Origin of the sequence: Lysinibacillus fusiformis (assembly GCF_016925635.1) — a bacterium.
Taxonomy (GTDB): Bacteria; Bacillota; Bacilli; order Bacillales_A; family Planococcaceae; genus Lysinibacillus; species Lysinibacillus fusiformis_F.
Window position 1 is genome coordinate 1,038,085 of the sequence record NZ_CP070490.1, and the last position, 57,671, is coordinate 1,095,755.

The following is a 57,671-nucleotide window of genomic DNA, read 5'->3' on the forward strand; positions in this document are numbered from 1 at the left end:
ATTTAGGATCATCAATTTTTTTATACGTATACATAAGCGTTGAGAAACGGTTATGTTGATTCACCTCACCATAGCCAAACATGCTGGATACATCCATTAACTCTCCTACCAGTTTCAAGCACTTTTCATTATCCATCGAAATATTTTCACCATCTGAGAAATGGACAGGGTAGATATTGTAGCGAGACGGATGATATTTATCCTGAATTAACTCCAATGCCTTTTTATAAGCTGAAGAACAAATAGTTCCCCCACTCTCTCCCTTTGTAAAAAATTCCTCTTCAGTGACAACCTTTGCCTCTGTATGATGGGCAATAAATTCAATCTCTACGGTTTCATATTTTGATCGTAAAAACTTCGTCATCCAAAAGAAGAAGCTTCGTGCACAATATTTCTCAAAAGCTCCCATCGAGCCACTTGTATCCATCATGGCAAGTACTACGGCTTTGGATTCTGGTTTCTCCACTTCATCCCACGTTTTAAAACGTAAATCGTCATTGTGGATAGGCGTAATTTCCGCTTTCCCATGCATTGCATTGCGCTTTAATGCATTTAAAATCGTTCGCTTTTTATCAACATTACCCATTAGCCCTTTTTTTCGAATATCATTAAACTCTATTTTTTCTGTTTTAATATCTGCCTTTTCTTTTTGCTGTAAATTAGGTAACTCAAGTTCATGGAATAAGACATTTTGGATTTCCTCAATACTGACTTCCGCTTCATAGTAATCTTGGCCAGGCTTGTCACCTGCTTCTTTTCCTTGGCCTTGAGCCTGATTGGCTTTACTGCCATCCCGGGCTACTACATCCCCGACACTACTATCCCCTTGTCCTTGCCCAACATGCTTAGAATTATCATAGTTATATCGAATTTTATATTCATCAAGTGACCGAATTGGTATTTTAATAACCTCGCGACCATTGGACATCACAATACTTTCTTCACTAACTAAATCTGGTAAATTATTTTTAATCGCATCTTTTACTTTTTCCATATGGCGTTCCTGGTCCTGGTGCCCTTTACGATGGAGGGACCAATTTTCCTGAGAAATGACAAAGCGTTTATTTTCGTGTTCAGTCATTTTTATCCTCACCCATCTATCAAATTCGCTTTTTCTATACTATGCTTGTGAGCCAAATTTTTGAACTTTTTTCATAAAATCAATTGTGCACCTATTAATCACGCCTCAGCGTAATTGCGTCCAGATTTTTTTCGAGCTTGCTCGAAAAGCTCCGCTTCAATATCTATGACATCCGCTGGGGCTTTTATCTCACCACCTATAGAGGTGGATATTTTCTGCTAAATCAAGTTAAATCTCTCATCCTGATAGTAAAAGGAGTGCCCTAAAAATGGGACACTCCTAACTGACTTGGAACAATCAACATCAAGCTATCGATTGAGTAAACTTCCTACATATTGTAGCAACTCATTTGCCGATGTTGTATTATAGCCATGTTCATCAACAAGCCTTGCAACGACCTCATTAATTTTCTTCAGTTGCGATTTATCTGGCATTTTAGAAGAAGTTGTAATTTTCACAATATCTTTTAAATCTGCAAATAATTTCTTTTGAATAGCTTCTCGCAATCTTTCATGAGAATTATAGTCAAAACGTTTACCTTTTCGTGCATAGGCAGAAATTCGAATGAGAATCTCTTCACGGAATGCCTTTTTAGCATTTTCTGAAATGCCAATTTGCTCCTCAATCGAGCGCATTAATTTTTCGTCTGGGTTCATTTCTTCCCCAGTCAGAGGATCGTAAATTTTATTTTTATTACAAAATGCCTCTACATTATCAAGGTAGTTGTTCATCAATGTTTTTGCCGATTCTTCATATGAGTACACAAAAGCCTTCTGTACTTCATTTTTAGCAATTTCATCATATTCCTTACGAGCAACCGCAATGTAATTCATGTATTTTTCACGATCCTCTTGAGAAATCGACGCATGCTGATCCAATCCATCCTTCAATGCTCGTAAAACATCCAATGCATTTATTGATGGTATCTCTTTGCGAATAATAGCAGAAGAAATACGGTTAATAATATAGCGTGGATCAATACCGTTCATGCCTTCATTTGGGAACTCTTTTTTCAGCTCCTCTAAGTCAACGGAATTAAATCCCTCCACATTTTCTCCGTCGTACAAGCGCATTTTTTTAATCAGATCCACACCTTGTTTTTTCGGTACTTCCAATCGAGTGAGAACCGAAAAGATTGCTGCGGCCTTTAAAGCATGCGGTGCAATATGGACATGGGCCATATCACTCTCATTTATCATCTTTTCATAAATATGCTCTTCCTGGCTAACTTTTAGGTTGTAGGGAATGGGCATAACGATAATTCGAGAATGTAATGCCTCGTTCTTTTTATTCGAAATAAATGATCGATATTCAGTTTCGTTTGTATGGGCAACAATTAACTCATCTGCACTAATTAAAGCGAACCTTCCCGCTTTAAAATTCCCTTCCTGTGTTAAAGATAATAAATTCCATAAGAATTTTTCATCAAGCTTCAGCATCTCCTGGAATTCCATCATTCCTCTATTGGCCTTATTCAGTTCCCCATCAAAGCGGTAAGCACGAGGATCAGACTCTGAACCAAATTCACCTATTGTGGAAAAATCAATACTTCCTGTTAAATCAGCGATATCCTGCGATTTAGGATCTGATGGTGTAAATGTCCCAATACCAACACGTTTGTCTTCTGAAAACGTAATACGTTCAATCATCACATTTTCAATGCGCCCATCGTATTCCTTTTCAAGACGCATTGTATTTAAAGGCGATAAACTTCCTTCAATTCTAATACCATATTCCTCAAAAAACTCATTACGCAAATGATGTGGAATTAAATGGAGTGGATCTTCATGCATTGGACATCCCTTAATTGCGTAAACTGCACCCTCATCTGTTCGCGAATATTGTTCTAATCCACGTTTCAGTAAGGTAACGATTGTTGATTTACCACCACTAACTGGTCCCATTAATAATAAAATACGTTTTCTAACATCTAACCTGCGCGCTGCTGGATGGAAATATTCCTCCACCAGTCTTTCAATTGCTGTTTCAAGCCCAAAAATTTCTTGTCCGAAAAATTTGTACATTTTTTGCCCATCGCGTTCCTCTACACCAGAACTTTTTATCATATTGTAGACGCGTGAATGGGCTGTTTGAGCAACTTCAGGTCTTTCCCTAATGATGTTTAAATAATCTGCAAATGTTCCTTCCCACTTCAGCCTGTTTTCTTCTTCGCGATAGTTTTTCACTTTATCTAAAATGTTAATAGCCTTCCCTCCATTCAGGGCTTGATTTATAACATAGTATGAAGTTAATGGCATGATGATACCATTACTTTTTCTTTGATGAAGTTTCTTCTTATTATTTCTATTTTTTTTGGCAAAAAGATTGCGGATATATCAACTGTTTTAATACATAGAACCTTACTGAATGAAGATAAAAATTTCGGTTATTCTAACGTTAGAAAGGAGGTCCATCATTGCATCGCCATTTTACATTTCTTTTCACATTTTTATTTTTAGGGATAATGCTGTACCCTACTGCCTCTTTGGCAAAGGAGGATCTAACAGAAGAAGAAATTTTACAGCAGCGCATGTCCTATTATGTACAATTCGATGAATTACTCATTCCTTGGCACTTTTTGGCTGCTATCGATCAGTATGAAAGAAATTTACAATCTGTCCGTAAAGACATCCCTAAACGAGAAGGCTATTTGGCTATCCAATTTTCTGATGAATACTGGTCAGGCGCTTTAAATCCTGTAAAGGAAGACACTTCTCCTGAGACAATTAGCTATTTCGGAGGAATGGGCCTTGATGGTAATCACGATGGGCTCGCTAGTCCAAAGGATGATGAGGATGTCATTTTTTCGATGGCTAGTTATTTAGGGAAATTTGGAACGACTGATGAAGATTTTAAATTAGCATTATGGGAATATTATGGAAGCGAAGAAGCAGTCAATCAAATATTTACCATCTCCACATTGTACAGACATTTTAAAACAATTGAACTTGACGCACATACTTTCCCACTAAATATTCGCTCTGATTACAGTTACAAGGGCACATGGGGCGCCAATCGAGGTTGGGGTGGTCGCCGAATTCATGAGGGAACTGATATTTTTGCAAGCTATGGAACGCCAGTGTTATCAACCTCTTATGGAATTGTCGAGGTAAAAGGATGGAATCAATTTGGTGGCTGGCGTATTGGTATTCGCGACAATCATAATTCCTACCACTATTATGCCCACCTCGGTAGCTATCATAAGGAAATTGAAGTCGGTACAATTGTAAAACCTGGTACTGTTCTTGGCTATGTGGGAAGCTCTGGATACGGAAAAGAAGGTACATCTGGTAAATTCCCTCCACACCTTCATTATGGGATTTATAAATTTAACGGAAGAACCGAATGGGCTTTCGATCCTTATCCTTCCTTACTCCAATGGGAGCGGCAAGCAAAAAAACAAAAACAGTAGATAATCTTTTACTTATGGCACTTGAAGCATGTTGCTTCAGGTGCATTTTCTTTCCACATAGGAAATTCTACATAAATACATGAATTTGTTATTAAACATCTATATATATTTAACTATTAATAAAAGGAAAACAATTATATCATTGTACTAAAAAACTATTTTTAAATATTTCTATCGAAAGGCTTATTAATATGCATAAATAGTTATAAAATAGTATTTGTGATTGAAAAAATTTCTCAATGAGATAGTAAAGGGATGGGAAAATGAAGGGCATTATCAAGTTTAAAACACTTAAAGCTCGAATTTTAAGTGCATTTATTCTTTTGTTAGTTTTAGTAGTTAGCTTTACAACCTACACTTACAATTCCAATACAAGTATGGAAAGACAAGCAAAAGATTTAGTAAAAGAAGATTTAGTAGTTTTAAATGCAAGTAAAAATTTAGCACTGTCCATGAGTGTCCGTCTATCTGCAGCGTTAAATTATGTGTTGACAGGTGACGAAAAATACAAAGAATCGTTTGATGAGTATCGCAAAATGGCTGAGGAAAACAATGCTATTCTAGACAAATATGAAAAATCAGATGAACGCGAAAAACTAGTAGAAATAGCCCGTGATTGGAGTACCCTTGTTAATACGGAGGTATTTGATATCTATCAAAAAGGCAATAAGGAATTAGCTTTAGAAAATTTAATGGATACACATCAACTCGTAACGAAAGTGCGTTATGGTTATGAAAAACTGGCAGATGATCGTGCTGAAGCCATTACAGCTGTTGGTAATGATGTTGTATCAACTAGCTCAGAGAATCGAACAATTGGTATCGCTTTTAGTTTGATTCTAACAATAGCTGGTATTCTAATTGCCATTATCACAGCTAGTACCATATCTAAACCTGTTACAGTCGTAGCCAATCGAATGAAAGAATTAGCAAATGGAAATTTACAACTAGAGCCACTACCTGTAAAAACAAGAGATGAAATCGGAACGTTAATGGTAGCAGCTAATGACATGAACGAAAAATTAAAACAAACAATCCGCTCTATCTATACGGTTTCTGAAACAGTAGCAGCTAGTAGTGAAGAGCTTGCTCAATCATCGAATGAAGTACAAGCAGGTACTGAGCAAATTACAGTAACGATGCAAGAGCTTGCATCAGGTACAGAAACACAAGCCTCCACAACAGGTGATTTGGCAGAGACAATGACAGCATTCAAGCGTAGCATTCATGAAACTACACAAGAGGGCATTGAGTTAAGCAAACATTCTAGTCATGTTCAAAATTTAACAGTTTCTGGAAAAATCTTAATGGTGCAATCTACCAAACAAATGGCTACAATAAATGAAATTGTATTAGACTCTGTGAAAAAGGTGGAAAATTTAAATGAGCAATCTGCTGAAATTTCCAAGCTTGTGTCTGTTATCGATGATATTTCAAACCAAACAAATTTACTTGCATTAAATGCAGCAATTGAAGCAGCACGAGCAGGTGAGCATGGCAAGGGCTTTGCTGTTGTAGCAGATGAAGTCCGAAAGCTTGCTGAACAAGTACAGTTCTCTGTCACGGATATTGCAACAATTGTCCATCGTATTCAAGGTGAGACGGGCAATGTTACATCTGCCCTCCAAACTGGCTATGAGGAAGTAAAAAGAGGAACAACCCAGCTCGATCAAACAAATGAAACATTTGAAAAAATTTCTGATGCTGTTGAGGATATGATTGATAATATTACAACCATTTCAACGAATTTAAATCAGCTTGCTCAAAATTCTGAAACCATTAATGCTTCTATTGATGATATGGCCTCTATTTCGCAAGAATCTGCTGCTGGTGTTGAGCAAACAACAGCGACTGTAGAGGAAACGGCCGCTACAATGGATGAAATCGCTAGAAGTGCAAATCAGCTTGCTGGCATGGCCGAGGAATTAAATACGCAGCTACAGCAATTTAAAATTTAATCAACTACACAACAAAGGCTATCTCAAATTTCTCTATTTTGAGATAGCCTTTTCTATTATTGCCAATGACTTATCGGAACGCGTTCCAATTCATGACGTTTAATAATGACACTTATCTTTTGAAACCATTTCTCACAAAGCTCCAGGGCTTCTTTATAGTCATCTTCCTCTTTCGAGATGGGCTCTTCACTATTATCCATAAACATATATTCTTGAATAGGCTCTGATAAATGATCTACTACTAGCTTTAACGATAGCTGTGAGATTGTATCTTCTTCTACCTCTTCTTCTTCTACTTCATCCGCTTCTGCAAGTAAGGACCCACTCATTAGGTGATTCTTTGTTCTAACCATAAACACCTCATCTTCCATGATAGCCACTTCATATATTTTGTTAAACGGAATCTCTATTATTTTCAGTTCTTCGTCTAAAGCTTCTCTTCGTGCGAAAATAAGCGTGTTTGTCTGTTCATTTAACAATAAGGCATTCAACGCATCACCTGAAAGTGTACATTGTGTATGAGGAATAGCCATTATTTCCTCCTCACTAGCTTCTGTCATGGCGGCCAAAGTTTGTGCAGCAATATAACGCTCTTTTAAATAACGAATACTACCTATACCGACTAAAGCTAGCCCAATTAAAAAAAATAGCTGCTTAATAATGACCAATCCAATGGCATTTGCTAGAAAAAGATAGACAATCCCTAATAAAATGAAGAAAATATTTTTCATCCAAATCCCGCCTTTATCAAGATACTCACTAGAAAAATTCAGTTGATGTACTAGCAATAATATTCTTGATTCTAGCTTTTCATTCTAATAAAAAACACGAATCCATTGAACTTTTCAATGAACCCGTGCTTTCATTTTTAACGACCCATTAACTCTTCTTTACTACTTACGTCGTCTAATGTTTTATCTTTTTCTATTTTGTGCATCTCAAGAACATGCTCAGATGGTGGTACTAGTAAGCTCACCACGACAATCGTGATACCCGTTATCACAACACCTGAAAATACAGGAGCCTGCCATAATTCATTTAATAGACCTATGAAGCCTTGTGATTGGATTGTCAGACTAGGTACGAATGTTAGTGATGTCACAATGTAATAAACTAAGCCAACAGAAATACTTGCCCAAACTGCCGGTGTACTCACACGTTTCCAAAATGGTCCTAAAACGATTGGCCAGAATATTGTCACGAAAATAATATCCCATGCTAAATAAGCTAAATCAATGACTTTTTGGAAGCTTACAGCTAGCACTAAACCTAATAAAGCACTAGCTAGAATAATAGATCGTGAAAATCTTAATAGCTTCTTAGGATCAGGGTTACGATTAATAAAATCTAAATAGATATTCTTTGTCACAATCCCCGAAGTTGCTACATAACATGCAGCTACTGTAGACATCCCCATGGCTGCCATGGCTGTTAAGAAAATAGCTGCTAATAAGGGCGGAAAATAACCTTGTGCAAAGGTAAGCATCAATGTTTCTGGGTTAGAGCTCTCAGGATAAATAGACTTGAAGGCTTCCCCTAGCATCCCTGGAATCCAGCTAATTGCAATGACAATAATACCTGCAATTATCATACTGCGCTGTGCCACTCGTGGACTTTTCGCAGCAGCTACCCTCTGCCCAAGATCAACTGCAGGGATATCTCCAAGTGCTAGTACAAGATATAAAGTCCAAAACTCTGCTCCTGCCTTCTCAAATAATGTACCGATATTCCACCACTCAGGATTAAATGTAACGTCTGGATAGTAAAACAAAATAAAAATGGTAATACCCAAAATACCGGCTACTGCAAGCGCACCTTGCACGATTTCAGTATAGGCTACAGCCCATAAACCTCCTATAACCGAATAAATAGCCGTTAGTGATACAAATAGAAGTGCCGCAGGAATAAAATCAATTTGCAACAATTGCTGAATAATATAGGTACCACCAACTGTTAACGCCGCTGCATTAAAAACACCAAAAGCAATTGCCATAACGACTCCTGTATAGGCTCCTAGCTTTTTGCTGCCATAGCGTAAACCGTAGTAATCTGCTAATGTCCAGCCCTTTAAACGTCGTAATGGTTTTGTCCAAATGAGTGCTCCAAGAATCATACAAGTCCCTAAACCACCCATTGTTGCCGATCCTTCAAAGCCACCGCTTGTATAACCTGAACCTACTGCTGCAAAAAAGAATGGGGCAGCTAGTAGGGCAGCGACTAAACTACCCGTTACAACGGATAAAGGCATGCTCCAGCCAGCAACAATTAAATCCTCAGCAGTGTTGACACGCTTATAGCCTTTATAGCCAATGTAATAGATAAATAATAAGTATAAGCAAAAGATAATAATATTTAACATTGTTTACTCCTTAGTTTTCCATTATCCGTTCATCACGACTCCACCATTAGGCATTAAAACTTGACCTGTATAGAAGTCAGCATGATGAGAGGCTAAAAATAACACACTTTTCGCAATCTCTTCTGGTTGCGCTAAACGTTTTAATGGATATTTTGCTGATTCTTCCTCCACATAGTTATCGCCAAACTCTTTTAAAATGTCCGTAAATGTTCCACTAGGAGCAACAGCATTGACAAGTATCGAAGGTGCTAATTCTCTTGCTAAAGACTTGGTAAAAGCATTGATAGCACCCTTCGCAGCTGAATAATGCGTGAATTCCTCACAACCTAAGCTACCAATATCAGATGAAATATTTATGATTTTTCCTCTATTACGTTCTTTCATTCTTTTTGCTGCTTCACGACAATTGTAGAAGCAACCATATAAATGAACTTTAATCATGCGATCCCACTGCTCGTCCGTTAAATCTGTAATGCTTGAACCCTGTGCAAAGCCTGCATTATTCACAAGAATATCAATATCCCCAAACTGCTCGTCCATAAATTGATACATCGCTTTTACTTCCTGTGAATTAGAAACATCGGCATAGAATGTTAAAGCTTTTACACCAAGCTTTTCTGCTTCTTTACGAACCGCTTCTGCCTCTTGCTCATTCCCTATATAATTGATTAAAATATTCGCTCCATGTTGCGCAAATCCTAATGCAATGGCTTTGCCGATTCCTTTACTAGAGCCTGTAATTAAAACATTTTTTCCTGTAAAATTAATGTCCATTATGATCATTCTCCAATTTGAATTTTGCCACAAGACCTTGCAGTTCTTCTGCTGTTTTGCCCAGTGACGAAGAGGCATCCTTTACTTCCTGCATGGTAGATAATTGCTCTTGTGTAGATTTCGATACATTCGAAGAGAATTCCGCTGACTGCTCTGCAGATTGTTTAATATTATTCACAGATGCCGCCACTTCCTCTGAGGATGCGGAAATTTGTTGTGAGGCTGCAGAAATTTCACGTATTTGGCTAGCCACTTCTTCTGAGGAAGTAAGAATTTCTTTAAAGATTTCTCCTACTTCAGTCGTAAATGCCATCCCTACCTTAACATCCTCTTTGCCCTTCTCCATGACCGTAATAGAAGCGTTTGAATCAGATTGAATAGAACTAATTAGATTGTAAATTTCTGTTGCTGATTGAGAGGATTGTTCAGCTAAGCGTCTCACCTCATCCGCAACAACGGCAAAGCCTTTACCATGTTCACCTGCTCGTGCAGCTTCAATGGCAGCATTTAATGCTAATAGATTTGTTTGATCGGCAATAGCAGTAATTAAGCTAACAATTTCACTTATTTTTTTAGTATTAACATGTAGTCCATTAATGGTTGTCCCTATTTGTTCAACAGAATCATTAATTAATTCCATTTGTGCAATAACCTGTTGTACAACTTCATTGCCTCGTTCAGAAGCCTGTGATGCTGAGATAGACGATTCCGCAGCAGTGTTTGCAGAATCAGCAATTTGCTGAATACCTGTTGCTGTTTCCTCCATAGCAGCGGCTGTTTCCTCGGTCATGGTCATCGAAGCCTCAGCATTTTGCGTAATTTGATTCATATCTAATGCAATATTTGTGGAGCTGCTATAGGTTTCACCAGCATGTACAGTGAGCTGATTAGCTGCTGAAGACACATGATTGGATGTATTTCGTATGTTTAAAATAATATGTTGCAAATTAGCCACCATTGTCCGAATGGATTCAGATAATTTTCCAATTTCATCCTTTGATGTCTCTAAATCAACATCTATTAATTCACCATTTGCCACTTGGTTGGCAACATTCACCACTTTTTTCAGTGGTTTTAAAAGTCGATCTATAATTATGTAAACTAAAACTAATAAAATTAAAATACCGATAATGGCAATGACAATTTGTTTGATTACACTTGTTTTAATAATCGTATTGATATAATCAGCGGAGTAATCAATCCCTAATAGGGCAATCAGTTGTCCACTATCATCTTTAATGGGACTAAAAACAGTTCTCCAAGAGCCAAAAGGATCCTCGAAAATATCTGTTACCTCTGTACTATTATTTTCAATAGCTAATTTTGCTGTTTCTACATGTTCATCCGCTAATTCAGTAAAAATTTCACCAGCTTCGTATACTTCATTTAGATTAGAGGTATAGCCAATGGGGTTGACACCACCTTCATCCTTTACATCCCAAATATAACTCCAGCTCATAATACCTTGCTGTTCTTGAATCATATCAAGTTGCTTTTGGATTTTTGTAAACTTTGCGTTTGTTTCCCCTTTTTCGGACAGCAAGTCTTTCACTTCATCACTGTCTAAATTCATAGCTGTTAATAAGCCAACACTTTTTAATTCCTGCTCCAAATCCACATTCATCCGATTATTCAATTCACTAATACTTTGCGTTGTAATAATGGCGATAAGCAGTAAAACAACGATAGAGACTGTTAGTAAAAGCTTGTTTTTTAATGATGTGTTTTTTAACAACTTCATTACCCCTTTTCCCCCTTTGAATTTTTCTTACAAAAAAAAATAGCCTATTTCAAAAGAAATAGGCATAAAAGAACAAAAACTAGAATTGGAATGATACAACTAGCACTCTTTTGCAACCCAGCCGTCATAGCATTTGTTGCCTTAGACCTGTAGCTTTGCGTCTCTACTTTTCAGTAAATTTGCCTATATTTCCATACCAAAATTAACACAATAGGTAAAAGTAGTCAATGCTCGCCATTTAAAATATACATATTTTATACTATCTTATCCATCAATAACAATTATTTGTGTGTTTGAAAATACATCATTAAGAAGTTTTTATTCATCTTATTGAACAAAATAAAAACAGCTACAACCTCAATTAGCGTTGTAACTGTCTATTTTCATTTCACTTACCCCTAAGTGTTTGAATAAATTATACGTTTTGTGTGACAAGTAATACGGATGGTATAAAGGATAATGCAAACATAGCGATATACCATACTGAAGTACGACGTAATGAAAAGCGTACTTTTTTTCGCTCCGCATAAAAAATATCTAACATAACTGCAACAATAAAAGGCATTGTAATACATGCAATAGCTACTAATAAGATGTCAAAATAAATCATACAAGCACCCCTTTGTTTGTGAACATTTTTCATCTTTTTTGTGAACATTTTGTGATAATTTTATTGTACACAATTTCGTCACAAAATGTCAACGAGTTTCAAAGAAAAAAATGGCACTTTATGATTGATATCTTCGTGCGTTACGCTCTATATTTATATGTTAAGCCTCTTAAAAAATTTCGTACGAATGAATCGCCGCACTCTTTATAATTACGATGACTTGGATTTCTTAAAATAGCACCTAATTCACCTTTTGTAACTTTTATGCCGCCATCGTATAAAAGCTCAAGCATCTCCTCAGTTGTTAAAGCTAAAGCAATTTTCACTTTCTTTAATAGCATATTATTTGGGCTTTCTTTACCAGACACAGGTAGCGGCCCCTCTGTCTGTCCTTCCCTTGGTTTCTGAGGCCCACGTTTAAAAGTAATTAATCCATTTAAAAAAGCCTCTAACATTTTGTTATTACATTTGATGTATTCTTCCGGCGCTTCTTCCTCATCATTAATCTTAATCAGCATATTTAATACTTCTTCCTTTGTATAATCCATGCCACCTAGTTTGAAAATTTCTACCATATCTACATTTTTTATATCGAACGCATAGCGTAAACGAATTAAGATATCGTTATTCGTCATTATGTTATTCCTCCTTTAATTAACCTTATATAGTAAAGAGCCAGGCTTAATTATAACAGAGAGTTTGCTGATTATTACTAGCTTTCCACAAGTTGTTGTTGTTAGCAATTAGCGTGTGCATTTCCTACTTTTTAAATGTATGAAAAGTTTAATCACAACCATTCTAAGGTCAAGGAGGTGAGAACAATGGCTAATAATAACCGCAGTTCAAATAAACTTCTAGTACCGGGTGTACATGAAGCTGTCAATCAAATGAAATATGAAATTGCACAAGAGTTTGGCGTTCAGCTTGGGCCAGAAGCATCTTCTCGCGCAAATGGTTCCGTTGGAGGAGAGATTACAAAACGCCTTGTTGAAATCGCTGAGAAACGTTCAAAGGGTTTATTATAATTAAATACTAATAAGAAAAGAACGAATCCCATTTGAAGAAATGGCATTCGTTCTTTCGTGCTCTAAAAAATTATGCTGTTTGCAATTCCTTACCTGAGCTCTTAAGCGTTAGCATGATGATAAAGGAAATACAATACAGTGCTGCTAAGTAAATCATAACGACAGTCATATCGTAGCTTTGTAAAATATAGCCGACAAAGATTGGTGAAAACCCACCTATAGCTCGACCAAAGTTAAAAATGGTGTTTGTTGCAGTACTGCGAATTTGTACCGGATAGAAGCTACTAATTAATGCACCATATCCTGCAAACATGCCATTAGAGAAGAATCCTACAACCGCACCACCTACTAATATCGCTACTGCACCTGTTGCAAATGAGTAAAGGAATACAGCACATGCAGAGGCTAATAAAAAGATACCGAATGTTCGCTTTGCACCAAAACGATCCATAAATCTACCAAACGTCAGCATTCCAATGATCATGCCGACTGCGGTACTAATTGTCCACAATGCTGAGCTTGAGACCGATAAACCCTGCGATTTCTGTAGCATCGATGGTAGCCAAATCATCAGACCATTATAGCCTGCAATTTGAACAGTAGCCATTAGAATCAGAGAGAGTGTTGTCATGGTGATACGTGGTGAAGCAAATAACTGTGTCAATTTCCCGTTCTCTTGCTTATTTTTTTGTTTTTTCTGCGCTGCTAACCATTCTGGTGATTCATCAATATTTTTACGTACGATAAAGGCGAAAATGACTGGTAGTAATCCTACAAAGAATAATGCTCGCCATCCTAATGTTGGTAAAATAATAGCACTTAACAAAGCTGCTAAAATTACTCCATATTGTGCACCTACACTGACGTAGGAGGATGCTCTGCCTTGTTTATTTTTTGGCCAAGCCTCTGCCACAAGCGCCATACCAATACCGTATTCCCCACCTGCACCTAAGCCAGCAATAAATCTATACACATAAACTTGTTCAATACTTGTTGCTACTCCTGTTAAGGCCGTTCCGATAGCAAATAAAATAATCGTATACGTAAACACTTTTACTCGACCATATTTATCTGCTAACACTCCGAAAACAATACCACCCAGTAGCATCCCAATATTCGTGATGGATGAAATCAATCCACCTGTTGCAAGGTCAATATTAAATTCTGCAATAATCATTGTCATAGCAAAAGAAATAAACATAATGTCCATTCCTTCTAGCGTTAACCCAGCCACTGAAGCGACCACGGTTTTTTTACGATAATCCATTCTTTTTAGCCTCCAATTTTCTAGTTGTCGATCTCTTTTAGTGAATGGATTATAGCTGTCATGTCCATTCTCTTTTGAAGCCTCACGGGACTTCCTTTAAAAGAGGGTTATGGAACAAAATAAAGCCCTTTCGTCACAGAGGACAAAAGGGCATGACAAAGCAAAGATATTAGCTTAAAAATATCACATAGCCCTTTTCAGCCTCTCTGGACCGTATTAAAGGATTTTTATATCGTTCATTTATACCGTTCTACATTCTATAAGATTTCGAATGAAAAAGCAATGGTTGAATAGTGGAAATTTAAGTCGCTATTTCTATAAAGTTTTGAGCAAACTGATAAATTAAATAGGCAGGTACAGCCAAATTTAGGTTTTGACCATCATCGAAGCCTGCTGTAATCAATCCGACCAATCGACCATGCATATCCAATAAAGCACCACCCGAACTGCCGTTTGAAATAGCAGCCGTAAATTGAATCATAGACATTTGTCGTATATCACGAAAGCCGGAAACAATCCCATCAGAAACCGAATTAAACAATCCTAAAGGACTGCCAATCGCCACAATTTTTTGCCCTCGAACTAATTGTCCATCCATTTTAACAGGTAAAGGATGGCTAATTCTGTCTACCTTTAAAATAGCCAAATCATGCATATCATGATATTTCACAAATTGATGGGTAATATACTCGTTGGTATCATTTTCATATAGCACAGAATAGTATTTTCCACCACCCACAACATGCAAGTTCGTCAATATATACCCCGCTTGATGGAGAACGACACCAGAGCCAAAGCATAAAACCTTGTCATCCTCTCCGAATGTCTTAATCATCACAACAGATGTGGCTAAGGAAGCTAATTGCTCATAGCTCCACTCTTCTGTCGTATTCGTATTTTGAGCCGGAATGTTCAATTGTCTTGCAGTACTTTTAGTAGGCAATGTTATTTCTTTTTCATAGAAATGACGACACATATGTAAGGTAGATGACGTTTCTATAATAGGGTACAAATTGGCCATATCTCCTTTAGGATTCATGTAACAAATATCGCACCCCAGTGTCGATAAGAAATATAAAAACAATAATTCATGCTGCGTGATGTCACCTATAAAAACAATTTTTTGGGACGTTTGATTTTCCTCAGAAAAAATTTGTGGTAAATAATAATCCATCCAATACAAAAATTTAACTGCAAAATTTTTTAACAACGTTTCATTAGGATAAGTCTGATTTTCTTTAAATAGTTGAATCATCTGTTTAAAGCTTAGCTTTTTTGTCCATTCAAGTTGATCACTCGCTAATTTACTACATAAAGGTACCTTATACAGTAATTGCGTGTTGTCAGCAGCAGTCTGCCACATTCTCCAACTTTCCGACAATCTATCTACATCTTCCTTATTGCGGATGATCTCAAGCTTATGTAGTCGTAAATAAAATACGTTTTGCTTGGAGAAATACTCCTCCATTTTTAGAATATCTTCTTTATAAAGTTCTACAGAATTAGGTATACCAATATATCGTAGAAAAACAACTTCCTTCGTAAGGGAATGTTTGTTGTGATTAATTTGCATAAACTCCTGAAAAGTATTTACTGATTTTTTATATTTAATTTTTAACGGTCTAGTTGTCACAATCATCTTCATACAACTCCTATAAGTACGTCATTACATATAATGGTACTTATATACAATTCTCTGATGTTTCTCTAAATCCTCTATTCGTTGCAAACAAAAAAGCCCAACTCTATAAAGAATTGGACGTTTTATTCAACTTTCTAAAATACCAGGAAATACCTTTCAGAAGTATAACTAATGGTAGGCTTGTATAAATAATAAGCCTTTCATGAAAACAGGGTCCCCACTACTACCAGCATCTGTAGCCAAAATACCAACAGTTAATGAAAAGGGTAAAATAGCTGCATTGATTGCCAAACTAAACATTATAAATGACAAATTTCTTCGTCGGATGGGTTAACTAAGGCAATACAATTTTGAAGTGTTTTTTAACTCGATTATTCTATGGTATATTTTAGGCTGGAGGATATCCCACAACTCATAATATGGTATTAATTTGCTCGAATGTCTAATTTTTGTATACTTCATATAGGTGTAGAATTCATTTATAAAACTGGCAATAAAATCTGCTACTTGTAATAAAGACTGGTTTAGTTGCTGATTGTATTTTATATGAATATTACTCCAATAATTATCTTTCCTCCATTTTGGCTAATTAACTCTTAGTGAAAGATGTTCATGTAATCAGATATCAGATTCATTGTCTCTTTTGGGTTGTCCGTCTATTGTTATAATGACGTTTTTATTTGAATCATTTGGAATAGTATCAGCCAATCTACTTATTACTTTATCTATAAAGTAATTCTCAGTTTGTTCCCTATGTCTACTGCACCAATCTTTATTAAAAATTCTATGTGAGTCATTAAGAAGTGATTTATTTTCAACAATGTAAAAAATCCTAAGATCAGCCCAACTGGAAATTATTTAAATACTTTTTTTCTTTGCTCATAAGTGGCCATATTGCTTTTGCCTTTTTTAATTTTGGATAACTTTCTAACTGTTGGTTGTAATTTTAGCAAAAATAGAATCAAGTAAATTTGTCAATTTTCTATAACCAGATTTAATAGAGAAACCCCACTCATACATAAAAGTGACCACCAGAAGAATTAATTACCCCTGAATCATCTAAGTATACATAATTTTCTCCTTATTTTATCTTTATTAAAGTTAAGAGATTTATCATACCTTAGTTCTCTACGAAAGGAAATTTCTCTTTAATTCTTCTTGTTTGTTTAATATTTCGTCTTTAAGCTCATTTAAACTAATTAAAAGTGTTTTTGCTTCTTCGACATTTTCAAAATCCATATTATTTATTAGAATTTGTTTATTATTTAACTTCATAATATGTGTTTTCACCCTACTCTTGTTTCTATATTTACTTTCTTCCCCATTAATTTCAAATAGTACCTCTGATAGCTTCTTTTGTGGATCAAGAAGAAAATTAGACATTTGTTCATAACTTGTTAGTTCTATAAACGATTCATTTCTTAAATCATTAACACTAACCAACTTCATTTCAATTTTACGCAACATTGTTTTTCTAATCATTTCAATCTTATATTGCATAACTAAATTGCTTTTTTCTTTTTGAAGTTTATCTAGCCATATAATTAAAGTATATAAAGCAGATAATGTATATGTACCATTGGCTAAATTTTCTTCTATTTCACTATGTGGATAATATTGAAAAACTTTAATTCTACTTGCAATTTGAGATTCACTAATGTTCATCTTGTGAGACAACTCTTTATATGAACATTTATCCCATACAATCCACATTTCATAAGTGTACTTCGCCCACTCATAAACACTCCAATCAACTTTTCCAGCTTGAGCAGAACCTAATCGATCAAGTTCTTCAGCATCAGATTTTGGTGCATGTACAACCAAAACAGGAATTTCTCTTATTCCTAATTGTTGAGCTGCAAACCATCGCCGATGTCCAGAAAGAATAACATATTTTGATTCTTTTTTGTAACATGTAATTCCAGTTTCCCAACCCTTATCTTTAATTATTCTCTGCATTTCTTCAGATTTTGTTGAGTAATTTTTTCGAGGATTCAAAGGATTGGGAAATACCTCATTTATATTTGTCCAAATTAATTTTATTCTTTCCATATGTCCCCCACTATTTAATATATTTAATTATTAGATCACCTTTATTACTGACTGTATCCAATAATTTTTGTAATTCACCAATTAATTTATCTGCCTCATTCTTTGTACGACACTTTATTTTTTTATATCATTTGTTGTAGTATTTACTATTAAATTATTTTGTAAGAAATCATTATTTTTTGCTTGATTTTTAGAAATAATATCCAATTGACAATCTGATAATTTTTTTGTTATGTCTGTGAGGAAGTTTATTATTTCTTGAGAGTTATTGGAGTTAACCAATGATTTATCATTTACTATTTGACTATTAAAACATTTATTTTCATATTTTTTAAGAAGCTGTTTTCTAATGAAATCTTCTCCCAAAGACTCTACCACGGTTTTATTGTATTTATTCAACTTGTTTATCCATAAATTGATATAATACAACATAGTGATTGAATACATTCCATTCTCAAGCTTATCCTCCACTTCGATCCTAGGATAATATTGATATACTCTTATACGGGCAGTAATTAGCCCTTGTGTAACCCCCAGCTTTTTCGATAATTCCGAATATGAAATTTCATTCAGGTTTTTCCATGTATCATACGTAAACTTTGCCCACTCATAAGGACTCCAATCTACTTGTCCTCCTTGTACAGAACCCAATCGATCTAACTCTTCAGCCTCATTTTTTGGTGGCTCTACAATAAATATTGGGAGTTGTAATGCCCCCATAGTTTTTGCAGCATACCATCTTCTATGACCTGATAGTATTATGTAATATTCTCTGTTTTTATAACAAGTAATTCCCTCTTCCCAACCCTTTGAATTTATTATGTCTTGCATTTCATTAGACTTAATTGAATGATCTTTTCTTGGATTCAACGGATTTGGAAGTATTTTATCTATATCGATCCATTCTAAACTTGCTTGCAATTTTGCTCCTCCTTTTTTAATACTTCGATTTAATAGCACCATATATTTTCTTGTGAGTCTAACCACTCTAATATAACACAACACTTTCCATATAAACCTATTTATTCTTATTAATATAATAATTTCTTGTAAACCCAAATTTATTCTTATTATGATAAAAGTTTTCTTGAAGTTCGACCATATATCCATTATTTTTCTTAATATTCAGTTTTTTAAAAAAGCAAATTGTTCCAGACTTTCAATTTCTAATATTTTTTTAGTTAAAAAAAGGAGTAAAGAAAAGGAAATTTTATCCCCAAATCTATACTCCTATTCCTTATGTCTCCTACTAGAGTTTATATCCAGTAACTTCTTTTAAATATATTTTGCAAAAATCATTAATTTAACTCCATCATACAAAGTGTATGGCAATATATGTGATGTTAATCAATATTGTTTGATTCAAAGTTATCCAGTAAGGCACGCACTTCATCCGTTGATTTTGTGTTCATCAATTGACTTCTTAATTCGCCTGCTCCACGGAATCCTTTGACATAAATTTTGAAGAAGCGATGAAGCCCTGTGATGGAACGTGGTAGTTCTTCCGCATATTGATCTTGAAGATCCAGCTGCAGTCTTAAAAGATCAAGATACTCTTTACTACTATGCTCTTTTGGCTCTTTTTCAAAAGCAAAAGGATTTTTAAAAATACCTCGCCCAATCATCACCCCATCAATACCGTATTGTTCAGCTAGCTGCAGTCCCGTTTGACGGTCAGGAATATCTCCATTGATTGTTAGTAGCGTATTGGGTGCAATACGGTCACGTAATTTTTTGATTTCCGGAATAAGCTCCCAATGCGCATCTACTAGGCTCATTTCCTTTCTTGTTCTCAGATGGATCGAAAGGTTCGCAATATCCTGCTTTAAAATATGTGTTAGCCAACCCTCCCACTCATTTACATCCTTGTAGCCAAGTCGCGTTTTCACGCTGACAGGCAGTCCGCCCGCTTTTGCTGCTTGAATCAATTCTGCCGCGACATCTGGACGGAGAATAAGGCCACTCCCCTTCCCTCTTGATGCTACATTCGGTACAGGGCAACCCATATTAATATCAATTCCTTTAAACCCCAGCTCTGCCACACCAATACTCATTTCACGGAAATACTCGGGATTATCTCCCCAAATATGTGCCACCATTGGCTGCTCATCTTCTGTAAAGAGCAAACGGCCACGCACACTTTTCTTTCCCTCTGGATGACAGTAGCTATCCGAATTTGTAAACTCAGTAAAAAACACATCTGGTCGACCAGCCTCACTTACAACGTGACGAAAAACAACATCTGTCACATCTTCCATCGGTGCAAGCACAAAAAATGGTCTTGGTAAATCACGCCAAAAATTATCTATCATGTTAATTCCAAATCCTCTCACTATGGATAAAACTCTATGCTCTCAGTTAAAAATTATAAAGTCAAATGTTACATTTATTTCATTAGCTAATGTAAAAATCAACAATGTTAATTTTAACGAAAATCAGTCCTAAATGGTATTTTAAAAAACAAAAAAGTAGATGGTATAGATTTTCTCTATCTCATCTACTTTTATTATACCCACTTCAAGCACGTGACAGCTTCACAATCTATCCATGGTCAATTTTATCTCATCTATTCTGTAATTAAACTGTAGGCAGAATTTTTTTTGATTTTAAGGATACCGTTATCAGATTAATTTTCTACGTTATTACATTCATTGGGGTTCCTCTTATTTCACAGTATTCAGCAAGCTATCCACGACAAAGTCAAGCTGCTTATCTAGCGAAAAGATATCATTGTAGAAGAACAACCCAAAGCTCATATCGATAAGTCTGTCCTCCTTCACTGCCGGAATGTTATTCCAAATGCGGTTGTCTGATAAATCTTCCATTCCTTCAAAGGCAGAGCGAAAGACATAATCACCAGCATACTGAGTCAATACTTCGTAGGAAACATCCATGCTAGTAGCATCATTTTTGGAGGTTTCTATTTTCTGTTGCACAATTTCAGGTGCTTTCATTCCTAAATATTGATAAATAATCTGTGACCCACGTCCGTAACCCATCCCCACCATTACAGCCATAGAACCTTTGTTGCTTTCCATAATTGTGACGGTTTTGTCCAAAATACCAGCTTGCTGCAACTTCTGCTTGCTTAGTTCCACCTTATTATAAAAATTGTCCAAAAGTTCTTTGGCCTGGTCTTCTTTACCAAATGCTTTCCCCAAGATTTCCATGCGTTCTTCTACAGGTAAATCATATGGTATATAAAGAGTGGGGGCGATTTTATTAAGATTGTCGTAAATTTCATCTGTTGTAACAATAATGAGATCCGGATCAAGGGCAAGCACCGCTTCTGGGCTCGGTTGCCCATCTCCCAAAGTGGTGATACCATCCAATTCGCTAGCGATAGCCGCATCACCTTCTCCCACCAGAGTGGAGATACCAACAGGCTTTATTCCTAGAGCAAGCAGATCGCCCATCAAATACAAGACAACGACCCGCTGTGGGTTAACAGGCACTTCTACATCTCCTTTGAGCGTGTGTACAATTCTCGTTTGCGACGTCTCCTTGGTATCAGCATTTGATGTTGTCTGTGTTTGCGTCTCTGACGGGCTCGTCGTCGCTCCATTATTGACAGGCGCAGTCGATGAACACCCCGATAACAACAACATCAAACTCATGGCTGCCGCCAATATTATTTCCTTATTTCTTATCTTTCCGAACATTAATAATTCCTCATTTCCCTTAGATTTGACTAATTTATCTAGTACTCTCTCATTGTAATGAGGGTGATAATCATTATCAATATCATTAATGTCCATTTCAGTTATCATTTTTATCCGATACTCACTTGGCGTCATATGATTATATTTTTTAAACATGCGGATTAAATTTAATCCGTCCACAAATCCACACCCAGCTGCGATTTCTTGAATAGTAGCATTTGTGTATTGCAAATGCCGCTTTGCTGAATCCAGCCTTATCTCATTCAAGTACTCCTGAAGGCTTTTATGCTCGCGTTTTTTAAAAAGCCTAATTAACTGGCTCCTACTAATGGGTAGCATTTCAATAAGCTGTTGAATAGACACAGGTTCGCTATAGTGTTGCTCCAGATATTGCTTGGCTAAAGCCACATAATCGGGCTGGAAATAAAGAATATCTCCCTTCTCCAACTCATTGTAAATCTCATAGACAATCTGATACAGAACAATCTTTGAATAAAATTGATTTAACACAGATTCCTGATCCCAATGGTCTTTCATATTCAAAAACTTCTCCTTAAAAAAAATGGGATTCCCTGGTGAGAATCCATACGTTTGTATAAACGGATTAATATGTTCTAACAAACGATAAATTTGTCTTTTGTAAAATGGAGGAGTTTCTGCTCTATACAGCACCATGTATGTCTCAAGACTTCTGCTAGTAGGATGAATCGATAATTCCGTTCCTTTCCCTCCATGAAAAATACCAAAGCGTTCCGATTGATATAATGTGTGATCCAGTTTTATATTAGCCGTTCCACCACAGGTATATACCAACATACTAGTCGGCATCCTGTAACTTTGGATCGGCTTGTCTGGATGAAGCATTTTGTAACGAACATCTATTAATGAAATGGATGAGCGTGTCCATAATTGTACAGCCATATCGATCATTTCTTTTGTAAAATGATTAGTTGAATCCACATCTTCCAACATATATCTCGACTCCTTCAATCCACATCATATTTGTATGGTAATATAAATGATAATGATTATCAACTTCAATTTGAGGAATATAATATAAATTTAGATGTTGCCGAATTAAAAATACATATTCTACGAAAACTTAACCCTAAACAACCAATAACGGAGCTAACACCTACAATCATTCATAATATAACAGTAAATTAGAGGTGCATTATCACACTTCTAAACCGTCTGCTTTATATGTTTTATACAATATTAAATTAGATGTACCGAAGACACTTCCTAATAAAGCATACGTTGAAAAGCAAGCTTAATTAAGGATTATTCAGCTAACTTCAACCATGCAACAGCTTCACAATGTGTGAAGTGTATGTGGCAACACATTGGTGCTAGTAGGTTAAAATAAAAAAGACTCTGCTCTACTTTAGTGAAATACCAACTTACTTTACCTTCTACTTTCACTTACAAAAAGAACATCAATCCCTTTTGGATCCGTGACTATATTAATTTGAAGAATTATTTCATTATGTAGCTAAGTTTGATTACCTCAAGTCTTTCTTCCTCTTTTCGCCCTTTTTGATTCTTTTACATAATTAATATAGTTCCCTGTTCCTTCTATTACTGAAACTGCAATAATGGCCCATTCTAGTGCATTAACATCTCTTATCGATTCTTTTCATAGAATAATGTAACGCTAGCAATAAACCCATAGAGAAGGGCTTTAGAGAAATACTCCCAAATAGAAGAATAATTTTCTATATTAATTTTTCCGTATATTTTATCTATTAAGAATACCATTCCTAAAATTATAACTACGGTTATAACAATTTCAGCCTTCATAGTCCGCCTCCATAAAATATTTTTAACAAATGCCTCATTATATAATATAATTTCTTCGAAAATATCTTTAATCCTTATATAACGAAAAAGAACGATTTCCACTACTGGAAATCCGTTCTTTTATCATTCTTTATTATTAAACTAACTCCAACCACTCAAAAGCCTCACAATGTGGTGGGTGCTGAGGGTGGACATTTGATTAATGAGATGAAGTAGAATTCACTCTATTTAATATTCTCTCTCTTCTCTATGATGTCTGTTTTGTTCATCTTTTTTATTCTTTCTGGTTGTTTAATTTCATATTATACTCACTGTCTAATTCTTCTTAATTTATGATGTAAATATGGTTCCATTTCTATTTATAATAATTTACAACCATGATTTGTAAGCAAATTTTGATATTTTTTTTGCTCTGTAGCTGATAAAGCAACACTGCCCTTAAATTGTTATTCAAACTTTTCAATATCATTATTTAATTTGATTTTATGATATAGGGATGGAGACATAACTCTATTTTCTGATACATTTACAACTAAGTTTTGTACTAATAATTCAAAATTATTATTTTTTGATTCTTTATATTTTTGATTTTCTAAATCTATGTATTCTAATATGTTTTTATAAAATTTTTCATCTCTTTTTAATAATCCTAAAATAAATACGATTCATTTTGACTTATAGATCCTCTTCGTCACCAAATATCGTAAATCTTTTTTTGAATCAGTCCAAAATAATTTATTATTATTATCAGCTAAAGGCTTTAATATTCCATTATTCCAAACAGAATGTGATTTTATCGCTTTTTCTTTATGTGTCCCATCTAAATCATAGTAACAGTTATTTTCTCCTTCAATAATCTTTTTAATAGCATCTTTCAATTTTGCATTAATAATTTGTTCATGTTTTTTTGCCAATATTATTTCCTCCATATAAAGATAATCTTTTAATAACTATTTTCTCGGCAATTCCTTTTGTTTTATCCCACTCTGATGGGTCTACAAAATTATTAATCCGGAATTGTTGCACTTAATTTGACAAATCATCAAACGAAAAAAGCAGATGGTATAGATTTTTGAACTGAACCCCGAATGGTGGACACTTTATTCCAAAAACATAAAAAAGCAATGCAAGATAACGGTTAATTTATCATAAAGCAATCGAATTATAACCCTTTGATATAAAACACATGTTCTTGAACTGCCTATTATACTGTTCTGATGCCAATTATGAGGTGTATAATTTTCATCACATATAAATCAAAAGTAATCTCTTCTATTCAAGCATAAGATTCAACCAAAACCCTTCTATGCTTACACAAAAAGGATGGAATATTCACTCCATCCTTTCAGAGTTCTATCATTTACTAATTAATCACCCGAGCAACATCCCTACCACAAGTCTTGCATTTCCCCTTCAATACAGGGGCATATTCTCCCTCTTGTATCGTGTACTTCACAATTGTCGTTACACCACAATTGCCACAAAATACGTTTTTCACGAGCATTTCTCTGATATCTTTCGGGATAGAGAGCCATTTTTTTGCTACGTCCATTATGATCGCTCCTTTAGAGTTAGTTCCGTAACAATCTCCACATGCGTCGAATGCGGGAACATATCTACTGGCTGGATTTCCTGTGTTTGATAGCCGCCGTCCTCTAAAATGCGAAGATCGCGTGCTAGTGTGGCTGGATTACAGGATACATAGACCACTCGTTTTGGGCGTTGTTCTAGAATAGTAGTTAGCAGTGCTTCATCGCAGCCTTTGCGCGGTGGATCAACTACTAGTACGTCTGCTTCCTTGCCTTCTTTATACCATCTTGGGATAACTTCCTCTGCTGGGCCTGCCTCAAAATAAGTATTTGTAAAACCATTAAGCTGTGCGTTGCGTTTGGCATCTTCAATTGCTTGTGGGACAATTTCCACGCCCATGACAGCCTTGGCTTTTTGTGCTAGGAATAAAGAGATCGTACCAATTCCACAATACGCATCAATGACACGTTCATCTCCCTGCAAGTCAGCATAATCCAATGCTTGCTTGTAGAGGACCTCTGTTTGCTCTGGGTTGACTTGGTAGAAGGAACGAGCAGAGATTTCAAAACGTACGTCACCAATTGTATCAATTATAACGTCTTTACCCCAAAGGTTGATTGTGTCATCACCAAAAATAACATTGGTTTTCTCACTGTTCACATTTTGCATAATCGATGTAACGTTTGGCACTAGCTTTTGAATTACTGCAATAGCTGCCTCTTTTTGTGGGAACTTTTTCTTTTTCGTTACAAGAACAACCATGACTTCGCCTGTTGCTCGTGCTTTACGGATAACGACATGACGCAACATGCCTTCATGTGTATGCTCATTGTAAGAGCGAATACCTAGCGCTGCTAATTCCTTTTTTAAGCCTGCAAGGATAGCATCTGCTTCCCCTGTTTGAATCAAGCAGCGATCCATATCCACAATGCTATGCGTTTTTGTTTTATAAAAGCCTGCAATCGCTTGTCCTGCTTCATTTTCAGAGAAAGGAATTTGCGCTTTATTACGGTAATGCCAAGGTTCTTTCATACCTTTTACTGGGTGGACAGGTGCATTAATTTTACCAATGCGCTGCATCACATTGCGCACCATATTTTCTTTCCATTTGAGCTGTCCCTCATAGGATAAATGCTGTAATTGACAGCCACCACACTGCTTGAAGTAATCACAAGGTGCTTCAACACGGTCTGGAGATGGCTTGATAATATCTATTACCTTTGCAAAGCCGTAGTTTTTTAAGGTTTTTACCACATGGATTTCGGCCGTTTCGTTTGGCAGTGCGCCTTGTATGAATAGTGGATAACCACCAACCTTTGCGACACCATTGCCATCATGCGTTAAATCTTCTATATAAACTGAAAGTCGTTCATTTTTTTTCACGGGTGCTGACATTCGTACATCCTCCATTTCAATCTCCTTATTGTAGCATGTGTTGGCGAATGAAAAAAGAACAAGACATAGTGGTTACGTGTCTCTGCTAATTAACTTGAAAAAAGAGTCGCTATTCGCGACTCTTTTCCTGCTCTTTTGTAATATGATAATCCCTTGGTGCCCACCAAAATGCACACAAGATCCCTAGAATGACGACAATAAAAGGTGCATAAAAAATTAAAAAACTTTGCATATCTGCTTTCCTCCTATGCGTGATTGTCTTCTTTTCCTGTCACATAATTTTTATTGAACAAGAATAGTTTCATCAATAAATAAAGTGAAGGAAGAAGGAGACATAGCCCTAAAATAAATGCGATAACTAAAGCAATCGCCATTTGTGTGCTTGTAAAGCTATCGTAAATTGTTAAATACGGATACAGTAAGTACGGATATTGAGCAATTCCATAAGCAAAGAAGGCTACAGCAAATTGAGCAATCAGAAGCCCAACTGCAAGTCCGTACTTTTTACGCATGGCAATGAGTACAACTGTGACAATAAATAAGACAGCTGAAATCGCAAACATCCACCATAAATTTACCATATGACTATAGCTCTCTGGGTTGATGGATTTCATTTCATACATAATGCCAAGTGCACTGATCATTAGCGGTGCTGCCCACACAAGTGCATATTTTCGCATCAGTTTCGTTGCTTCGATGTCATTTGCTTTATGTGCGTACCATGTTAAAAATACGGCTGAAATATACAATACAGCGGCGATACTCAGCACCACAATGCTCCAAGCAAATGGACTTGTATATAAAGTCCAGTAGTTTAGCACAGGTTGCCCATTAATTAGATCAACATAGCCTCCTCCTGCAATAGCAAAGACAACCGATAAAGAAGCGGGAATTAATAAACCTGCTACACCATATGTCAGCGTATATCCGATATGTCCCCGTGTACCATACGATTCAAAGGCATAGTAGGAGCCACGAATTGCCAATAGCACAAGCGAAATACTGACTGGCACAAGTAAAATCGTTCCGTAATAAAAAGCAGTTTGCGGGAAAAATCCTACGATTCCTACAAAGAAGAACACTAAAAAGACATTGGTAACTTCCCAGACAGGCGATAAATAACGTTTAATAATATTTGTTAAAATATGATTTTTTCCAATAAGTAGGCTGTATGCATTAAAGAAACCAGCACCGAAATCAATCGATGCGACAATGACATAGCCGAATAGGAATATCCATAATACTGAAATACCTAAAATCTCTAACGTCATAGGATGTCACCGCCTTTTTCAGTGTGGCGATCTTCAATCTCGCGTTCGATTGGGTTCTTTTTAAACATTCTTACCAATACGACAATACTTCCCACTGCTAATACTGCATAGACTCCTGCGAATAAAAGCAGCATTAAATCCACATGGTCACTCGTCGTAGCTCCCTCAGGTGTGCGCATTAGGCCATAAAGTATCCATGGTTGACGTCCCACTTCGGCAAGCCACCAACCTGCCTCAATCGCGATAATTGATAGTGGTCCTCCCGCTACGATAATCCATCTATACCATCGTGAATGAATAAACTGCCAGCCCCGTGCTTTCCCTACAACATAAAGTAATGAAACTAGTACCATAAACATACCAATGGAAACCATGATATCAAAGAGATAGTGAATATAGAGTGGCGGTAGATCCTGTTCCTCAAATTGATCTAAGCCAATTACCTCTGCATTAGGATTAAAATGTGCAAGAATACTTAAAGCATACGGAATTTTGATGGCATATTTAACTTCTTCTCCATCTAAGACACCAAATAATACAAGTGATGCCTTACCCTCTGTTTCAAAATGCCATTCTGCTGCGGCTAGTTTTTCGGGTTGATATTCAGCTAAGTATTTTCCTGAAAAATCTCCAATCACAGCTGCTGCAATGGAGAAGATCAAGCCAATTTTCATTAGTAAAAGTAATGATTTTTTATGGTATACATGCTTCGAGCCTTTTAGCATTCTATATCCTGCAATAGCTGCTAGCACAAATGCCGATGTCATATACGCTGTCACAAGTACATGTGCAACCTTTGTTGGCATAGCGGGGTTAAACATTGCAAGAAAAGGTTGAATATTAACAAGTTCTCCGTCTACAATATCAAATCCTCTTGGTGCGTTCATAAAAGCATTGACGATTGTAATGAATACTGCTGACATCGATGCTCCCACAGCAACAGGGATTAACAGTAGCATATGCTTTTTCTGACTATCAAAGCGGTCCCATGTATATAAATAGATGCCTAAGAATATGGCCTCAAAGAAAAATGCAAACGTTTCCATAAAAAGCGGTAACGCAATCGTTTGACCAGCAAGTTGCATAAAGTTTGGCCACAATAATGAAAGTTGTAAGCCAATCGCGGTCCCAGTTACAACACCAACTGCTACAGTAATGACAAAACCGCGGGCCCAACGTCTTGCCATTAAGATATAATGCTCATCATTCTTTTTATACCCAGTCCATTGAGCAATCATAATCATTAACGGGACGCCCACACCAATCGTTGCATAAATAATATGGAACGATAATGTTAACTCCGTTAATGCTCGGCTCCAATAGACCGCTGATTCATTAATCATCTCATTGCCCCCCTTAACTTCCGAATATTCTTCCAAGAATAGAAAGTAGCATAATGATTGCAACACCAAAACTTAGCCATATAAGCTTCTTTTCTTGTGACTTATACAAAGGCAACACTTCCTTTCCCTTATCCATACCCCCATTTTCCACTATTCCAACGAAAAAAACCTTAATAACGGACCGAAATTTCAGTCTATTATTAAGGTTTCAAATTTTGTTCAAGTAATATACGCACATTTGCCAAACATTTTTCTAATTTCATTCACAATCTTACTTCTAAAGCTTCTTTTATGGGATTTAGCCAGTTTTATTCTAGTGCTGGAAATTTTGTTAAGAGGATTTTGAGCGGGGTCCTTACCTTTTGGAGCGCTTTTCGCTTCTTTTGGAGCGGTATCCTTACCTTGGAGCGCTTTTCACTTCTTATGGAGCGGCTTCCTTATCTTTTTGATCACTTTTCACTTCTTTTGGAGCGACTTCCTCATCTTTTTGATCACTTTTCACTTCCTTTGGAGCGGCTCCCTCATCTTTTTGATCACTTTTCACTTCTTTTGAAGCGGCTTCCTTACCTTTTTGATCACTTTTCACATCATTTGGAGCGGCTTCCTTACCTTTTTGATCACTTTTCACTTCATTTGGAGCGGCTTCCTCATCTTTTTGATCACTTTTCACATCATTTGAAGCGGCTTCCTTATCTTTTTGATCACTCTTCACTTCCTTTGGAGCGGCTTCCTTATCTTTTTGATCACTTTTCACTTCATTTGGAGCGGCTTCCTTATCTTTTTGATCACTTTTCACTTCATTTGGAGCGGCTTCCTTATCTTTTTGATCACTTTTCACTTCTTTTGGAGCGGCTTCCTCACTTTTATGAGCGCTTCAATCGACTTCTTGAGCGGCTTCCTCACTTTTATGAGCGCTTCAATCAACTTCTTGAGCGGCTTCCTCACTTTTATGAGCGCTTCAATCAACTTCTTGAGCGGCTTCCTCACTTTTATGAGCGCTTCAATCGACTTCCCTAGAGGAGTCCTCACCTTTTGGAGTGTTCTAGACATCCTTTCGAGTGAAGTACACCAACTTCAAGCAACCAATCAAATAGAAATACAAAATAAAGCTCATCCTCAATAAAATCGAATGAGCTTTTTGGGTTCATTAACCATTAAATACGGTCTTCTTCTCGAATATCTGCGAGTGGAACAAAGATTTCGATGTGACGCTTCAGGTTTTCAAATGTAGCGGGAGCGTCTCCGCCATATTCGCCATCTAGGTTAAGGTGGACTTCATTTTCTGTAGTGACTTTGACAACGCTAGCTTTTTTATAGATGACACGATCATCATTTAAATGTTCGCCTCTTAATGCCATAGCAGCTAGTTGAATAAACTCAGGCAGGCTTACTTTTTTTAGTACGATTAAAGTAAAGTAACCATCATTAATACTTGCATCTGGTGCTAGTTTTTCAAAGCCTCCTACTGAATTCGTTAAACCACATAGGAACATCATAGCGTCGCCATCAAATACTTCGCCATCATATTCAATACGCATATGTGAGGCTTTGATGGATGGAATCATCTCAACCGCCTTCACATAATAGGCTAACTGACCAAGCATTGTTTTCATTTTGCTTGGTACTTCGTAAGTTAGTTCTGTAATACGTCCGCCAGCAGCAATATTGATGAAATAGCGTTCGCCATTTAAGAGACCTACATCCACTGGTAATGTGTCGCCTTGAATAATAATGTCTACAGCCTCTTCAATATTTCGAGGGATATGCACGGCACGGGCAAAATCATTTGTAGTGCCCATCGGAATTAGACCAACTTTTGGACGGTTTTCAAATGGACTTACACCTGAAACAACTTCATTTAATGTGCCATCTCCACCAACTGCGATGATGATATCAAAACCGCGTTCTACCGCATTTTTTGCTGCAAGCGTTGCATCGCCTTCACATGTTGTTGCGTGACAGGATGTCTCATAGCCTGCTACCTCTAGTTTTTCCAACACCTCTGGTAGATGTTTCTTAAACACTTCGCGTCCAGATGTAGGATTATAAATGATTCTTGCTCGTTTCATAACATACCTTCCTGCTTCATAAGATTCTACTTCATTCAACGATTTATACGTTGAAATGTTGCAATGCTCTTGTTATTTTTGTAATGCTTCTGTTACCTGCTTTTTAAAATCCTCATAAACATATGTCCAATATGTTTGATTCGAGATATTTTCCTCACGAATTTCTGCATAAAGAGCCTTTTGCGCCTCTTCAAATGTTGGATCTTCTTTATCTGGTAAGCTTGCTCGTTTCGTTACGACTAACTCTTGTAATTCAGGTGCACGGGGTCCCCATTTTCCAACAACCTCACCAGCATCATCTAACAATAGATAAATTGGGATTGCACGACCGCCATTTGTTAAATAACGATCAATTAGCTCTGTATCTGTATCGCGGAAAACGGTACGCATGTCTAATCCTGCCGCTTCAGCAATACGACGAATAATCGGATTGTTTAACATTGCGTCGCCGCACCAATCTTCTGTAATCGTTAAAATCTTAGGTTGCTTATCCTTTAATAACTCGATAAAGCCATCAGTTGTTGGTACTTCAAAGCCATCATAAATACGAAAGCTTTCTTCTTTCAATGTCGTCATGTTCTCCATATATTGTTGTATTGATATAGCTTCGTTAAAATATTGTTGTTCTGTTTTCATTGGCTCGTCCCCCTTATTATTGTCTATTCTATATTTTGCTATGAATACTCTTTTTAAACAACTATTAAGTTTCGCAAAATGCAAATTTGTTACATTTTTGAAAATTAATAGCCGAGGGAGCAATGAAGCTCTCTCGGCTATTATGTTACAACGAGTATTATCGTTTGGCAATTTCTTGTTGTAATAATTTATTAACCATTGGTGGGTTGGCTTGACCTTTTGTTGCCTTCATAATTTGACCAACTAAGAAGCCAATAGCACGGTCCTTACCATTTTTGAAGTCTTCGATAGATTGTGCATTGTTATCTAAAACTTCTGTTACGATTGCTAGTAATGCACCTTCATCAGAAATTTGAACTAAGCCTTTCGCTTTCACGATATCCTGTGCAGAGCCGCCATTTTCTACTAACTCAGCAAATACTTTTTTACCGATCTTAGAAGAAATTGTACCGTCCGTGATTAATTTCACCATTTCAGAAAGGTTTTCTGGTGTTAATGCAGTATCTTTAAGATCTTTTTGCTCTGCGTTTAAGTAAGCAGAAACATCACCCATTAACCAGTTAGCAGAAAGCTTTGCATCTGCACCTTTCACTATCATTGCCTCAAAGAAGTCTGAGATTTCTTTAGAAATAACAAGAACTCCAGCATCATATGGTGTTAAGCCTAATTCTTCAACATAACGCTTTTTACGAGCATCTGGAAGCTCAGGAATTTCAGATTTCACACGCTCTAACCATGCATCATCAATTGAAAGACGAACTAAGTCTGGCTCTGGGAAGTAACGGTAATCATCTGTTCCCTCTTTAACACGCATTAAAATTGTTTTACCTGTTTTTTCATCAAAACGACGTGTTTCTTGCTCAATCACACCACCAGATAATAATACATCTGCTTGACGTAATTCTTCATGCTCTAAACCACGACGAACATAGTTAAAGGAGTTCAGGTTTTTAAGCTCTGTTTTTGTACCAAATTCTTCTTGACCATAAGGACGAATAGAAATGTTGGCATCACAACGTAGTGAGCCTTCTTCCATCTTACAATCAGATACGTCTGTATATTGAATAATTGATTTTAATTTTTCTAGGTAGGCATATGCTTCGTTTGGTGTACGAATGTCTGGCTCAGAAACGATTTCAACAAGCGGTGTACCTTGACGGTTAAAGTCGACTAATGAGTGGTCACCAGCATGTGAAAGCTTCCCAGCATCTTCTTCCATATGAAGACGTGTAATCCCGATACGTTTTGTATAGCCGTCTACTTCAATATCAATCCAGCCATTTTTACCGATTGGTTTATCGAATTGTGAAATTTGATAAGCTTTCGGATTATCTGGATAGAAGTAGTTTTTACGGTCAAATTTTGTTTCTTGTTCGATTTCCATATTGAGTGCAAGCGCTGCACGCATAGCGAAATCTACTACATTTTTGTTTAGGACTGGTAGGACACCAGGATAGCCTAAATCGATTACTGTTGTATTTGTATTTGGTTCAGCACCAAAGTGAGCTGGTGCTGGTGAGAAGATTTTTGAGTTTGTTTTCAACTCAACGTGTACTTCTAAACCAATGACTGTTTCAAAGTTCATGTTATTTTCCCTCCCACATTTGAGGAACTTGTTTATGGAACTCAGTTGCTTGTTCAAAAGCATGAGCTACACGGTAAATTGTTGCTTCATCGAAGTATTTACCAATAATTTGTAAACCTAGTGGTAGATCGTTTTCAAAGCCACAAGGAATTGAAATCGCTGGAACGCCCGCTAAGTTCATCGGGATTGTTAAAATATCGTTAGCATACATCGTCATTGGGTCATCAACATTTTCACCAATTTTGAATGCAGGTGTTGGAGCTGTTGGTCCAATGATGACATCAAAGTCTTCAAATACTTTATCGTAGTCCGCTTTAATCAGTGTACGTGCTTGTTGTGCCTTTTTGTAGTACGCATCATACGTACCTGCGCTTAGTGAGTATGTTCCAAGCATGATACGGCGTTTTACTTCATCACCAAAGCCTTGTGCACGTGTTTCTTTATAAAGGTCTATTAAATTTGTCACGTTTTCTGCGCGGAAACCGTAACGGATACCATCAAAACGAGATAAGTTAGAAGACGCTTCAGATGATGATAGGATATAGTACGCAGCAAGTGCATATTTTGAATGAGGAAGTGATACTTCTTCTACAGTAGCGCCTAAGCCTTTTAATACCTCTAATGCTGCAAGCACTGATTGACGAGCTGCTTCGCCAACACCTTCACCAAGGAATTCTTTTGGTACAGCGATACGTAAGCCCTTTACATCACCAGTAAGAGCTGCAGCGTAATTTGGCACCTCAACATTTGCAGAAGTCGAATCATTTGGATCTAATCCAGCAATAGCTTCTAGTAATAGCGCATTATCTTCAACATTGCGTGTAATTGGTCCAATTTGATCTAGAGAAGATGCAAATGCAACAAGACCAAAACGAGATACACGACCATATGTAGGTTTCATCCCTACAACACCACAGTAAGCTGCAGGTTGACGGATTGAACCACCTGTATCTGAGCCAAGAGAGAATGGTACTTCACCTGCTGCTACTGCTGCTGCAGATGCACCTGAAGATCCTCCTGGTACGTGGTTTAAGTTCCATGGATTTTTTGTTGTTTGATAGTATGAGTTTTCGTTCGAAGAACCCATTGCAAACTCGTCCATGTTTAATTTACCAACTGTAATCATGCCAGCTTCACGTAGCTTATTGACAACAGTTGCGTCGTAGATTGGCATAAAGCCTTCCAGAATTTTAGAGGCACAAGTTGTTTCTAAGCCTTCTGTTACGATGTTGTCTTTCACACCGATTGGTAGACCGAATAATGGTCCACGCTTTTCAAATGGTACTTTATCCATTTCAGCAGCTTGTGCAGTTGCTTTTTCTTCGTTTGAAGCAAGGAATGCTTGTACATCGCCATCAAGCTTTGCAATACGCTCGTATGCTTCTTTCGTTAAGTCAGCGATTGATAAGTTACCCGCTTTAATTTCCGCTTGTAACTCCTTAGCTGAACGTTCAAATAACGTCATGAGGAATCCTCCTATGTTTTAGTATTACATGATAGCTGGTACTTTTACTTGACCATCTTCTTGTTCTTTTACGTTTAACATCATTACTTCGCGGTCTAAACCTTTTACTGCTACATCTTCACGCATTACATTCACTAATGGTAAAACGTGCGTTGTTGGTTCAACATTTGTTGTATCCAGTTCATTTAACTGCTCCGCAAAGTCTGTAATTTTTCCAAGCTGTTCAGCAAATTTCTCTGCTTCTTCTTCTGTAATTGCAAGACGTGCTAAATTTGCCACGTGCTTTACTTCTTCTTTTGTTAATTTAGCCATTTTTCACACCTCCGAATACTTGTTCAATTCATTGTTTTTATTGATAACAATAGGGTTGAATAAAGTTAACCATGCCAATAATCATAACATTTTTCATTTTAAAAATCACAACTTTCACTAAAAATATAGAAACTTTCACTACTATAACAAAGTGTTGTCTCTATCTCCCTATTGTGTTCCTCTATTTCTATCCATCTAATAAAAAATATAGTCAGCACAAAGGCTGACTATATTAATCATAGACATGCACGTAAGGGTCCTTATCATTGGCCTTTTTGATGATTAATGCCTCAGGACCATTCACTGAAGTAACGCTCACTTCCACATGAATATTATCAAATTGATTGATTAAAATACCCGTCAAATATTGCGTAAATCCGATTATTTCTGCTTTGCCGAAAAATTGGATTGGTATTTCAATCGAAAGATTTTGTATTTGTTTATTGCGATAGAAACCAGTACCGATCACACTTGTATAGTTGGAAAAATATTTATCAACATCTTGTTTGAAATTCTTGAAGTTATTGTTGACATCTCGGTATATATCCTGTGAATCGTCTGTTGGGAATAAGACATAATTTTCATCTATTCCTTCCCAATCGGCAATGTTGTTCTGTCCAGCTTTTGCTACACCATAGCTAAAATATGCTCCTGGAATAATTTGATTGCGGGCTTGCTGCTTAAACAAACCAACAACAATCGGTACATCTTTTAACTCTTCACGTGAACGTAAACGAGAAACGATTTCAGCAGCCATTTTTTTGCCTTGCTCAATAAGAGTAGCCTCTGAAATTGGTTCCTCGTAATATTCGCCATACTGTTCTTTTTGATAATAATAAATAGAATTTAAGGAAAGACCGATTGAAATCCCACCTAGTTTCACTTTATTATCCTTCGTTTTTGTTAAGTAGTTTTGCTCTACAATATGGGATAAATAAACTGGAGCCTTTGTTGCTCGTTCCTCTGGTGTCATTGTGTCTGTTGTCGGTGGATTTAATCCATCTTCTGTTTGTGAACTACGAGCAAGCCAAGAGCTTACTGTACTTTCAGCTAAATATTGACCTTCTTGGAAGTAGTAGTTTTCTGTGTCGAACTCATTTTGAGATAGACGCATTAAACCCGATTCAACTTCCTTCATATCGTATTTCGTATAAATGTTAGATACCACTAGACCTCTACTTGCACTCTCTTTATAAGGGATAAGCGTCTTATAATAGGATTCATCAATTTGTATGCTTGGGATAATTGTTGTTTCAGCTTTTTCTTTCTGTTGCGTTTCCTGTGTAAGCTCTGTCTCCTTCTTGTCAGAAGGCACACAGCCGACTAGCATTGCAGCAGCTACGATTGCTGGAATGAGTCGAAAAGACTTCATTATTTAGTGCTCCTTTACTAATAGTCAATTTTAGGTCGACGAAACTACTCGACGCCTTGATGTAACTGTTGTGCATTCCACATCGCTTCCTATTCAAAAGAGGAGGACATCATGCACTTATTAGATGAGGTTAAGTTGTTCAATTAAGTTATCTTCAGTCCAAACGTCGATACCTAATTGCTCAGCCTTTGTTAGCTTAGACCCCGCATCCGCACCTGCGATCACAAGATCCGTTTTTTTGCTGACACTACCCGTGACTGTACCACCTAACTCTTCTATTTTCGCTTTTGCTTCGTTGCGTGTCAATTGCTCAAGTTTACCAGTTAAGACAATTGTTTTACCTGCAAAAGGACTATCACCTATCGCCACTTCTACCTTTTTACCTTTATATGTCATATTCACGCCTACCTCAGCAAGACGCTCAATGACTGCTCGTGCATCTTCATTGGAGAAATACTCCACTAACGATGAGGCCATTTTATCTCCAATCTCATAAATCGCCACAAGCTGATCTTCCGTTGCTGCCATCACCGCTTCCATCGAACCGAATTCCTCGGATACGATTTTGGCTGCTTTTTCACCCACATGTCGAATTCCTAAGCCAATTAATAAACGCTCCATCGAATTTTCTTTCGAGGCTTGAATGGCATTAACTAAATTCGTTGCAGATTTCTCGCCCATGCGTTCCAATTCCACGAGTTGCTCAACCGTTAAATGATAGAGATCCGAAACATCATGTATTAAATCTGCACGCAATAATTGCTCCACTACTTTGTCTCCAAGACCATCAATATTCATTGCGTTTCGAGAAACAAAATATTTTATGCTCTCTGCAATTTGAGCAAAGCAAGCAGGGTTTACACAGCGCAGGGCCACTTCGCCTTCAATACGTATCAATTCACTATCACAAACAGGGCAATTTTTTGGCATGACAAAAGGTACTGAATCCTCAGGACGTTGCTCTATTAGCACACCTACAACTTGAGGGATAATATCTCCAGCTTTTCGAATAATAACTGTATCTCCAAGACGAATATCCTTATCTCGGATTAAATCCTCATTGTGTAAAGAAGCACGTTGAACCGTCGTCCCTGCAACTTGTACTGGCGTTAAAATAGCCGTAGGAGTAACAACACCTGTACGTCCTACTGTTAAATCAATATCAAGCAACGTTGTCACAACTTCCTCTGCAGGAAACTTATAAGCAATCGCCCAACGGGGACTTTTTGCTGTATAGCCTAGCTCGTCTTGCTGCGCATAACGATCCACCTTAATCACGATGCCATCAATTTCGTACGCTAAATTTGGACGATTTTCTGTCCAATGTTCTATAAAGGCCATTACTTCTTCAATGGTTGTGCAACGTTGGCGCTCTTTGTTAGAAGGGAAGCCTAGCCCCTCTAAATAATCGAGCATTTCTGCATGTCCATCCATCCCATAAATCTCACCATCTCCACCAATGGCATAGATAAAAGTTGATAGTTGGCGACTTGCTGCAATTTTAGGATCTAATTGACGCAATGAGCCAGCAGCGGCATTCCGTGGATTAGCAAATAATTCTTCCCCATTGTCAGCACGTTGCGTATTTAATTTTTCAAATGATTTTTTCGGCATGTACGCCTCACCGCGTACTTCGATTGTAATAGGCTCTTTTAAACGTAGTGGGATCGCTCGGATAGTCTTTAAATTGGCAGTAATATCTTCTCCTACCACACCGTCTCCTCTTGTTGCCCCTTGTACAAACACGCCATTTTTATACTTCAATGAAATAGCCAAACCATCTATTTTCAGCTCACATACATATGAAAATTGATCTCCGATTGCCTGACGAACTTTACGATCGAATTCTTGTAAATCTGCTTCATTAAAAGCATTTGAAAGACTAAGCATTGGGTAATCATGTGTCACTTTTTTAAAGCCCTCTACCACTGCTCCACCAACACGCTGCGTAGGAGAATCAGGGTATATGAGTGATGGGTTCGCTTCTTCTAATGCAATTAGTTCCTGTAATAACTGGTCATAGACACTATCAGCTACGACAGGTTTATCTAACACATAATAGGCATAACCATATTCATGCAATAATTTATTTAACTCCGCTATACGCTGTTCTATTTCGTTCATTTATGTTCCTCCGCTTACGCTTTTTCAATCGGTGCAAATTGAGCAAGTAATCGCTTAATACCAATTGGTTGTGGGAATGCGATATCGAGCTCTGTACTATCACCTTCACCTTTTACACTAACAACCATACCTGTTCCCCATTTTTTATGAATCGCCTTATCTCCAGCCTTCCACCCAAATTGATCTCCACCCGTTGCTTGTAAACGTGCTGTAGCAGGTTGTGTTTGCTGAGTAGCACCAAGTGTACGCTTTTGATGGCCACCTGTTGAACGATTGTTAGTAGCAAATGGTATTGTTGATTTTGTTCCTGCCTTAGAAATAGACTCTGTAATATCTTGAGAAATTTCACCTAAAAATCGTGACGCATTATTAAAGCTTGAACGACCAAAAATCGTTCGGCTTTGTGCACATGTTAAGTATAGACGTTCCTCAGCGCGGGTCACGCCAACATACATAAGGCGACGTTCCTCTTCCATTTCATCTTGATCGTCTAGTGAGCGAGAATGTGGGAAGATGTTTTCCTCCATGCCGATAATAAAGACAACTGGGAACTCTAAGCCCTTAGCGGCATGCATCGTCATTAAAATAATATTACCTTTGGATGTATCTTCTTTATCGAGTGCATCAATATCAGCAATAAGAGCTAAATCTGTTAAAAAGGCAATTAAGCTTTTATCATCACTGCGCTCCTCAAAAGCCTTTGTGACAGATAAAAACTCTTCAATATTTTCTAAACGACTTTCTGCTTCAATTGTTTTTTCGTTTTGTAACATTGCTCGATAACCGGATTTATCAATAACTTGCTCCACAATTTCCGTGACAGATAAATATTCCTGCATTTGTGTAAAGCCTTTAATCATCGCATAAAATTGCTCAGCTGAATTTGCCGCTTTCCCTGATAGCCCCATGAAGACAAGATCATTCATCGCGTCAAAAATCGAACGATCCTGATCTATCGCATAACGTGCCATTTTTTCAAAGGATGTTGCGCCAATACTGCGCTTTGGCTCATTAATAATACGTGCTAGTGATAAATCATCGTCATTATTGGCAATCAGTCGTAAGTATGCTAGTAAGTCCTTTATCTCTTTTCGATCATAGAACTTTGTTCCGCCTACTATTTGATAGGCCATATTGGATTTAACTAGTACTTCCTCCATTACACGAGATTGAGCATTTGTGCGATATAAAATAGCAAAGTCATCAAATGAACGATTTTCTTTTTCAATTAACTGGTGAATCGTTTGTACAACAAATTGCGCTTCTTCTTGCTCGTTATAAGCTTTATATAGTGCAATCTTTTCACCCTCTGAATTTTCTGTGCGCAATTCTTTTGGGTATCGTGTTGTATTATTTTGAATGACGTCATTGGCTGCCTGTAGGATGCGTTGAGTTGAACGATAATTTTGCTCAAGCATAATCACCTTTGCAGCTGGATAATCCTTCTCAAAGGATAGGATATTCCCAATGTCTGCACCACGCCAACGATAAATAGACTGATCTGAATCCCCTACAACACAAATATTTTTAAATTTCTTTGCCAGTAATTGCACAAGTAAATACTGAGATTTATTGGTATCCTGATATTCATCTACATGAATATATTGAAATTTGTTTTGATAATATTCAAGCACTTCAGGTACACGCTTAAACAACGTAATCGTCGTCATAATCAAATCGTCAAAATCGAGGGATTGGTTGCGGCGTAATCTTTTCTCGTAGCCTTTATAGACACGTGCAACTGTTTGTTCATAAGGATTTTTATCGTTTATTTGTCCAGCGTATTCATCCGCTGTTATACACTCGTTTTTTGCTGCACTAATAGCATTTAAAATTGCTCGTGGCTCAAAACGTTTTGGGTCAATATTTTCTTCCTTCATCACATTTTTAATGACTGAAAGCTGATCAGTCGAATCTAAAATAGAGAAATTACGAGAAATGCCTAATTGATCGATATTACGACGTAAAATTCTTACACACATGGAGTGGAAAGTCGATACCCACATACTATCGCTAGTACCATTACCAAGAATGCCATCAATACGATCACGCATTTCTCGGGCTGCTTTATTTGTGAATGTAATCGCTAAAATCTTGGAAGGATATACTTCCTTTTCGATAACTAGGTAAGCAATACGATGTGTTAAAACTCGTGTTTTCCCTGACCCTGCACCTGCCATAATGAGTAATGGTCCTTCAGTTGTTTTAACCGCACTTTCCTGTTCGGGATTCATACCTGCTAGTAAATTTTTTGTTAACTGTTCCATTTTGCACCGCCTTACAAACATTTGTTCTAAAATTATAACGTATTTTTAACAGCCTTAACAGTCGCAAGTGCAGCTTTTAAATCTTCATAAATAATATTTCCAACTACTACCGTATCTGCAATCTGTGCCATTTCCTCTGCTTGCTTTGCAGATGTTATGCCCCCACCGTAAAAGAGTTTGGTATGCTTCAGTTCGTTTTTCACAGCACTGACTACCTCCAGATTGCCATACATTCCGCTGTACTCTAAATAAAAGACAGGAAGCTTAAAGAAATTTTCTGCCATGCGTGCATAAGCTACCACATCATCAATCGTTAAATCTGTTTTCGCACCCGTTACATGGGCTACTTTACAATCAGGATTTAAAATACAATATCCTTCCGCTACCAATTCATCCCATACCATAATATCGCCGTATTCCTTAATAGCCTCATGATGTAAATTTTTAATCCATTTTGGATCATCACTATTTAATACAGTAGGAATGAAATAATAGTCATACCCTGGCGTTACCGCATCAATCGTAGAAATTTCAAGTGCTATCGGTACCTCAAAGCGACGTACGCGAACAAGTAAATCTAATACGCCATCCAACGTTACATTATCTGTTCCCCCAACTAAAATAACGTCTGTCCCAGACTCGCAAATTTTTTCCAGTGCTTCATCTGAAATGTCCTTCGCTGGATCTAGCTTGAACACATGTCTCCATTCTAAATAATCCATCTATTTTACCACCTATCATTTTCTATCTATTCGTTTACAAGTATAGCTTATGATTCACGACAAAAAAATGAAAAAGACCGAGTAGAACTTCTACTCAGCCTTTTGTCTGACTATTCTTTTGGTGCTTGAAACGGTTTTTCATCAGGATACAAACGACCTAACATTTCATCATATGTATCATTCCCATAATCAAAGCAGCGACGCACGCGTGAAATCGTTGCTGTACTTGCCCCTGTTTCCTTTTTAATGGATTCGTAGGTTTTCTTTAAACGTAATAAATGTGCGACCTCAAAGCGTTGTGCCAACGATTGAATTTCACTAATCGTACATAAATCATCAAAAAACTTATAGCATTCTTCGATGTCCTTTAACTCTAACACTGCTTTAAATAATTGATCTGTTTGATGCCCCCGAATTTTTTCGATTTGCATGCAATTTTCCTCCCTTTAAGGCTGCGTTTTCACCATTGCTTGTAACCCTGGTGAAGATGGTACGAAATGAACCCACGACTTTCCTGGTACAAGCTTTACAGGCTCCCCTGATTGCTCTACAGCCATTGGTATTCCATTAACATTTGCCCATTTGACTTCCCTCAAATAGCCATTTTGAAATACATACGCATTTCCACCAGACGTTAAATCAATTGCTTGGCGACCAATATCATCAATTGTTCGGTGATCCATTTCAAAAAATAGAACATTTGCCAATGACACTGTCTCGCCTGTTAACATATCTTTTGTGTCCACGCCAGCCGATTGTCGTTCATAGTGATTATTTTGATGATCATACACATACGCGTTATGGAAATCTTCATTATTTCCGTAGTAAATATCAACTTGATTTGTTTCAATACCTATTTTACCACGTTCATCAGGTTCATAAAAAGCCTGAAGCACTTTTTCACTGTAATTCATTGAAGCGCCTACCATTTCAGCACCTTTTAGAATGTTTTCTGATGTAATATAGGAATTGTGTGGTGCAACGCGGTCGTTAGAGCGTTTAAAAAGTATACCATCATAAGCCATACCATTGATATTGTCGACGATACGATGATCAAGCATCGTTTTCGCCTCTGGGCTATAACCATGCGCTACATAAAAGGCATCAAATCCCTTTGCCATATCGATAAAATAAGAGCGTGCACTACGAACGGGCCCAATATTTTCAGGCAGTTCACTTTGATATACTGCTAAAAAGCGTGTTACATTACCTTCTGCAAGCATTTCATAAACGATATCCGCAGCAGCTAATCCTGATTGTGGACGTGCTGCTGGATGATTATTAATTGTTACGATAATAGGTCGCTGTGTAATTTCTTCTTGTACAGCCTCCCCAGTAAGTGGTGCGACGAATGCTGGTCGTTGCACAGGCTCCTCCACTACTGTTTCTTCCTCTATAATGGGATCATCATCTTCTTTGACTTTTGGTGTATCTTTTGAACATCCCCCGATTACCAAAGCACTAAATGCTATAGCAATCCATAATTTTTTCGATTTGAACACAAGCATATCTCTCCTTTGAACAATTACACATATCTGTAACTGTTTAAACAACTGAAACACTTTCATCAATTAGCGCATAACAGCAGGTAATAATAACTTATTCTTCATCACATCGAAAATCCCTTGTGGTGTTATACGAATATATGGTAAATGAGTAGATTGTAAAAATAATAGTGTATAAATCGCATCTCCTAATTGATAGCCTCGATCTGCTAAAGCTTGTTTTAAAGCCTTTTCTTTCTCCGTTAATGTGAGTATATCTCCATCATATAAAAGTCCACCAATTGTTAATGGGATATCCGCTATCACTTCACCTTTTTCAACAAGAACAATACCACCATTCATTGCCTTCATTTCTTCGAAGGCTTTGATCATATCTTCTTTATTTTTTCCAATTAACAATATATCACCTGTGTTGGAATAAGAGGATGCAAAGCCTTGAACATCTGTTGCAAATCCTTTAATCATTGTATTTACATGCCAGTTACCTTTTCGGTTAATTAGCATTAAATAACACTCATCATGATTCGCCAACTGCCCTTCTTTCGTAATTAAAGAGTTATAAGGCTTTGTAATCACATCATTAACTAATTGAATTCCAAACGGCATAGAAAACTGAAAATCTTGAGAATCTAATGAAAAATCTAAATCTAATGCTGGAATAGCAGAATAATCAATTGTCGCTAATCTATGCACACGATTCCCATCACGCTTCAACCAGACACCCTTTGATAAAACACTTTCTGGAACAGGGTGATATTCATCTTGTAAAATATTCAATGAAGCAAAACGTCCTGTCGCGATAAAACCATGTAAATTGGACATGTTATAATAACGTGCCACATTATAGGAAGCCATTTGATAAGCATCGATAGGAGATACCCCTGCATCTAAAGCTACTTGAATACATTTATCCATCACACCATCCTCATGGAATGAAGGTGTCGAACCGTCTGTTGTCATCATTAAATGATCAAAGATCGGAAGTTCTTTTTCTACTATTCCTTTTAGTAGATGTGGTAAATCGGGTCGAATGGAAGAATGACGTAAAGTTACAGCATAGCCCTGCATAATGCGACGCTCTACCTCTTCCACTGTCATTGCCTCATGATCCCCATCAGCACCAAGCAGTTTCATGCGTGCCAACGTTCTTTCTGAAGCTCCTGGGAAATGGCCTTCAATTTTTTTACCCAGTCCCTTAGCCATTTGCATACGATAAAGCATTTGATCGTCACCATGCAACAGCTTAGGCCAGCCTGTCAACTCTCCACCAAGCAAGACATCACTTCGCTCTAACCACTCTAATATAGAGGTATTAGAGAAAACCTCTTCCTCTTGCTCCAATTCAGTTTGTGAATCAAAGCGAGTCCACCAATAAAAAGAAAATGGTAGCTTTTTCAAACTCTCTAAAATTGAAAACGCTTTCTTATTTTCTAAATTTAAAACAAAACTTAAATTATCCGAAATAAAAGTCGTTGTCCCAAGCTGACCACAAAAATCTGCAAATGATTGTGGATGATAAAGCTGGAATGGATGTACATGAGGTTCAACATAGCCTGGAACAATTGTTTTTCCTGTACAATCCACCACTTCTGTTCCTTCTAATAAAGGAGGCATTCTGTCACCAGCATAGACAATGCGATCTCCCAAAATCCAAATGTTTCCTACTACAAATTGTTTTAACATACTATGCAAATAACGTGCATTCTTCAGCACGATATCTGGTGCCTTTTTCCCATCGATTACTGCTAATTGCTGACGTATTTTTGTTATTTTCCATACTGGATCCATGCTATTCGCTCCTTCCTAAATTACGTAATTTTTCATTGTGTAAATCCAACTTGAAATCACATACTACTACTGCATAATCGCATATTTTCATAAAAATTATGCTTTATGCAATCATCTTGTTTCAATCGTAACACAGCACTTTCATAAAGCAAAGTGCACCTCGCTTATTTTTTCCACAATGACTAAAGGAGGAAGTATGATGATGCAGCAAGCAAATTTAAGCGAAAAGAATGCATTTTGTCGTTTTGCCATGGGGACGAGTTTGACCGCATATGGTATCGCTAAAGTTTCTAGAAATCCTAATTGTACAAAAGGTCGATTAATGATTGCATTAGGTGCCATGAAAATGGCTGAGGGACTCTTTAAATATTGTCCAACAAAAGCAATTTTAAGCTCCAATATGCAAAATGCCATGAACACCTCTATGCAAAGTATGTTCAGCGGGCAAAATTCTATGTCTTCTGAACAAATCGATAAGCTCATGAAGGATTTTTCCTCTGCTATAGCTGGCAATTCTTCAGGTTCACAAGCTACTGCTTCAAAACAATCTGACACCAGCACTTCAACTCAAAATTCCTCAAATAGTAGCGATTCTTCAACGAATAAAGCTCAGAATCCTTCTTAGTCAAAGGAGCCGTCCCAATCTATTATTGAGACGGCTCTTACCTCTTACGTTTTGAAACAACAAGAGGTTTCAAAAGACGATAAAAAATATTTAGTGAAAATAAAAATTACTTCAATGTACGCCAGCCAATATCTTTACGGAAGAAAAAGTGATCCCATGTTTCCGTTGCAATACCTTCATAAACCTTTTCCTGTGCTTCTTGTAAAGTAGCTGCTTTTGCACCAACTAACAGTACACGCCCACCGTTACCAACGAATTGGCCGTCTACTAATTTTGTACCTGCATGGAAAACTGCATGTGATGTGGAAAGTGTCTCTAAATTCGGTAATACCTTACCCTTTTCAACGTCTCCTGGGTAACCCTCTGCTGCAATGACTACACCAAGCATTACTTCTTCTGACCATTGTAAATCAAAAGGCTGTTCATCCATTAATGCCATCATAAATGCACCAAAATCTGAAACCATACGTGGCAATACGACTTGCGTTTCTGGATCACCGAAACGAGCATTAAATTCTATAACTTGAGGGCCTTTTTTCGTTAAAATTAACCCTGCATATAAAATCCCTGTAAAGGAAGCACCATCTGCCTCCATCCCTTTAACAGTAGGTTCTACAATCGTTTGAAAAGCAATATCGACTACCTCTTGTGAGATTTGTGGTACTGGAGAATAAGCACCCATACCTCCTGTGTTTGGTCCTTTATCTCCGTCATAAGCTCGTTTATGGTCTTGTGCAATAACCATTGGATAAATTTGTCCTTTATGTACAAAGGACATGAAGGAGAATTCTTCACCGTCTAAAAATTCCTCGATGACAACACGTGAAGAAGATTCACCAAAGCGTTGATTCCCAATCATATCCTCTACAGCTTCAATTGCTTCTTCCTCTGTCATTGCCACAACAACGCCCTTACCAGCCGCTAAACCATCTGCTTTAATTACAATAGGCGCCCCTTGTTCTTTAATATAGGCTATGGCTTTTTCTGCTTCAGTAAACGTTTCATGTGCTGCTGTAGGAATATTGTATTTATTCATAATTTCTTTCGCATAGGATTTACTGCTTTCTATTTGAGCAGCAGCCTTTGTAGGGCCGAAAATACGTAAACCTCTAGCTGTAAAGAAATCGACAATGCCTTCAGCAAGCGGCTGTTCTGGGCCAACAAATGTTAATGCAATATCATTTTCCTTAGCAAATTGAGCGAGACCTGCGAAATCCATTGTATCAATAGCAACAACTTCTACTTCGCCTCGCATCCCATCATTTCCTGGCGCTACAAATACGTTGTTAACTGATGGAGAGATGCTAAATTGTTTAGCGATTGCATGCTCACGACCGCCGCTTCCGATTACTAATACATTCATTTTAGAGAATCCTCCTCTTTGTAAGTAAGACCGAGATGAACCAACATCTCGGTCTGTTATGTTTCCTATATGCTTCAACAATTAATGTTTAAAATGACGTACGCCTGTGAATACCATAGCAATGCCGTATTCATTAGCTTTATCAATGGAATCTTGATCTTTAATCGAACCACCTGGTTGAATAATTGCTGTAATTCCTGCAGCTGCTGCAGCTTCCACAGTATCACTCATTGGGAAAAATGCATCTGATGCTAATGCAGCACCTTTTGCTTTTTCTCCAGCTTGTTCAAAGGCGATTTTAGCAGCACCTACGCGATTCATTTGACCTGCGCCAACGCCAAGTGTCATTTGAGAATCTGTTACAACAATCGCATTTGATTTCACATGTTTGACAACAGACCAACCAAGTTGTAATGCTTCCCATTCTTGTTCTGTTGGTTCACGATCTGTCACTACTTTAATATCCGCATTGCCAAAGCCATAGCGATCTGGCTCTTGTACAAGAAGGCCTCCCTCAACTGATACTACATTGAATGAATCTTGTTTCGCTTGCTCGAAAGGAATTGTTAGTAAGCGGATATTTTTCTTTTTCGTTAAAATATCTAATGCTTCTTGTGAGAAAGCAGGAGCAATAATAATCTCTAGGAAAATATGGCTTAGCTTCTCTGCAGTTGCTGCATCCACTTCCATATTTAATGCGATAATACCGCCAAAAATTGATGTTGGATCAGCTTCATATGCTTTATCGAAAGCTGCCTCTAATGTGACACCTGTGCCAACACCACATGGATTCATATGTTTCACTGCTACAGCAGCTGGCATTTCAAATTCTTTCACAATTTGCAATGCTGCATTACCATCTTGAATATTGTTGTAAGATAACTCCTTACCATGTAATTGTGTAGCATAGGCTAATGAAAAGTCAGAGCCAAGACGCTTTTGGTAGAAAGCCGCTTTTTGATGAGGGTTTTCGCCATAGCGTAAATTTTGCTTTAATTCATATGTCATTGTTAAGCTCTCTGGGAACTCTTCTTCAGTCAGGTAGTTTGAGATATAAGAATCATAAGCGGCTGTGTGACGGAAAACTTTCGCAGCTAGTTTACGACGTGTTTCAATCGTTGTTGCGCCGTCTACTTTTAGTTCTTCTAATACTGTTGCATAGTCATTGCTGTCCACGATTACTGTTACATATTGATGGTTTTTTGCAGCAGAACGTAACATTGTTGGACCACCGATATCAATGTTTTCAATTGCATCATCCCAAGTTACATTAGGCTTTGAAATTGTTTCAACAAATGGATATAGATTAACACAAACAATCTCAATTGGCTCAATTCCATGCTCATTCATCTGAGCTTGATGAGACGCATCGTCAAATTTTCCTAATAGACCACCGTGAATCATTGGATTTAATGTTTTTACACGACCATCTAAAATTTCAGGAAACTTCGTTACTTCATCTACCGCTGTTACAGCTACTGCATTGTCCTGTAACATTTTTTTTGTACCGCCAGTTGATAAAATTTCATAACCTAATGCTACTAATTCCTTTGCAAATTCTAAAATACCATCTTTATTGGAAACACTGATTAATGCACGTTTTGTCACAACAATATCCTCCTAATTTTTATCGTGCTGTCCACGAACTGACTTGCTTCAATAGATTCATAGAGTTAGGTCTTACTTGTTGAGTATGGTTCTCGACCTAACTCCTTCTTCAGTTACTGTAATAATTGCTGTAAAGCCTTCGTATATAATAGATGCTCTTGCTTGTGAATTTCAGCTTCTGTTGCTTCACGATTTCCTTCAATAACAGGTACCGCTGCCTGAGCGATAATTGGTCCAGTATCCATTCCTTCATCAACAAAATGCACTGTTACACCTGTGATTTTCACACCATGATTGATGGCCTGTCCAATAGCGTCCTTTCCAGGAAAAGCCGGCAATAAGGAGGGGTGAATATTCACAATTCGTTGTGGAAAGGCTGCTAATAATACGTCACTGATTAAGCGCATATAACCTGCAAGCACAATCCATTTCACATCGCACTCATGTAAAGCATCGATAATAGCTGTTTCATAAGCTGCCTTCGAGGTAAACTCTTTTGGATTTAATGCTAATACTGGAATCCCAAAGTTTTCAGCACGTGTTACTACAAATTCTCCAGGCTTATCTGTGACCACAAGTTCGACCTTCGCATGTAATTCACCACGTTCAATGGCCTCTTGAATGGCTTGAAAATTACTACCGCTGCCTGACGCGAACACGGCGATTTTTGTTGGTGCAGTCATTACACTAAACTCCCATCATGTGAGCCATTAAATACTACCCCGTCGCCTTTAATAACACGTCCGATTGTATAAGCCTTTTCACCATTTGCTTCTACTGCAGCGATTACTTTATCAGCTTCAGTTGTTGGCACAGCGATTACAAAGCCAATACCCATGTTAAACACATTATATAAATCTTTATCTTCTAGCTGCCCTTTATCTTTTAAGAATTCAAAGATACGTAATACAGGCCAAGAACCTAAGTCGATTTCCGTTGCTAGTCCTTCTGGCATCATGCGTGGTAGATTTTCATAGAAACCTCCACCTGTAACATGTGCACAACCATGTACATCTGCTGCCTTTAAAGCTGCTAGTACAGGTTTAGCATATAGCTTTGTTGGCACTAGAAGCGCCTCACCGATTGGTCCTAGATCTTCATAGCCTTCTACAATCGCATCCACCGCATATTGATGATCTGCAAAGACAATTTTACGCACTAAAGAATAACCGTTTGAATGTACACCACTTGAAGCAATCCCAATAAGTACATCGCCTTCTACGATTTTTTCACCTGTCACAATGGCAGATTTTTCACAGGCGCCAACTGCAAAACCAGCTAAATCATATTCATCTTCTTCATAAAGACCAGGCATTTCTGCAGTTTCGCCACCTATTAGTGCCGCACCAGATTGCACACAGCCATCTGCAACGCCTTTGACAATTTGTTCGATTTTTGCAGGCTCTGCTTTTCCAAGCGCTACGTAATCTAAAAAGTAAAGTGGTTCTGCTCCTTGTGCAACAATATCATTTACACACATTGCTACACAGTCCACACCGATTGTATCGTGCTTGTCCACCATGAAAGCCAGTTTTAGTTTTGTTCCAACACCATCTGTTCCAGAAATTAGAACAGGTTCTTTAAGATTCAGTTCTGACAAGTCAAACATGCCACCAAAGCCACCAAACGTCCCCATTACACCTAGACGGTTTGTACGTTCAACATGAGACTTCATTCGTTTTACGGCTTCATAGCCCGCTTCAATATTTACACCTGCTTGTTCATATGCCTTTGACACGCAGAGTTCCTCCTTATCATCCAAGTCGCCTAAGTTTCCTAGATAGAAATGACTGTAAAACCTACTAGAGAACACTAATTTGTTGCGATGTTTTTCTTAACGTAATAATTCTTTTTCATGCGGCAAGATAGTATCCGGGAAAATCTCTGTTGGATATTTGCCTGTAAAGCATGCTAGGCATAGTCCTCGGTTTTCATCTTCATACGGTCGTGCAATAGTCTCTACCATCCCCTCAACAGAAAGGAAAGTCAGAGAATCTGCACCAATTACTTCACGAATTTCATCTACATTATGACTAGAAGCAATCAGTTCTTCATGCGTAGATGTATCAATGCCATAATAACAAGGATCTGTCATTGGCGGTGAAGAAATCACAACGTGAACTTCCGCTGCGCCAGCATCTTTTAACATTTTGACAATGCGACGAGATGTTGTACCACGAACAATGGAATCATCCACCATTACTACTTTTTTTCCTTTTACGACTTGAACAACCGGTGAAAGTTTCATTTTTACACCACGTTCACGTAACTCTTGTGTCGGCTGAATAAATGTACGCCCAACATAACGGTTTTTAATAAGACCTAATTCATAAGGAATTCCACTTTCTTCTGCAAAACCAATCGCTGCGGAAATACTTGAATCGGGAACACCCGTTACAACATCTGCCTCAATATGCGCACATTCACGAGCAAGCTGTTTACCCATACGTTTTCGTGCCATATGAACGTTAATACCATCAATATCCGAATCAGGACGAGCTAAATAAACATACTCCATCGCACACATCGAACGTTTTTCCATGTCAGCAAAACGATCCGATTTTACACCCTCATCGTTAATAATGATTAGTTCGCCTGGTTCTACCGAACGAACGAATTCTGCACCAATTAAATCAAATGCACAAGTTTCAGAAGCTACCACCCAGCCATCTCCTAGCTTTCCAAGAGATAATGGACGTAAACCATGTGGATCACGTGCAACAAGCATTTCATCCTTTGTCATAATTAAGAAAGAATACGCACCCTTTAAAAGAGATAGGGCATTTTTCACCTTCGCACGGAATGGTGAATGCGAGCTTTTCTTAATAAGATGCGCCAACACTTCTGTATCAGAGCTTGAATGGAAAATACTACCTTGTCGCTCTAAATATTGTTTTAAATGTGTCGCATTGACTAAGTTACCGTTATGGGCAATTGAAAGGCTACCAGTTGAGGAGTGGAATAATAATGGCTGTACGTTTTCGATACCGCCACCACCAGCAGTCGTGTAACGAACATGCGCAATAGCTGCTTTGCCGTTCACTGCTTTTAATTTATCTTCGTTGAAAACATCATTAACTAGTCCTTCGCCTTTCACCGCGCGAAGATGCTGTCCGTCTGAAACGACAATTCCAGCACCTTCTTGTCCACGGTGTTGAAGAGCATGAAGCCCGTAATAGCTAAGGTGTGCTGGATTTGGGTTACCCCAAATACCAAACACCCCACATTCTTCGTTTAAGCCTCTGAGTTCAGCAAGCATGGGATTGCTCCTTTCCAATTAGAACGGAATTCCTCCACTGTACCTTCTACAAGCACACCTTTGTCCCCGTTGATTTTCACAAGTGCATCGTTTGTTACGACACCAATTTTTTGAGCATCTTTGATGATTTCTACAAATGCTGCAGCATTTTCTTCTTTAACAGTGACAACAAAACGAGATTGACTCTCACTGAATAACGCAGTTGTTGCAGAGCCTGTTAATGTTACATCCACACCAAGACCGTTTGCGCCAAATGTTGTTTCAGCAATCGCGACAGCTAGACCACCCTCTGCTACATCATGAGCAGATTGAACAAGACCTGCTTTAATCGCCTTTAATAAAGCTTGCTGACGTGTCGCTTCAACTTCTAAGTCGATAGTTGGTGCTTTCCCTGAAATAACACCATTATTTAATAGTTTTTGAAGCTCTGAACCACCAAATTCTGTTTTTGTCTCACCAATAACAAAGATAATATCTCCTGCAGCTTTTACATCCTGTGTCGTTACATGTGCTAAGTCTTCAATAAGACCAACCATACCAATTGTCGGTGTTGGATACACCGCTTCGCCTGAACGTTCATTGTAAAGAGAAACGTTACCTCCGATTACTGGAGCATTTAATGCCGTACAAGCTGCCGAAATACCATCAGCAGATTTTTCAATTTGCCAGAAGATTTCTGGTTTCTCTGGATTACCAAAGTTTAAGCAGTCTGTAATCGCAAGTGGCGTACCACCAGTTGCCACGATATTACGAGCTGCTTCGGCTACCGCGATAGCACCACCCACTTCTGGATCTAAATAGATATAACGAGAGTTACAGTCTGTTGTCATTGCTAACCCTTTATTTGTGCCACGTACTCGAATAACGGCAGCATCAGAGCCTGGTTTAACAACTGTTGATGTACGTACTTGATAATCGTATTGATCATATACCCACTCTTTAGAAGCAATCGTCGGTGCTTTTAATAAAGCATTTAATGTTTCTTTGTAATCTGTCACAACAGGTTCAGTGTTTTCGATTGCTTGGAACTGAGCATAGTATGCAGGCTCTGCAGATGGTTTATGATAAACAGGTGCATCTTCTGCTAACGCGTCTGCAGATACCTCTGCAACTACTTGTCCTTTGTGTAAAAGACGAAGCATTTTGTCATCTGTCACTCGACCGATTGCTACAGCATCTAAATCATATTTATCGAAAATCGCTTTAATTTCATCTTCGCGACCTTTTTTCACCACTAATAGCATACGTTCTTGAGACTCAGATAGCATCATTTCGTACGCTGTCATACCTGTCTCACGCTGAGGCACTAAGTCTAGGTTCATTTCTACACCAGAACCAGCCTTTGAAGCCATTTCTGCCGAAGAAGAAGTAAGACCAGCTGCACCCATATCTTGAATACCAACTAAAGCATCAGATTTTACAACTTCTAAACATGCTTCAAGTAAAAGTTTCTCCATGAATGGGTCCCCTACTTGTACTGCTGGACGTTGGTTTTCTGACTCCTCTGTTAATTCCTCAGAGGCAAATGTTGCACCATGAATTCCGTCACGCCCTGTTTTCGCACCAACGTACATCACTGTATTACCGACACCTGCCGCAATACCACGTTGAATATCTTTATGGTCGATTAAACCGACACACATAGCATTCACAAGTGGATTACCTTCATAGCAAGGATCGAATTGAATTTCGCCACCTACTGTAGGAATTCCGATACAGTTACCATACCCTGCAATACCAGCAACTACTTCTTCAAATAGATATTTACCACGCGCTGATTTTAATTCACCAAAGCGTAATGAGTTTAACATGGCGATTGGACGTGCACCCATTGAGAAAACATCACGGATAATACCACCCACACCAGTTGCAGCTCCTTGATAAGGTTCTATTGCAGATGGATGGTTATGTGATTCCATTTTAAACACTACTGCTTGTTCGTCACCAATATCAACAATACCTGCACCTTCACCTGGTCCTTGTAAAACTTGAGGCCCTTTTGTAGGGAATTTACGTAGTACTGGCTTTGAATTTTTGTAAGAGCAGTGCTCAGACCACATTACTGAGAAAAGACCTGTCTCTGTCCAGTTAGGTAGACGTCCTAAAATACCTTCTACCATTGCAAATTCTTCGTCTGACATCCCCATTCCAGCGTATAGCTTTTCATCTTTAATTTGCTGTGCTGTTGGCTCAAACTTAGTTGTTGACATGATTTTCCCTCCACTGCTTCACGATTGATTTAAATACTGCTAGACCGTCTGCGCCGCCCACCAGTGCATCAACAGCTCGCTCTGGGTGTGGCATCATCCCTAATACATTGCCGCGCTCGTTTATAATCCCTGCGATATCTTCTAAAGAACCGTTTGGATTGTCACCTGAGTATGTGAATACGATTTGATTATTATCTTTTAGTGATTGTAAAGTTTCCTCATCACAGTAGTAATTCCCTTCACCATGTGCGATTGGAATATTGATGATTTGACCTTGCTCATATTGATTTGTGAATGATGTATTGTTGTTTTCAACTTTAAGCTGCACTGTACGGCACATAAATTTTAAGTTTTTATTGCGCAATAAAGCTCCTGGCAATAAACCTGCTTCCGTTAGGATTTGGAAGCCATTACATACACCTAATACAGGTTTACCAGCATCTGCTGCTTTCTTAACTTCTGCCATAATGTTAGATTGATTAGCCATTGCACCACAACGAAGATAATCTCCATAGGAGAATCCTCCAGGTACTAATACGCCATCAAAACCACTTAGATCTGTTGCTGTATGCCATACATATTCTACTTCTTCACCTAGCTCGTCTTTAATCGCATGATACATATCGATATCACAGTTTGACCCAGGGAATACGAGTACTGCGAATTTCATGATTAATTAGCCTCCTCGACTTCGTAACGGTAGTCTTCAATTACAACGTTCGTTAAAACCTTTTCACACATTTCTTTTACTAGCGTATCAATGTCACGTTCTGTATCATTAATTGATAGTTCAAGATATTTACCGATACGTAAATCTTCTACTTCACCGTAGCCCATTTTAGCTAAAGAACCTTGTACTGCAGAGCCTTGAGGATCAAGAATGCTCTCACGTAATGTTACATAGATTTTTACTTTTTTCATTGTTATTTGCCTCCGAGTCTAGAAAGTATAATAGTATAAACTTCAGTTAAATTACCAAGGTCTCGACGAAAAACATCTTTGTCTAACTTTTGCTTTGTTGTTGCATCCCAAAGTCGGCATGTATCTGGTGAAATTTCATCTGCCAGTAATACATGACCATCCAAATCACGACCAAACTCTAATTTAAAATCAATCAATGTCACATTGACATCTGCAAAGATTGGCTGTAGCACTTTGTTAACGGCTAGTGCACCATCATAAATAGCTGTTACTTCAGTAGGTGTGGCAAGTTCAAGAACATCGATATGCTCTGTCGTAATAAGTGGATCGCCTAATTCATCGTCTTTATAATAAAATTCAACGATTGGTCGTTTTAAAGGTGTCCCCTCTTCAAGACCCAGACGTTTTGCTAAACTTCCAGCAGCGATATTACGAACAACAACCTCAATCGGAATAATTTCTACTTTTTTTACAAGTTGTTGTGTATCTGATAATTGTTTTACGAAATGTGACGCAATTGCGTTAGCTTGTAATTTTTCGAAAATTAATGAAGTAATGCGATTATTTAAAATGCCCTTACCTTCAATTTCCTCTTTCTTTTCACCATTAAATGCTGTTGCACTATCCTTGTACTCAACAAGTAGCACATTTGGCTCCTCTGTTGTGAACAATTTTTTTGCTTTACCTTCATACAAAAGTTGACCTTTAGTCATTTCGTTTTCCCCCTGATATTATGAGATACGCTTGTAATCATGTTCAGAATTGAACCGTATTTCTACGATTCAACTCTGAAACTTTTACTGGTGGCTCTAACATTTATTTTAAGATGGCTAAATAAATATTAGTTAAGTCCTAGTCGTTCAAAAATCATATCAACGTGCTGTAAGTGGTAGTTGTAATCAAAACAATCATCCAACTCTTCTTTCGTTAAATAAGATGTGATTTTTTCACTTGCATCAACTAATGCACGGAACTGAACTTGCTCGTCCCAAGCCTGCATTGCTAAAGGTTGTACTGTATCATAAGCTTCCTCACGTACTAATCCTTTGTCAATCAATGCTAGTAAGATGCGTTGAGAATAAATAAGACCAAATGTACGATCCATATTACGTTTCATGTTCTCAGGGAATACTGTTAAGTTTTTCACAATATTACCGAAGCGATTTAACATATAGTTAAGAGTAATTGTTGCATCCGGTAAAATAACGCGCTCTGCAGATGAATGCGAAATATCACGTTCATGCCATAAAGCCACATTTTCATAAGCTGTCACCATATATCCACGCATTAAACGAGACATACCAACCATGTTTTCCGAACCGATTGGATTACGTTTATGTGGCATTGCTGATGATCCTTTTTGACCTTTTGCAAAAGCTTCTTCCACTTCACGTGTTTCAGATTTCTGTAACCCGCGAATTTCTGTTGCAAATTTTTCAATTGAGCTAGCGATTAAAGCTAATGCACCTAAATACTGCGCATGGCGGTCACGCTGTAAAGTTTGTGTTGAAATCGGTGATGCTGCAAGGCCTAATTTATCGCAAACATATTGCTCAACACGAGGATCGATATTGGCATATGTTCCAACAGCTCCAGACATTTTCCCTGTTTCAATTACTTTGGCAGCTGCTTCAAAACGTTCAAGGTTACGCTTCATTTCCTCATACCATAAACCAAGTTTCAAACCGAAAGTTGTTGGTTCTGCATGAACACCATGTGTGCGTCCCATCATAACTGTATGTTTATGTTCTTTTGCCTTAGCAGCAATAATATCAATGAAATTTACGATATCTTTACGTAAAATATCATTTGCTTGTTTGATTAAATAAGAAAGGGCTGTATCTACTACGTCTGTAGAAGTTAAACCATAATGCACCCATTTACGCTCTTCACCAAGTGTTTCAGAAACAGCACGGGTAAAGGCTACAACGTCATGACGAGTTTCTTGTTCAATTTCTAATATACGATTCACATCAAATGAAGCATTTTCACGAATTTTAGCAACATCCTCTTTTGGAATATCACCTAACTCTGCCCATGCCTCACAAGCTAAAATTTCAACCTCTAGCCATGCTTGGTATTTATTTTGTTCTGTCCAAATTGCGCCCATTTCGGGTCTTGTGTAACGTTCAATCATCGCGTATCTCCTTCTATTCTGACCAAATGCCAGAACTCTCGATTTGTTGTAGTGTTGCTTCTAAGTCTTTTGTCATAATCGTTACATGGCCCATTTTACGGTTGACCTTAGCTTCAGCTTTCCCATAAAGATGTATAGACCATTCAGGATATTTAGCAATTGAGTTACTGAGTGGCACGACATGCTGCCCTAATACATTGACCATAATGGATGGTGCCCATAGTTGTGGCTTACGTAATGGCCATCCACAAACAGCACGAATATGCTGATGGAATTGTGAAACATTACATGCTTCAATTGAATAGTGACCAGAATTATGAGGTCTTGGCGCTAATTCATTAATAACAATGCCACCATCTTCTAACACAAACATTTCTACCGCTAGCGTTCCTATTAAATGTAAGTAATCTGCAATTTTTAAAGCTTCTCGTTCAGCAGCTTGAGCTGTGCTTTCAGTTATGCGAGCAGGCACAATTGTCTCGTGTAGAATATGATGAACATGAATGTTCTCACCAACTGGCTGACAATACGATTCACCATGACCATTTCTTTGAACAATGACCGATACTTCCTTTACGAAAGGAACAAATCCTTCTGCAATACATTGAGAATGCTTGAATAATTCTTTCGCTAAAGGTAAATCTTCAGTTGATTTTAAAAGTTGCTGTCCCTTGCCATCATAACCACCTCTTGCTGTTTTGACTATACAAGGATAACCAATCGAATCAATATTGGCTACTAATTCTTCATAAGTTTTTGCAACAATATATGGTGCTAC

At 37.6% G+C, this 57,671-nt stretch carries 50 protein-coding genes and 1 riboswitch (2 of these 51 only partly in view); of the genes, 4 read left to right on the forward strand and 46 right to left on the reverse strand.

What is annotated here, in order from left to right:
- Together yhbH and JTI58_RS05280 are read right to left on the reverse strand one after the other, a co-directional pair.
- Nucleotides 1–1,081: the 5' portion of a sporulation protein YhbH gene (gene yhbH, locus JTI58_RS05275; RefSeq protein ID WP_205445682.1), read on the reverse strand. It extends 77 nt beyond the left edge of the window; only the first 1,081 of its 1,158 coding nucleotides appear in the window; the start codon lies at nt 1,079–1,081; its stop codon lies off the left edge, out of view.
- A 308-nt stretch (nt 1,082–1,389) separates the two neighbouring features.
- Nucleotides 1,390–3,285: a PrkA family serine protein kinase gene (locus JTI58_RS05280; RefSeq protein ID WP_205447124.1), complete on the reverse strand. Its 1,896-nt coding sequence runs from the start codon at nt 3,283–3,285 to the stop codon at nt 1,390–1,392.
- 212 nt (nt 3,286–3,497) lie between these two features.
- Between JTI58_RS05280 and JTI58_RS05285 the strand changes: the two genes are divergently transcribed.
- Nucleotides 3,498–4,493 (forward strand): M23 family metallopeptidase, encoded by a 996-nt coding sequence (locus JTI58_RS05285; protein ID WP_205445683.1) that lies wholly within the window; start codon nt 3,498–3,500, stop codon nt 4,491–4,493.
- Between the two features lie 263 nt (nt 4,494–4,756).
- Nucleotides 4,757–6,451: a methyl-accepting chemotaxis protein gene (locus tag JTI58_RS05290; RefSeq protein WP_205445685.1), complete on the forward strand. Its 1,695-nt coding sequence runs from the start codon at nt 4,757–4,759 to the stop codon at nt 6,449–6,451.
- Between the two features lie 56 nt (nt 6,452–6,507).
- Here JTI58_RS05290 and JTI58_RS05295 read toward each other — a convergent pair whose 3' ends face one another.
- The 6 genes from JTI58_RS05295 to JTI58_RS05320 all read right to left on the reverse strand — a co-directional run bounded on the left by JTI58_RS05295 (nt 6,508) and on the right by JTI58_RS05320 (nt 12,570).
- Nucleotides 6,508–7,182 (reverse strand): hypothetical protein, encoded by a 675-nt coding sequence (locus tag JTI58_RS05295; protein ID WP_205445687.1) that lies wholly within the window; start codon nt 7,180–7,182, stop codon nt 6,508–6,510.
- A gap of 137 nt (nt 7,183–7,319) precedes the next feature.
- Nucleotides 7,320–8,810 (reverse strand): sodium:solute symporter family protein, encoded by a 1,491-nt coding sequence (locus JTI58_RS05300; RefSeq protein WP_205445688.1) that lies wholly within the window; start codon nt 8,808–8,810, stop codon nt 7,320–7,322.
- Between the two features lie 21 nt (nt 8,811–8,831).
- Nucleotides 8,832–9,584 (reverse strand): SDR family NAD(P)-dependent oxidoreductase, encoded by a 753-nt coding sequence (locus JTI58_RS05305; protein ID WP_205445690.1) that lies wholly within the window; start codon nt 9,582–9,584, stop codon nt 8,832–8,834.
- Nucleotides 9,574–11,325 (reverse strand): methyl-accepting chemotaxis protein, encoded by a 1,752-nt coding sequence (locus tag JTI58_RS05310; RefSeq protein WP_205445692.1) that lies wholly within the window; start codon nt 11,323–11,325, stop codon nt 9,574–9,576. Before JTI58_RS05310 ends, JTI58_RS05305 begins: the two co-directional genes overlap by 11 nt.
- 108 nt (nt 11,326–11,433) lie before the next feature.
- Nucleotides 11,434–11,519: riboswitch (cyclic di-GMP riboswitch) on the reverse strand.
- A gap of 221 nt (nt 11,520–11,740) precedes the next feature.
- The gene (locus JTI58_RS05315) at nt 11,741–11,935 is read right to left on the reverse strand and encodes a hypothetical protein (protein ID WP_004225659.1); all 195 of its coding nucleotides are present in this window, start codon (nt 11,933–11,935) and stop codon (nt 11,741–11,743) included.
- A gap of 140 nt (nt 11,936–12,075) precedes the next feature.
- Complete coding sequence (locus JTI58_RS05320; protein ID WP_205445693.1) at nt 12,076–12,570, reverse strand: YehS family protein; 495 nt, start codon at nt 12,568–12,570, stop codon at nt 12,076–12,078.
- Between the two features lie 186 nt (nt 12,571–12,756).
- Here JTI58_RS05320 and JTI58_RS05325 point away from each other — a divergent pair, with 186 nt between their 5' ends.
- Complete coding sequence (locus JTI58_RS05325) at nt 12,757–12,960, forward strand: alpha/beta-type small acid-soluble spore protein (RefSeq protein ID WP_004225662.1); 204 nt, start codon at nt 12,757–12,759, stop codon at nt 12,958–12,960.
- 70 nt (nt 12,961–13,030) lie between these two features.
- Here the strand turns inward: JTI58_RS05325 and JTI58_RS05330 are convergent, their stop codons facing one another.
- The 27 genes from JTI58_RS05330 to JTI58_RS05450 all read right to left on the reverse strand — a co-directional run bounded on the left by JTI58_RS05330 (nt 13,031) and on the right by JTI58_RS05450 (nt 44,770).
- The gene (locus JTI58_RS05330; RefSeq protein ID WP_205445695.1) at nt 13,031–14,227 is read right to left on the reverse strand and encodes an MFS transporter; all 1,197 of its coding nucleotides are present in this window, start codon (nt 14,225–14,227) and stop codon (nt 13,031–13,033) included.
- 301 nt (nt 14,228–14,528) lie between these two features.
- Complete coding sequence (locus tag JTI58_RS05335; protein WP_205445697.1) at nt 14,529–15,866, reverse strand: trypsin-like peptidase domain-containing protein; 1,338 nt, start codon at nt 15,864–15,866, stop codon at nt 14,529–14,531.
- A gap of 171 nt (nt 15,867–16,037) precedes the next feature.
- Entirely contained in the window at nt 16,038–16,169 is a 132-nt protein-coding gene (locus tag JTI58_RS25040) for a hypothetical protein (RefSeq protein ID WP_279381308.1), read from the reverse strand.
- 828 nt (nt 16,170–16,997) lie between these two features.
- Complete coding sequence (locus JTI58_RS05340; protein WP_205445698.1) at nt 16,998–17,921, reverse strand: ParB/RepB/Spo0J family partition protein; 924 nt, start codon at nt 17,919–17,921, stop codon at nt 16,998–17,000.
- Nucleotides 17,922–18,035: 114 nt separating this feature from the next.
- Entirely contained in the window at nt 18,036–18,842 is an 807-nt protein-coding gene (locus JTI58_RS05345) for a ParB/RepB/Spo0J family partition protein (RefSeq protein ID WP_205445700.1), read from the reverse strand.
- 422 nt (nt 18,843–19,264) lie between these two features.
- Nucleotides 19,265–20,233 carry a tRNA dihydrouridine synthase gene (locus JTI58_RS05350; RefSeq protein WP_205445701.1) on the reverse strand — a complete coding sequence of 323 codons (969 nt, stop codon included), beginning with the start codon at nt 20,231–20,233 and terminating at the stop codon, nt 19,265–19,267.
- Between the two features lie 351 nt (nt 20,234–20,584).
- On the reverse strand, nt 20,585–22,555 hold the full coding sequence (locus JTI58_RS05355) for an AraC family transcriptional regulator (protein ID WP_243456320.1): 1,971 nt from the start codon (nt 22,553–22,555) through the stop codon (nt 20,585–20,587).
- Between the two features lie 654 nt (nt 22,556–23,209).
- Nucleotides 23,210–23,386 carry a hypothetical protein gene (locus JTI58_RS05360; RefSeq protein WP_205445702.1) on the reverse strand — a complete coding sequence of 59 codons (177 nt, stop codon included), beginning with the start codon at nt 23,384–23,386 and terminating at the stop codon, nt 23,210–23,212.
- Nucleotides 23,387–24,051: 665 nt separating this feature from the next.
- On the reverse strand, nt 24,052–24,300 hold the full coding sequence (locus JTI58_RS05365; protein WP_205445704.1) for a hypothetical protein: 249 nt from the start codon (nt 24,298–24,300) through the stop codon (nt 24,052–24,054).
- A 449-nt stretch (nt 24,301–24,749) separates the two neighbouring features.
- Nucleotides 24,750–24,938, reverse strand: coding sequence for a hypothetical protein (locus JTI58_RS05370; RefSeq protein WP_205445706.1), 189 nt, complete (start codon nt 24,936–24,938; stop codon nt 24,750–24,752).
- Complete coding sequence (gene rlmD, locus JTI58_RS05375; protein WP_205447126.1) at nt 24,938–26,311, reverse strand: 23S rRNA (uracil(1939)-C(5))-methyltransferase RlmD; 1,374 nt, start codon at nt 26,309–26,311, stop codon at nt 24,938–24,940. Before rlmD ends, JTI58_RS05370 begins: the two co-directional genes overlap by 1 nt.
- A 109-nt stretch (nt 26,312–26,420) precedes the next feature.
- Nucleotides 26,421–26,543 carry a cytochrome bd oxidase small subunit CydS family protein gene (cydS, locus tag JTI58_RS25045; RefSeq protein ID WP_004225690.1) on the reverse strand — a complete coding sequence of 41 codons (123 nt, stop codon included), beginning with the start codon at nt 26,541–26,543 and terminating at the stop codon, nt 26,421–26,423.
- A 13-nt stretch (nt 26,544–26,556) separates the two neighbouring features.
- Complete coding sequence (locus JTI58_RS05380) at nt 26,557–27,582, reverse strand: cytochrome d ubiquinol oxidase subunit II (protein ID WP_205445708.1); 1,026 nt, start codon at nt 27,580–27,582, stop codon at nt 26,557–26,559.
- Nucleotides 27,579–28,925, reverse strand: a complete 1,347-nt coding sequence (locus JTI58_RS05385; RefSeq protein ID WP_205445710.1) for a cytochrome ubiquinol oxidase subunit I — start codon at nt 28,923–28,925, stop codon at nt 27,579–27,581. Before JTI58_RS05385 ends, JTI58_RS05380 begins: the two co-directional genes overlap by 4 nt.
- 421 nt (nt 28,926–29,346) lie before the next feature.
- Entirely contained in the window at nt 29,347–29,763 is a 417-nt protein-coding gene (locus JTI58_RS05390; protein WP_205445712.1) for a hypothetical protein, read from the reverse strand.
- A gap of 316 nt (nt 29,764–30,079) precedes the next feature.
- Entirely contained in the window at nt 30,080–30,994 is a 915-nt protein-coding gene (locus tag JTI58_RS05395; RefSeq protein WP_004225701.1) for a diacylglycerol kinase, read from the reverse strand.
- A 72-nt stretch (nt 30,995–31,066) separates the two neighbouring features.
- Complete coding sequence (locus JTI58_RS05400) at nt 31,067–31,630, reverse strand: thioredoxin family protein (RefSeq protein ID WP_205445713.1); 564 nt, start codon at nt 31,628–31,630, stop codon at nt 31,067–31,069.
- A 157-nt stretch (nt 31,631–31,787) separates the two neighbouring features.
- Nucleotides 31,788–33,215: an Asp-tRNA(Asn)/Glu-tRNA(Gln) amidotransferase subunit GatB gene (gene gatB, locus JTI58_RS05405; protein ID WP_205445715.1), complete on the reverse strand. Its 1,428-nt coding sequence runs from the start codon at nt 33,213–33,215 to the stop codon at nt 31,788–31,790.
- A 1-nt stretch (nt 33,216) separates the two neighbouring features.
- Nucleotides 33,217–34,680 carry an Asp-tRNA(Asn)/Glu-tRNA(Gln) amidotransferase subunit GatA gene (gene gatA / locus JTI58_RS05410; RefSeq protein ID WP_205445717.1) on the reverse strand — a complete coding sequence of 488 codons (1,464 nt, stop codon included), beginning with the start codon at nt 34,678–34,680 and terminating at the stop codon, nt 33,217–33,219.
- Between the two features lie 24 nt (nt 34,681–34,704).
- Nucleotides 34,705–34,992 carry an Asp-tRNA(Asn)/Glu-tRNA(Gln) amidotransferase subunit GatC gene (gatC, locus tag JTI58_RS05415; protein WP_004225708.1) on the reverse strand — a complete coding sequence of 96 codons (288 nt, stop codon included), beginning with the start codon at nt 34,990–34,992 and terminating at the stop codon, nt 34,705–34,707.
- A 232-nt stretch (nt 34,993–35,224) separates the two neighbouring features.
- Entirely contained in the window at nt 35,225–36,364 is a 1,140-nt protein-coding gene (locus JTI58_RS05420; protein ID WP_205445718.1) for a CamS family sex pheromone protein, read from the reverse strand.
- Nucleotides 36,365–36,484: 120 nt separating this feature from the next.
- Nucleotides 36,485–38,488, reverse strand: coding sequence for an NAD-dependent DNA ligase LigA (ligA, locus tag JTI58_RS05425; protein ID WP_205445720.1), 2,004 nt, complete (start codon nt 38,486–38,488; stop codon nt 36,485–36,487).
- A 14-nt stretch (nt 38,489–38,502) separates the two neighbouring features.
- Entirely contained in the window at nt 38,503–40,755 is a 2,253-nt protein-coding gene (gene pcrA / locus JTI58_RS05430; protein ID WP_205445722.1) for a DNA helicase PcrA, read from the reverse strand.
- A gap of 32 nt (nt 40,756–40,787) precedes the next feature.
- A complete protein-coding gene (locus JTI58_RS05435) occupies nt 40,788–41,477 on the reverse strand; it encodes a heptaprenylglyceryl phosphate synthase (RefSeq protein ID WP_205445724.1) in 690 nt (229 codons plus the stop codon).
- Between the two features lie 110 nt (nt 41,478–41,587).
- Nucleotides 41,588–41,908 carry a YerC/YecD family TrpR-related protein gene (locus JTI58_RS05440; protein ID WP_004225717.1) on the reverse strand — a complete coding sequence of 107 codons (321 nt, stop codon included), beginning with the start codon at nt 41,906–41,908 and terminating at the stop codon, nt 41,588–41,590.
- A gap of 15 nt (nt 41,909–41,923) precedes the next feature.
- Nucleotides 41,924–42,979, reverse strand: coding sequence for a DUF3048 domain-containing protein (locus tag JTI58_RS05445; RefSeq protein WP_205445725.1), 1,056 nt, complete (start codon nt 42,977–42,979; stop codon nt 41,924–41,926).
- A 69-nt stretch (nt 42,980–43,048) separates the two neighbouring features.
- Entirely contained in the window at nt 43,049–44,770 is a 1,722-nt protein-coding gene (locus JTI58_RS05450; protein ID WP_205445727.1) for an adenine deaminase C-terminal domain-containing protein, read from the reverse strand.
- Between the two features lie 199 nt (nt 44,771–44,969).
- Between JTI58_RS05450 and JTI58_RS05455 the strand changes: the two genes are divergently transcribed.
- Nucleotides 44,970–45,395, forward strand: coding sequence for a YgaP-like transmembrane domain (locus tag JTI58_RS05455; RefSeq protein WP_243456322.1), 426 nt, complete (start codon nt 44,970–44,972; stop codon nt 45,393–45,395).
- Nucleotides 45,396–45,501: 106 nt separating this feature from the next.
- Here the strand turns inward: JTI58_RS05455 and purD are convergent, their stop codons facing one another.
- The 11 genes from purD to purK all read right to left on the reverse strand — a co-directional run.
- The gene (purD, locus tag JTI58_RS05460) at nt 45,502–46,758 is read right to left on the reverse strand and encodes a phosphoribosylamine--glycine ligase (RefSeq protein ID WP_205445731.1); all 1,257 of its coding nucleotides are present in this window, start codon (nt 46,756–46,758) and stop codon (nt 45,502–45,504) included.
- A gap of 81 nt (nt 46,759–46,839) precedes the next feature.
- Complete coding sequence (gene purH, locus JTI58_RS05465) at nt 46,840–48,366, reverse strand: bifunctional phosphoribosylaminoimidazolecarboxamide formyltransferase/IMP cyclohydrolase (RefSeq protein WP_205445733.1); 1,527 nt, start codon at nt 48,364–48,366, stop codon at nt 46,840–46,842.
- A gap of 113 nt (nt 48,367–48,479) precedes the next feature.
- Entirely contained in the window at nt 48,480–49,049 is a 570-nt protein-coding gene (gene purN / locus JTI58_RS05470; protein ID WP_205445734.1) for a phosphoribosylglycinamide formyltransferase, read from the reverse strand.
- Nucleotides 49,049–50,104 (reverse strand): phosphoribosylformylglycinamidine cyclo-ligase, encoded by a 1,056-nt coding sequence (gene purM / locus JTI58_RS05475; protein ID WP_205445736.1) that lies wholly within the window; start codon nt 50,102–50,104, stop codon nt 49,049–49,051. The genes purN and purM overlap by 1 nt, the downstream gene beginning before the upstream one ends.
- 96 nt (nt 50,105–50,200) lie before the next feature.
- A complete protein-coding gene (purF, locus tag JTI58_RS05480) occupies nt 50,201–51,625 on the reverse strand; it encodes an amidophosphoribosyltransferase (RefSeq protein WP_205445737.1) in 1,425 nt (474 codons plus the stop codon).
- The gene (gene purL / locus JTI58_RS05485) at nt 51,601–53,835 is read right to left on the reverse strand and encodes a phosphoribosylformylglycinamidine synthase subunit PurL (RefSeq protein WP_205445739.1); all 2,235 of its coding nucleotides are present in this window, start codon (nt 53,833–53,835) and stop codon (nt 51,601–51,603) included. Before purL ends, purF begins: the two co-directional genes overlap by 25 nt.
- On the reverse strand, nt 53,822–54,505 hold the full coding sequence (purQ, locus tag JTI58_RS05490; protein WP_205445741.1) for a phosphoribosylformylglycinamidine synthase subunit PurQ: 684 nt from the start codon (nt 54,503–54,505) through the stop codon (nt 53,822–53,824). The genes purL and purQ overlap by 14 nt, the downstream gene beginning before the upstream one ends.
- 2 nt (nt 54,506–54,507) lie before the next feature.
- Nucleotides 54,508–54,756 (reverse strand): phosphoribosylformylglycinamidine synthase subunit PurS, encoded by a 249-nt coding sequence (gene purS / locus JTI58_RS05495; RefSeq protein WP_012292012.1) that lies wholly within the window; start codon nt 54,754–54,756, stop codon nt 54,508–54,510.
- Between the two features lie 2 nt (nt 54,757–54,758).
- The gene (purC, locus tag JTI58_RS05500; RefSeq protein ID WP_205445742.1) at nt 54,759–55,469 is read right to left on the reverse strand and encodes a phosphoribosylaminoimidazolesuccinocarboxamide synthase; all 711 of its coding nucleotides are present in this window, start codon (nt 55,467–55,469) and stop codon (nt 54,759–54,761) included.
- A 128-nt stretch (nt 55,470–55,597) separates the two neighbouring features.
- On the reverse strand, nt 55,598–56,893 hold the full coding sequence (gene purB, locus JTI58_RS05505) for an adenylosuccinate lyase (RefSeq protein ID WP_205445743.1): 1,296 nt from the start codon (nt 56,891–56,893) through the stop codon (nt 55,598–55,600).
- Nucleotides 56,894–56,906: 13 nt separating this feature from the next.
- A protein-coding gene (gene purK / locus JTI58_RS05510) for a 5-(carboxyamino)imidazole ribonucleotide synthase (protein ID WP_205445745.1) crosses the window boundary here: on the reverse strand, nt 56,907–57,671 show its 3' portion. The gene runs 360 nt beyond the window's last position; the window shows 765 of its 1,125 coding nt (coding positions 361–1,125); its start codon lies beyond the right edge, outside the window — the gene reads right to left on this strand; the stop codon is at nt 56,907–56,909.

What these genes read in the sequence shown, in the direction of transcription:
- JTI58_RS05290 (WP_205445685.1), top strand. Translation starts at nt 4,757, where the DNA reads ATGAAGGGCATTATCAAGTTTAAAACACTTAAAGCTCGAATTTTAAGT.
- JTI58_RS05295 (WP_205445687.1), bottom strand. Translation starts at nt 7,182, where the DNA reads ATGAAAAATATTTTCTTCATTTTATTAGGGATTGTCTATCTTTTTCTA.
- JTI58_RS05300 (WP_205445688.1), bottom strand. Translation starts at nt 8,810, where the DNA reads ATGTTAAATATTATTATCTTTTGCTTATACTTATTATTTATCTATTAC.
- JTI58_RS05305 (WP_205445690.1), bottom strand. Translation starts at nt 9,584, where the DNA reads ATGGACATTAATTTTACAGGAAAAAATGTTTTAATTACAGGCTCTAGT.
- JTI58_RS05310 (WP_205445692.1), bottom strand. Translation starts at nt 11,325, where the DNA reads ATGAAGTTGTTAAAAAACACATCATTAAAAAACAAGCTTTTACTAACA.
- JTI58_RS05315 (WP_004225659.1), bottom strand. Translation starts at nt 11,935, where the DNA reads ATGATTTATTTTGACATCTTATTAGTAGCTATTGCATGTATTACAATG.
- JTI58_RS05320 (WP_205445693.1), bottom strand. Translation starts at nt 12,570, where the DNA reads ATGACGAATAACGATATCTTAATTCGTTTACGCTATGCGTTCGATATA.
- JTI58_RS05325 (WP_004225662.1), top strand. Translation starts at nt 12,757, where the DNA reads ATGGCTAATAATAACCGCAGTTCAAATAAACTTCTAGTACCGGGTGTA.
- JTI58_RS05330 (WP_205445695.1), bottom strand. Translation starts at nt 14,227, where the DNA reads ATGGATTATCGTAAAAAAACCGTGGTCGCTTCAGTGGCTGGGTTAACG.
- JTI58_RS05335 (WP_205445697.1), bottom strand. Translation starts at nt 15,866, where the DNA reads ATGATTGTGACAACTAGACCGTTAAAAATTAAATATAAAAAATCAGTA.
- JTI58_RS25040 (WP_279381308.1), bottom strand. Translation starts at nt 16,169, where the DNA reads ATGTTTAGTTTGGCAATCAATGCAGCTATTTTACCCTTTTCATTAACT.
- JTI58_RS05340 (WP_205445698.1), bottom strand. Translation starts at nt 17,921, where the DNA reads ATGGAAAGAATAAAATTAATTTGGACAAATATAAATGAGGTATTTCCC.
- JTI58_RS05350 (WP_205445701.1), bottom strand. Translation starts at nt 20,233, where the DNA reads ATGATAGATAATTTTTGGCGTGATTTACCAAGACCATTTTTTGTGCTT.
- JTI58_RS05355 (WP_243456320.1), bottom strand. Translation starts at nt 22,555, where the DNA reads ATGTTGGAAGATGTGGATTCAACTAATCATTTTACAAAAGAAATGATC.
- JTI58_RS05360 (WP_205445702.1), bottom strand. Translation starts at nt 23,386, where the DNA reads ATGAAGGCTGAAATTGTTATAACCGTAGTTATAATTTTAGGAATGGTA.
- JTI58_RS05370 (WP_205445706.1), bottom strand. Translation starts at nt 24,938, where the DNA reads ATGGACGTAGCAAAAAAATGGCTCTCTATCCCGAAAGATATCAGAGAA.
- rlmD (WP_205447126.1), bottom strand. Translation starts at nt 26,311, where the DNA reads ATGTCAGCACCCGTGAAAAAAAATGAACGACTTTCAGTTTATATAGAA.
- cydS (WP_004225690.1), bottom strand. Translation starts at nt 26,543, where the DNA reads ATGCAAAGTTTTTTAATTTTTTATGCACCTTTTATTGTCGTCATTCTA.
- JTI58_RS05380 (WP_205445708.1), bottom strand. Translation starts at nt 27,582, where the DNA reads ATGACGTTAGAGATTTTAGGTATTTCAGTATTATGGATATTCCTATTC.
- JTI58_RS05385 (WP_205445710.1), bottom strand. Translation starts at nt 28,925, where the DNA reads ATGATTAATGAATCAGCGGTCTATTGGAGCCGAGCATTAACGGAGTTA.
- JTI58_RS05395 (WP_004225701.1), bottom strand. Translation starts at nt 30,994, where the DNA reads ATGAAACGAGCAAGAATCATTTATAATCCTACATCTGGACGCGAAGTG.
- JTI58_RS05400 (WP_205445713.1), bottom strand. Translation starts at nt 31,630, where the DNA reads ATGAAAACAGAACAACAATATTTTAACGAAGCTATATCAATACAACAA.
- gatB (WP_205445715.1), bottom strand. Translation starts at nt 33,215, where the DNA reads ATGAACTTTGAAACAGTCATTGGTTTAGAAGTACACGTTGAGTTGAAA.
- gatA (WP_205445717.1), bottom strand. Translation starts at nt 34,680, where the DNA reads ATGACGTTATTTGAACGTTCAGCTAAGGAGTTACAAGCGGAAATTAAA.
- gatC (WP_004225708.1), bottom strand. Translation starts at nt 34,992, where the DNA reads ATGGCTAAATTAACAAAAGAAGAAGTAAAGCACGTGGCAAATTTAGCA.
- JTI58_RS05420 (WP_205445718.1), bottom strand. Translation starts at nt 36,364, where the DNA reads ATGAAGTCTTTTCGACTCATTCCAGCAATCGTAGCTGCTGCAATGCTA.
- ligA (WP_205445720.1), bottom strand. Translation starts at nt 38,488, where the DNA reads ATGAACGAAATAGAACAGCGTATAGCGGAGTTAAATAAATTATTGCAT.
- pcrA (WP_205445722.1), bottom strand. Translation starts at nt 40,755, where the DNA reads ATGGAACAGTTAACAAAAAATTTACTAGCAGGTATGAATCCCGAACAG.
- JTI58_RS05435 (WP_205445724.1), bottom strand. Translation starts at nt 41,477, where the DNA reads ATGGATTATTTAGAATGGAGACATGTGTTCAAGCTAGATCCAGCGAAG.
- JTI58_RS05440 (WP_004225717.1), bottom strand. Translation starts at nt 41,908, where the DNA reads ATGCAAATCGAAAAAATTCGGGGGCATCAAACAGATCAATTATTTAAA.
- JTI58_RS05450 (WP_205445727.1), bottom strand. Translation starts at nt 44,770, where the DNA reads ATGGATCCAGTATGGAAAATAACAAAAATACGTCAGCAATTAGCAGTA.
- JTI58_RS05455 (WP_243456322.1), top strand. Translation starts at nt 44,970, where the DNA reads ATGATGCAGCAAGCAAATTTAAGCGAAAAGAATGCATTTTGTCGTTTT.
- purD (WP_205445731.1), bottom strand. Translation starts at nt 46,758, where the DNA reads ATGAATGTATTAGTAATCGGAAGCGGCGGTCGTGAGCATGCAATCGCT.
- purN (WP_205445734.1), bottom strand. Translation starts at nt 49,049, where the DNA reads ATGACTGCACCAACAAAAATCGCCGTGTTCGCGTCAGGCAGCGGTAGT.
- purF (WP_205445737.1), bottom strand. Translation starts at nt 51,625, where the DNA reads ATGCTTGCTGAACTCAGAGGCTTAAACGAAGAATGTGGGGTGTTTGGT.
- purL (WP_205445739.1), bottom strand. Translation starts at nt 53,835, where the DNA reads ATGTCAACAACTAAGTTTGAGCCAACAGCACAGCAAATTAAAGATGAA.
- purQ (WP_205445741.1), bottom strand. Translation starts at nt 54,505, where the DNA reads ATGAAATTCGCAGTACTCGTATTCCCTGGGTCAAACTGTGATATCGAT.
- purS (WP_012292012.1), bottom strand. Translation starts at nt 54,756, where the DNA reads ATGAAAAAAGTAAAAATCTATGTAACATTACGTGAGAGCATTCTTGAT.
- purC (WP_205445742.1), bottom strand. Translation starts at nt 55,469, where the DNA reads ATGACTAAAGGTCAACTTTTGTATGAAGGTAAAGCAAAAAAATTGTTC.
- purB (WP_205445743.1), bottom strand. Translation starts at nt 56,893, where the DNA reads ATGATTGAACGTTACACAAGACCCGAAATGGGCGCAATTTGGACAGAA.